The organism is Kosakonia sp. S57 (genome assembly GCF_016516575.1).
Taxonomy (GTDB): domain Bacteria; phylum Pseudomonadota; class Gammaproteobacteria; order Enterobacterales; family Enterobacteriaceae; genus Kosakonia; species Kosakonia cowanii.
In genome coordinates, this window is record NZ_JACVUL010000005.1 from 1 (window position 1) to 57,671 (window position 57,671).

45 protein-coding genes and 1 riboswitch (1 of these 46 running past the window's edge) are annotated in these 57,671 nt (G+C 57.5%); of the genes, 27 read left to right on the forward strand and 18 right to left on the reverse strand.

The window, feature by feature from the left end; genetic code table 11:
• Nucleotides 1-227: 227 nt before the first annotated feature.
• From IAE48_RS06105 to IAE48_RS06120, 4 genes are all read right to left on the reverse strand, one after another.
• Nucleotides 228-653 carry a GNAT family N-acetyltransferase gene (locus IAE48_RS06105; protein WP_200133806.1) on the reverse strand — a complete coding sequence of 142 codons (426 nt, stop codon included), beginning with the start codon at nt 651-653 and terminating at the stop codon, nt 228-230.
• Nucleotides 654-665: 12 nt separating this feature from the next.
• Nucleotides 666-1,001, reverse strand: a complete 336-nt coding sequence (locus IAE48_RS06110; protein ID WP_200133807.1) for an RcnB family protein — start codon at nt 999-1,001, stop codon at nt 666-668.
• 196 nt (nt 1,002-1,197) lie between these two features.
• Nucleotides 1,198-2,211, reverse strand: coding sequence for a zinc-binding alcohol dehydrogenase family protein (locus IAE48_RS06115; RefSeq protein WP_042715963.1), 1,014 nt, complete (start codon nt 2,209-2,211; stop codon nt 1,198-1,200).
• 149 nt (nt 2,212-2,360) lie between these two features.
• The gene (locus IAE48_RS06120) at nt 2,361-3,473 is read right to left on the reverse strand and encodes an ABC transporter ATP-binding protein (protein WP_034812046.1); all 1,113 of its coding nucleotides are present in this window, start codon (nt 3,471-3,473) and stop codon (nt 2,361-2,363) included.
• Between the two features lie 342 nt (nt 3,474-3,815).
• Here IAE48_RS06120 and IAE48_RS06125 point away from each other — a divergent pair, with 342 nt between their 5' ends.
• From IAE48_RS06125 to IAE48_RS06150, 6 genes are all read left to right on the forward strand, one after another.
• Entirely contained in the window at nt 3,816-5,051 is a 1,236-nt protein-coding gene (locus IAE48_RS06125) for an extracellular solute-binding protein (RefSeq protein ID WP_200133808.1), read from the forward strand.
• 57 nt (nt 5,052-5,108) lie between these two features.
• A complete protein-coding gene (locus IAE48_RS06130; RefSeq protein ID WP_200133809.1) occupies nt 5,109-6,416 on the forward strand; it encodes a carbohydrate ABC transporter permease in 1,308 nt (435 codons plus the stop codon).
• A gap of 9 nt (nt 6,417-6,425) precedes the next feature.
• On the forward strand, nt 6,426-7,277 hold the full coding sequence (locus tag IAE48_RS06135) for a sugar ABC transporter permease (protein ID WP_042716650.1): 852 nt from the start codon (nt 6,426-6,428) through the stop codon (nt 7,275-7,277).
• A 4-nt stretch (nt 7,278-7,281) separates the two neighbouring features.
• Nucleotides 7,282-8,469: an arabinogalactan endo-beta-1,4-galactanase gene (locus IAE48_RS06140; protein ID WP_200133810.1), complete on the forward strand. Its 1,188-nt coding sequence runs from the start codon at nt 7,282-7,284 to the stop codon at nt 8,467-8,469.
• A 30-nt stretch (nt 8,470-8,499) separates the two neighbouring features.
• Nucleotides 8,500-10,557, forward strand: a complete 2,058-nt coding sequence (locus IAE48_RS06145; RefSeq protein WP_200133811.1) for a beta-galactosidase — start codon at nt 8,500-8,502, stop codon at nt 10,555-10,557.
• A 65-nt stretch (nt 10,558-10,622) separates the two neighbouring features.
• The gene (locus tag IAE48_RS06150; RefSeq protein WP_139568212.1) at nt 10,623-10,934 is read left to right on the forward strand and encodes a glucose PTS transporter subunit EIIB; all 312 of its coding nucleotides are present in this window, start codon (nt 10,623-10,625) and stop codon (nt 10,932-10,934) included.
• A gap of 143 nt (nt 10,935-11,077) precedes the next feature.
• Here the strand turns inward: IAE48_RS06150 and IAE48_RS06155 are convergent, their stop codons facing one another.
• Complete coding sequence (locus tag IAE48_RS06155; protein ID WP_200133812.1) at nt 11,078-12,343, reverse strand: maltoporin; 1,266 nt, start codon at nt 12,341-12,343, stop codon at nt 11,078-11,080.
• Between the two features lie 268 nt (nt 12,344-12,611).
• Here IAE48_RS06155 and IAE48_RS06160 point away from each other — a divergent pair, with 268 nt between their 5' ends.
• The 11 genes from IAE48_RS06160 to IAE48_RS06210 all read left to right on the forward strand — a co-directional run bounded on the left by IAE48_RS06160 (nt 12,612) and on the right by IAE48_RS06210 (nt 24,408).
• Nucleotides 12,612-13,685 (forward strand): LacI family DNA-binding transcriptional regulator, encoded by a 1,074-nt coding sequence (locus tag IAE48_RS06160; RefSeq protein ID WP_023478571.1) that lies wholly within the window; start codon nt 12,612-12,614, stop codon nt 13,683-13,685.
• A 103-nt stretch (nt 13,686-13,788) separates the two neighbouring features.
• Nucleotides 13,789-14,748, forward strand: a complete 960-nt coding sequence (locus tag IAE48_RS06165) for an Rpn family recombination-promoting nuclease/putative transposase (RefSeq protein ID WP_200133813.1) — start codon at nt 13,789-13,791, stop codon at nt 14,746-14,748.
• A gap of 76 nt (nt 14,749-14,824) precedes the next feature.
• A riboswitch (TPP riboswitch) is annotated at nt 14,825-14,921 on the forward strand.
• A gap of 35 nt (nt 14,922-14,956) precedes the next feature.
• Nucleotides 14,957-15,739: a hydroxyethylthiazole kinase gene (gene thiM, locus IAE48_RS06170; RefSeq protein WP_200133814.1), complete on the forward strand. Its 783-nt coding sequence runs from the start codon at nt 14,957-14,959 to the stop codon at nt 15,737-15,739.
• Nucleotides 15,739-16,539 carry a bifunctional hydroxymethylpyrimidine kinase/phosphomethylpyrimidine kinase gene (gene thiD / locus IAE48_RS06175; RefSeq protein WP_200133815.1) on the forward strand — a complete coding sequence of 267 codons (801 nt, stop codon included), beginning with the start codon at nt 15,739-15,741 and terminating at the stop codon, nt 16,537-16,539. The genes thiM and thiD overlap by 1 nt, the downstream gene beginning before the upstream one ends.
• Before the next feature lie 153 nt (nt 16,540-16,692).
• Complete coding sequence (gene fbaB, locus IAE48_RS06180) at nt 16,693-17,745, forward strand: class I fructose-bisphosphate aldolase (protein WP_023478565.1); 1,053 nt, start codon at nt 16,693-16,695, stop codon at nt 17,743-17,745.
• Between the two features lie 227 nt (nt 17,746-17,972).
• Complete coding sequence (locus tag IAE48_RS06185; protein WP_200133816.1) at nt 17,973-19,127, forward strand: mandelate racemase family protein; 1,155 nt, start codon at nt 17,973-17,975, stop codon at nt 19,125-19,127.
• A gap of 97 nt (nt 19,128-19,224) precedes the next feature.
• Nucleotides 19,225-20,853: an ABC transporter substrate-binding protein gene (locus IAE48_RS06190; protein ID WP_200133817.1), complete on the forward strand. Its 1,629-nt coding sequence runs from the start codon at nt 19,225-19,227 to the stop codon at nt 20,851-20,853.
• Nucleotides 20,850-21,887 carry an ABC transporter permease gene (locus tag IAE48_RS06195; protein WP_023478569.1) on the forward strand — a complete coding sequence of 346 codons (1,038 nt, stop codon included), beginning with the start codon at nt 20,850-20,852 and terminating at the stop codon, nt 21,885-21,887. Before IAE48_RS06190 ends, IAE48_RS06195 begins: the two co-directional genes overlap by 4 nt.
• Entirely contained in the window at nt 21,884-22,789 is a 906-nt protein-coding gene (locus tag IAE48_RS06200; RefSeq protein WP_200133818.1) for an ABC transporter permease, read from the forward strand. The genes IAE48_RS06195 and IAE48_RS06200 overlap by 4 nt, the downstream gene beginning before the upstream one ends.
• A complete protein-coding gene (locus IAE48_RS06205; RefSeq protein ID WP_200133819.1) occupies nt 22,761-23,624 on the forward strand; it encodes an ABC transporter ATP-binding protein in 864 nt (287 codons plus the stop codon). Before IAE48_RS06200 ends, IAE48_RS06205 begins: the two co-directional genes overlap by 29 nt.
• Before the next feature lie 10 nt (nt 23,625-23,634).
• Nucleotides 23,635-24,408 carry an ABC transporter ATP-binding protein gene (locus IAE48_RS06210; protein ID WP_042712809.1) on the forward strand — a complete coding sequence of 258 codons (774 nt, stop codon included), beginning with the start codon at nt 23,635-23,637 and terminating at the stop codon, nt 24,406-24,408.
• A gap of 509 nt (nt 24,409-24,917) precedes the next feature.
• Here the strand turns inward: IAE48_RS06210 and yegS are convergent.
• From yegS to yegD, 10 genes are all read right to left on the reverse strand, one after another.
• Nucleotides 24,918-25,820, reverse strand: coding sequence for a lipid kinase YegS (yegS, locus tag IAE48_RS06215; RefSeq protein ID WP_200133820.1), 903 nt, complete (start codon nt 25,818-25,820; stop codon nt 24,918-24,920).
• Between the two features lie 251 nt (nt 25,821-26,071).
• Nucleotides 26,072-27,433 (reverse strand): tRNA 5-hydroxyuridine modification protein YegQ, encoded by a 1,362-nt coding sequence (yegQ, locus tag IAE48_RS06220; RefSeq protein ID WP_200133821.1) that lies wholly within the window; start codon nt 27,431-27,433, stop codon nt 26,072-26,074.
• A gap of 117 nt (nt 27,434-27,550) precedes the next feature.
• Nucleotides 27,551-28,282 (reverse strand): tetratricopeptide repeat protein, encoded by a 732-nt coding sequence (locus IAE48_RS06225; protein WP_200133822.1) that lies wholly within the window; start codon nt 28,280-28,282, stop codon nt 27,551-27,553.
• 19 nt (nt 28,283-28,301) lie between these two features.
• On the reverse strand, nt 28,302-29,024 hold the full coding sequence (gene baeR, locus IAE48_RS06230; RefSeq protein WP_023479172.1) for a two-component system response regulator BaeR: 723 nt from the start codon (nt 29,022-29,024) through the stop codon (nt 28,302-28,304).
• On the reverse strand, nt 29,021-30,493 hold the full coding sequence (baeS, locus tag IAE48_RS06235; RefSeq protein WP_094420980.1) for a two-component system sensor histidine kinase BaeS: 1,473 nt from the start codon (nt 30,491-30,493) through the stop codon (nt 29,021-29,023). Before baeS ends, baeR begins: the two co-directional genes overlap by 4 nt.
• Nucleotides 30,490-31,905 (reverse strand): MFS transporter, encoded by a 1,416-nt coding sequence (locus IAE48_RS06240; RefSeq protein ID WP_200133823.1) that lies wholly within the window; start codon nt 31,903-31,905, stop codon nt 30,490-30,492. Before IAE48_RS06240 ends, baeS begins: the two co-directional genes overlap by 4 nt.
• Nucleotides 31,902-34,979 carry a multidrug efflux RND transporter permease subunit MdtC gene (gene mdtC / locus IAE48_RS06245; protein ID WP_200133824.1) on the reverse strand — a complete coding sequence of 1,026 codons (3,078 nt, stop codon included), beginning with the start codon at nt 34,977-34,979 and terminating at the stop codon, nt 31,902-31,904. The genes IAE48_RS06240 and mdtC overlap by 4 nt, the downstream gene beginning before the upstream one ends.
• Complete coding sequence (locus IAE48_RS06250; RefSeq protein WP_200133825.1) at nt 34,980-38,102, reverse strand: MdtB/MuxB family multidrug efflux RND transporter permease subunit; 3,123 nt, start codon at nt 38,100-38,102, stop codon at nt 34,980-34,982.
• Nucleotides 38,102-39,325, reverse strand: a complete 1,224-nt coding sequence (locus tag IAE48_RS06255) for an MdtA/MuxA family multidrug efflux RND transporter periplasmic adaptor subunit (protein WP_200133826.1) — start codon at nt 39,323-39,325, stop codon at nt 38,102-38,104. The genes IAE48_RS06250 and IAE48_RS06255 overlap by 1 nt, the downstream gene beginning before the upstream one ends.
• Before the next feature lie 175 nt (nt 39,326-39,500).
• Entirely contained in the window at nt 39,501-40,853 is a 1,353-nt protein-coding gene (yegD, locus tag IAE48_RS06260) for a molecular chaperone (RefSeq protein ID WP_094420971.1), read from the reverse strand.
• A 133-nt stretch (nt 40,854-40,986) separates the two neighbouring features.
• Here yegD and alkA point away from each other — a divergent pair, with 133 nt between their 5' ends.
• The gene (gene alkA / locus IAE48_RS06265) at nt 40,987-41,832 is read left to right on the forward strand and encodes a DNA-3-methyladenine glycosylase 2 (RefSeq protein ID WP_200133827.1); all 846 of its coding nucleotides are present in this window, start codon (nt 40,987-40,989) and stop codon (nt 41,830-41,832) included.
• 157 nt (nt 41,833-41,989) lie between these two features.
• On the opposite strand, the gene IAE48_RS06270 is transcribed toward alkA, so the two are convergent.
• Nucleotides 41,990-45,319, reverse strand: coding sequence for a diguanylate cyclase (locus IAE48_RS06270; protein ID WP_200133828.1), 3,330 nt, complete (start codon nt 45,317-45,319; stop codon nt 41,990-41,992).
• Between the two features lie 353 nt (nt 45,320-45,672).
• On the opposite strand from IAE48_RS06270, the gene udk reads away from it, so the two are divergent.
• From udk to asmA, 3 genes are all read left to right on the forward strand, one after another.
• On the forward strand, nt 45,673-46,314 hold the full coding sequence (gene udk / locus IAE48_RS06275) for a uridine kinase (protein ID WP_023479149.1): 642 nt from the start codon (nt 45,673-45,675) through the stop codon (nt 46,312-46,314).
• An 85-nt stretch (nt 46,315-46,399) separates the two neighbouring features.
• Nucleotides 46,400-46,981, forward strand: a complete 582-nt coding sequence (gene dcd, locus IAE48_RS06280; RefSeq protein ID WP_023479188.1) for a dCTP deaminase — start codon at nt 46,400-46,402, stop codon at nt 46,979-46,981.
• Between the two features lie 25 nt (nt 46,982-47,006).
• Nucleotides 47,007-48,857, forward strand: a complete 1,851-nt coding sequence (gene asmA / locus IAE48_RS06285; protein ID WP_200133829.1) for an outer membrane assembly protein AsmA — start codon at nt 47,007-47,009, stop codon at nt 48,855-48,857.
• Nucleotides 48,858-48,980: 123 nt separating this feature from the next.
• On the opposite strand, the gene IAE48_RS06290 is transcribed toward asmA, so the two are convergent.
• Nucleotides 48,981-49,565, reverse strand: coding sequence for an NUDIX domain-containing protein (locus IAE48_RS06290; RefSeq protein ID WP_200133830.1), 585 nt, complete (start codon nt 49,563-49,565; stop codon nt 48,981-48,983).
• A gap of 156 nt (nt 49,566-49,721) precedes the next feature.
• Entirely contained in the window at nt 49,722-51,305 is a 1,584-nt protein-coding gene (locus IAE48_RS06295; RefSeq protein ID WP_200133831.1) for a TerC family protein, read from the reverse strand.
• Nucleotides 51,306-51,991: 686 nt separating this feature from the next.
• Here IAE48_RS06295 and IAE48_RS06300 point away from each other — a divergent pair.
• The 6 genes from IAE48_RS06300 to wcaC form a co-directional block, all read left to right on the forward strand.
• Entirely contained in the window at nt 51,992-53,134 is a 1,143-nt protein-coding gene (locus tag IAE48_RS06300) for a polysaccharide export protein (RefSeq protein WP_023479113.1), read from the forward strand.
• Between the two features lie 5 nt (nt 53,135-53,139).
• Nucleotides 53,140-53,583 carry a low molecular weight protein-tyrosine-phosphatase Wzb gene (wzb, locus tag IAE48_RS06305; protein ID WP_023479231.1) on the forward strand — a complete coding sequence of 148 codons (444 nt, stop codon included), beginning with the start codon at nt 53,140-53,142 and terminating at the stop codon, nt 53,581-53,583.
• 2 nt (nt 53,584-53,585) lie between these two features.
• Complete coding sequence (gene wzc, locus IAE48_RS06310; RefSeq protein ID WP_200133832.1) at nt 53,586-55,754, forward strand: tyrosine-protein kinase Wzc; 2,169 nt, start codon at nt 53,586-53,588, stop codon at nt 55,752-55,754.
• Nucleotides 55,755-55,860: 106 nt separating this feature from the next.
• Nucleotides 55,861-56,706: a colanic acid biosynthesis glycosyltransferase WcaA gene (gene wcaA, locus IAE48_RS06315; protein ID WP_200133833.1), complete on the forward strand. Its 846-nt coding sequence runs from the start codon at nt 55,861-55,863 to the stop codon at nt 56,704-56,706.
• Nucleotides 56,706-57,197, forward strand: a complete 492-nt coding sequence (gene wcaB / locus IAE48_RS06320; RefSeq protein ID WP_042712835.1) for a colanic acid biosynthesis acetyltransferase WcaB — start codon at nt 56,706-56,708, stop codon at nt 57,195-57,197. Before wcaA ends, wcaB begins: the two co-directional genes overlap by 1 nt.
• A protein-coding gene (gene wcaC / locus IAE48_RS06325; RefSeq protein WP_200133834.1) for a colanic acid biosynthesis glycosyltransferase WcaC crosses the window boundary here: on the forward strand, nt 57,194-57,671 show its 5' portion. Its footprint extends 740 nt past the window's final position; only the first 478 of its 1,218 coding nucleotides appear in the window; the start codon lies at nt 57,194-57,196; its stop codon lies beyond the right edge, outside the window. Before wcaB ends, wcaC begins: the two co-directional genes overlap by 4 nt.

A 57,671-nucleotide genomic window follows, 5' to 3' on the forward strand; every position in this document is an offset into this window, starting at 1 on the left:
TCGCCTCTGTCCGCCATCCATGGCGTCCAGACCTTGTCATTCCCGCTTCGGCTCGCCGATTTCAGCGGGGACACAACCCCTCGCTGTAAGATGGGCGTCCACTGAAAAATTGTTGCTGCTGAAACCGCGTAGGCCGGATAAGCGTTTACGCGCCATCCGGCATTATGTTCGCGGCATCGATTGCCTGATGGCGGCTTCGCCTTATCAGGCCTACGAAATGACAAAACCTACCTCAACACATAGTGCATCAGCACATAATCCCCTTGCGGGGAGACGCCTTTGGCCTCAACGCGCCAGCCGTGGCGCTGATAAAAGTCGAGCGCTGTTTTATTGCGCAGCAAACACTTTAGCGCGCCGGTGCTGCTAAAGGTACTCTGCACATGCTCAAGCAGCGCGCTGCCCACGCCTTTTCCCTGAAACGCAGGGTCGATAAACAAATTATGCAGGAAGTTATCGTTCTCCAGGACCGATGCGAACCCCATCCGGTGCCCGTCCTCTTCCGCCACCCAGATCACCTCGCCCAGCGTCGCGGAGTCAAAATCTTCCAGAGCCCAGTCGCGGCTATCCAGCCAGGTCCAGGCTTCTTTACGGGCATGCAGATACAGGGTACGCAGAAACGGCCTGTCACTCTCCTGCCAGCGGCGGATAATCACAGGCGCTCCCGGTTAACGATGATAGAAAATGTCGCCATTGTAGGCTTTGAGGATTTTGCCGTCGGCATCGGTGATCAACACGTAGTTGCCGCCCATGTAGGTCCAGTGGCTACCGGCATCCGGCGCGGGAAGGTTACGTAACTTCCACTGCTTAATGTTGTAATCGTCGCTGCGGTACATCTCCGGCACCGTGTCGCCAATGGTGAATTTGGTAAAGTCGGCAACAAACTCTTTCACTTCAAATGACTGTGTGCCGCTTGCAGGCGGCGTCGCGGGCGGCGTTTCAGCATAGGTTACTGAAGCCGTCGCCAGCAGCGCACCCAGAAGCAACATTTTTGTTTTACGCATACTCTCTCCAGGTTGTTCTTATACATTTCACGTAGTTGCATAAATAGCACGACATCATTGCCGTTTACAGACAGCGGAGCAACCAGCAAAAAATAACGCTTTGGTAAAAAGTGTAAGCAAACCCAGGAAAAAGCAGTGCGGGCGGAGAAACAATTTCGCTCTCCGCCCGGCAGGTTTGGGAGTAATCCTGGCAGGATCAGCCCGCAAACCCCTCCAGCACGATTTTGCCCACCGCGCGCTGGCTCTCAAGCAGCGCATGGGCCTTACGCAGGTTAGCCGCGGTGATCGCACCGCCGTGCTCGCCCAGCGTGGTTTTCAGCACGCCGCTGTCGATCAACTCCGCAACCCGCGTCAGCAACTGATGCTGGGCAATCATATCGTCAGTGGTGAACATCGAGCGGGTAAACATAAACTCCCAGTGCAGCGACAGGCTCTTCGCTTTCAGCGGCATTGCATCCAGGCTGTCGGGATCGTCAATCAGCGCCAGTTTGCCCTGCGGTTTAAGGGCGTTAATCAGCTGCTGATAGTGATCCTGCGTATTGGTCAGGCTGGCGACGTGCGTCACCTCTTTGATGCCGATCCGCGCCAGCTCTTCGGTCAGCGGCTTGCTGTGGTCAATCACATGGTGCGCGCCGCGATCTTTCACCCACTGCTGGCTGGCAGGGCGCGATGCGGTGCCGATCACCGTCATGCGGGTAAGCTGGCGCGCCAGCTGCGTCAGAATCGAACCGACACCGCCCGCTGCGCCGACAATCAGCAGCACATCACCGTCGTTGCCACTTTCTTTTACGCCGAGGCGGTCAAACAGCAGCTCCCAGGCGGTAATGGCTGTCAGGGGCAGGGCGGCGGCAGAGGCGTTATCAAGGGAAGCGGGTTTACGCGCCACAATGCGCTCATCAACCAGCTGATATTCGCTGTTGCTCCCCGGGCGGGTTAGTGCCCCGGCGTACCACACTTCATCGCCCGGCTGAAACAGGGTGACCGACTCGCCGACCTCTTTCACTACGCCCACGGCGTCCCAGCCGAGCACGCGCGGCGTATCGGCATTAAAACCGGCGCGCACTTTGGTATCCACCGGGTTCACGGAGATGGCTTTCACTTCCACCAGCAGATCGTGTCCGCTGGCTTGCGGTTGCGGCAGGTCAATATCGGTGAGGGCATCAAGGTTGCTGCCGCCAGCGGCGGCGCGGGTAATGGCGATGGCTTTCATAACAGGCTCCGTTTTGTTGGGTTTTCATCACTACCGCTAAGGGTAGACAACGTTGCTTTGATGAAAAACCAGCAAAATGGAGCAGCACTTATCGTTCTCGAGTGAAAATGCAGTGCCGGATGGCGGTTACGCCTTCTCCGGCCTGCAAGTTACAAATCGTGGTTGGGCACCGGGATATCGGCGCTGACGCGCTGATCCTGCTCGTCAAAGATCATGCAGTGGCGGCTGTCGAAGGCGAGGGCGATCTTCTGCCACGGGCGGAAATGCACATCCCCCGGCAGCAGGATTTTAATATTGTCGTGACCGTAGCACTGACCAAACAGATAGGTGTTGTTGCCCAGCCGCTCTACCACTTCGCACTGAAACTCAAGGGGCACGCCGCCCGTCATCTCTGTTGCGAGGTGCTCCGGGCGAATACCGAGCGTAATGGCCGCGCCCACCTCCAGCGGTGAAGTGGTGATGCCGAGCGTCAGCTGGTGGCCCTGAGCAAGGGTAATAGTGACTTCACCAGGCTGCCACTGGCTTACCGTTGCTGGGAGGAAGTTCATCTTTGGCGAGCCGATAAAACCGGCGACAAACTTGTTTTTCGGGTTGTAGTAGAGCGACATCGGTGAGCCCATCTGCTCAACGTTGCCGTAATTCATCACTACGATTTTGTCCGCCAGCGTCATCGCCTCAACCTGGTCATGGGTAACATAGACCATGGTGGTTTTCAGCTCCTGATGCAGGCGGGCGATATGCAGGCGCATCTCGACGCGCAGTTCTGCATCGAGGTTAGAAAGAGGTTCATCGAACATAAAGACGCGCGGGTTACGCACAATCGCGCGGCCGATGGCGACGCGCTGGCGCTGGCCACCGGAGAGCTGCTTCGGTTTGCGATCCAGCAGGTGGCTTAATTGCAGGGTCTTCGCCACCATCTCCACCTGGCGGCGGATCTCCTCTTTCGGCACTTTGTTCACTTTCAGGCCGTAGCCCATGTTCTCCGCCACAGTCATATGGGGGTAGAGCGCATAGGACTGGAACACCATCGAGACACCGCGATGGGCGGGCGCAACATCGTTCATCACTTCATCGCCAATCAGCACTTCGCCTTCACTCACCTCTTCCAGCCCGGCAATCATGCGCAGCATGGTGGATTTCCCGCAGCCGGAGGGGCCGACAAACACCGCAAACTCGCCGTCATCAATCGACAGATTGACATTGTTCAGCGTCACCGTGTCGCCAAACCGTTTGGTGACATTTCTCAGTCGTATATTGGACATCAACGTTCCCCGAATGTAATAGCCGTTACTGGCCGTTTGTCAGCTGTTTTGTTTTACGTATAACAATCAGGAGACAGTGCTGCTCAACGGCGAAAAATCATGGTCTGACTATAACTTCCACGGATTTAGCGCCCTATACTCAATTTTCATTTCTGTAACATTGGTCACATAACGCAACGTTTATTCTCGTTTTATCAGTGCGTAAAGCGTAGCGTATAACAAATCCGATAAGGCGAGTGAATACGTCTTAAGCCCTGCAATATCAGGTGGTTTGCCAGAGCAGTGACCTGATGATGCGCCATAAAAACCATGAAATTGTTATACCTTGACATGAGGTTGATAATGAAAAAGAAGACCCTTACCGCACTGATTTTGACAACGCTTGCCGCCGGGCAGCTTGTCGGCTTGCAGGCGCATGCCGCCGCCCAGCAACTCAATGTCTGGGAAGACATCAAAAAATCTTCCGGCATCCAGGATGCGGTGCGCGATTTTGAGCAGAAATATAACGTCAAAGTTAACGTGCAGGAGATGCCCTACGCCCAGCAGCTGGAGAAACTCCGCCTCGATGGCCCGGCGGGCATCGGCCCGGATGTGTTGGTGATCCCCAATGATCAGTTGGGCGGCGCGGTTGTGCAAGGCCTGCTGACCCCCCTGAATCTGGACAAAGAAAAGGTTGACGCCTTTACGCCTGCCTCCATCAACGCCTTCCGCCTCGACAACACCCTGTATGGCGTGCCGAAAGCGGTAGAGACGCTGGTGCTGATCTACAACAAAGATCTTATCGACAAGCCGCTGCAAAGCCTGCCGGAGTGGCTCGACTACTCGAAAAAACAGCGCGCGCAGAACAAATATGGCCTGCTGGCGAAGTTCGATCAGATTTACTACAGCTGGGGCGCGATTGGCCCGATGGGCGGCTATCTGTTCGGTAAAAACGACAAAGGCGGCTATAACCCACAAGATATCGGCCTCAATAAACCCGGCGCGGTGGAAGCCGTTACCTTCCTGAAAAACTTCTATGCCGAGGGGGTATTCCCGTCGGGGATCCTCGGCGATAACGGCCTCAACGCCATCGATTCGCTGTTTACCGAGAAAAAAGCGGCGGCGGTGATTAACGGCCCGTGGGCGTTCCAGCCCTATGAAGCTGCCGGCATTAACTACGGCGTTGCGCCGCTGCCGAACCTGCCGGATGGCAAACCGATGAGCTCCTTCCTCGGCGTGAAAGGGTATGTCGTCTCGACCTGGAGCAAAGACAAAGCGCTGGCGCAGCAATTTATCGAATTTATCAACCAGCCGCAGTACGTGAAGACGCGCTATATCGCCACGCGCGAAATTCCGGCGCAGAAAGCGATGATTGATGATCCAGTGATCAAAAACGACGAGAAGGCGAGTGCCGTCGCGGTGCAGGCCGCCCGCGCAACCGCGATGCCGGGCATTCCGGAGATGGGTGAAGTGTGGGGCCCGGCAAACGCCGCGCTGGAGCTGAGCCTGACCGGTAAACAGGCTCCGCAGGCAGCGCTGGATGCCGCTGCTAAGCAGATCCAGATGCAGGTCGAAGCGATGCAGGCCAGTAACCAGTAACCGCGTGTTGGTACAGAGACGGGAGGGGGACCTCCCGTTGTCGAAAAGGAGTCGTACGTGATTATCAGTCCCAGCGAACATTTTGCCAAAGCGCCCGGCGCAGGGCGTCACGCGTGGTGCGGGCTGCTGTTGGCCATCGTGCCGGGCTTTGGCCAGTTCTACCATCGCCAGTGGCTGAAAGGCCTTATCTTTCTTGTGCTGCTGGCGAGTTTTACCGGCATCTTCTCTGATTTTTTGCGCGAAGGGCTGTGGGGGTTATACACCCTTGGCGAAGAGGTGCCGCGCGACAACTCCATCTTCCTGCTGGCAGAAGGGATCATCAGCGTGCTGATTATCGCCTTTGGCCTGATGGTGTGGGGACTCTCAATGCGCGACGCGTGGCTGAATGGTAAAAAACGCGACGCCGGTAAGCCGCTTAACAGCGTGCGCAAACAGTACCAGATGCTGCTCAGCGACGGCTTTCCCTACCTGATGATCAGCCCGGGCTTTATCCTGCTGGTGTTCGTGGTGATTTTCCCGATCCTCTTCGGCTTCGCCATCGCCTTTACCAACTACAACCTCTACCACACGCCGCCCGCTAAACTGGTCGACTGGGTCGGGTTAAAGAACTTCATCAATATTTTTACCCTGTCGATCTGGCGCTCAACCTTCTTTGATGTGCTGCAATGGACGGTGGTGTGGACGCTGCTGGCGACCACCTTGCAGTGCAGCGTCGGCGTGCTGCTGGCGATCCTCGTGAACCAGAAAGATCTGCGCTTTAAGCCGCTGATACGCATAATTTTTATCCTGCCGTGGGCGGTGCCGGGCTTTGTCACTATTCTGGTTTTCGCCGGGATGTTTAACGACTCCTTTGGCGTCATTAACAATGCGATCCTCGCCTTCTTCGGCATCGACCCGAAACCGTGGCTGACGGATCCCTTCTGGACCAAAACCGCGCTGATCATGATGCAAACCTGGCTCGGTTTCCCGTTTGTCTTTGCCATGACTACCGGCGTATTGCAGGCGATTCCCGACGATTTGTATGAAGCGGCGAAGATGGATGGCGCGGGCACCTTTACCCGGCTGCGCACTATTACGCTGCCGCTGGTGCTCTACTCGATTGCGCCGATCATCATCACGCAATACACCTTCAACTTTAACAACTTCAACATCATCTACCTGTTTAACAACGGCGGACCGGCGGTGGCTGGCGCGAACGCGGGCGGTACCGACATTCTGGTGTCGTGGATCTATAAGCTGACGATGTCCTCATCGCAGTACGCCATCGCGGCCACCATCACCATCCTGCTGTCGATTTTTGTTGTCGGCCTGGCGTTGTGGCAGTTCCGCGCCACCAAATCGTTCAAAAACGACGACATGGCATAAGGGAATAAAATGGCTCAATCACAAAGTATTCGCCGCGAGAAGGTTATTCGCCTGACGCTCTCCTGGCTGGTGATAGCAGCGGTATCGCTGACAATTATCTACCCGCTGGTGTGGACGATTGGCGCGTCGCTGAATGCCGGCAACAGCCTGCTCAGCACCTCGATCATCCCGGAAAATCTCTCGTTCCAGCACTATGCCGATCTCTTTAACGGCCAGGTGAACTACCTCACCTGGTACTGGAACTCGATGAAGATCAGCCTGCTGACGATGATCCTGACCTTAATCAGCGTCAGCTTTACCGCCTACGCCTTTTCGCGCTTTCGCTTTAAAGGGCGCCAGAACGGGCTGATGCTCTTTTTGCTATTGCAGATGATCCCGCAGTTCTCGGCGCTGATTGCGATTTTCGTTCTCTCGCAGCTGCTCGGGCTTATCAACAGCCATATGGCGCTGGTGCTGATCTACGTTGCCGGGATGATCCCAATGAACACCTATCTGATGAAGGGCTACCTGGATGCCATTCCGCGCGATCTTGATGAGTCCGCGCGCATGGATGGTGCCAGCAATTTCCGCATCTTTATTGAGATTATCCTGCCGCTGTCGAAACCGATTATCGCCGTAGTGGCGCTCTTCTCCTTCACCGGCCCGCTGGGGGATTTCATCCTCTCAAGCACCATTTTGCGCACGCCGGATAAATACACGCTGCCGATTGGGCTCTATAACCTGGTGGCGCAAAAAATGGGTGCCAGCTACACCACTTACGCCGCGGGTGCGGTGCTGATTGCGGTGCCGGTGGCGATCCTCTACCTGGCGTTACAAAAATACTTCGTCTCCGGCCTCACCTCCGGCAGTACAAAAGGATAAGCATATGAAAAGACTGACTCCCGCTCTGCTGGCGGTATGCCTCGCTGCCAGTTTTTCTGCCAGCGCAGTGACCACGCGCCCGTTTACCCAAATGCCCGCCGACTTTATTAAAGGGGCGGATATCTCCACGCTGCTCGATGCGGAAAAGCACGGGGCGAAATTCTATAACGACAAAAACCAGCCGCAGGATGCGCTGGCTATCCTGAAAGCCAACGGCGTCAACTATGTGCGCCTGCGGCTGTGGGTCGACCCGAAAGATGCGCAGGGAAATGCCTACGGCGGCGGCGATAACGATCTCGCCACCACCCTTGCGCTGGCGAAGCGGGCAAAAGCGCAGGGCATGAAGCTGCTGATCGATCTGCACTACAGCGATTTCTGGACCGATCCGGGCAAGCAGTTCAAGCCCAAAGCCTGGGAGAAGCTCGATTATCCGCAGCTGAAAAGCCGTGTGCATGACTACACCCGCGACACGATTGCGCAGTTTAAGCAGGCGGGCGTGCTGCCGGATATGGTGCAGATTGGCAATGAAATCAACGGCGGTATGCTCTGGCCGGAGGGCAAAAGCTGGGGGCAGGGCGGCGGCGAGTTTGACCGGCTGGCCGGGCTGCTCACGGCCGGAATCGATGGGGTCAAAGAGAACCTGAATAACGGCGAGCAGGTGAAGATCATGCTGCACCTCGCCGAAGGTACCAAAAATGACACCTTCCGCTGGTGGTTTGATGAGATAACCAAACGCAACGTACCTTTCGATGTGATTGGCCTGTCGATGTACACCTACTGGAACGGGCCAATCAGCGCCCTGCAGGCCAACATGGATGACATCAGCAAGCGCTACAACAAAGATGTCATCGTCGTCGAAGCGGCCTATGCCTATACGCTGGCCAACTGCGATAACGCTGAGAACAGCTTCCAGGCGAAAGAGGAGAAAGCGGGCGGCTACCCGGCGACGGTGCAGGGGCAGTATGACTATGTGCACGATTTAATGCAGTCGGTCATTAATGTGCAGGGCCAGCGCGGCAAGGGCATTTTCTACTGGGAACCGACCTGGATTGCCGTGCCGGGCAACGGCTGGGCCACGCCCGCCGGTATGAAATATATCAATGACCACTGGAAAGAGGGCAATGCGCGAGAAAACCAGGCGCTGTTTGATTGCCAGGGAAAAGTGCTGCCGTCGGTGAAAGTCTTTAATTAATTATCGTGTTGTAAATTTCAGGAATGAATAATGAATAAATTTGCGCCTTTAAGCCCGAAGGTCGTCTCGCTATTGCATGGCGCGGACTATAACCCGGAGCAGTGGGAAAACTATCCCGGTATTATCGATAGCGATATTGCCATGATGCAGCAGGCAAAATGTAATGTTATGTCGGTCGGAATATTTAGCTGGTCGAAACTCGAGCCGCAGGAGGGGGTATTTAATTTCGCCTGGCTCGATGAAGTCATAGAAAAATTATATGCCGCCGGTATCCATATATTTCTCGCCACGCCGAGCGGTGCGCGTCCGGCGTGGATGTCGCAAAAATACCCGCAAGTGCTGCGCGTCGGGCGCGATCGCGTGCCCGCGCTGCATGGCGGTCGCCACAACCACTGCATGAGCTCGCCGGTCTACCGTGAAAAGACGCTGAAGATCAACACACTGCTGGCGGAGCGTTACGGGCAGCATCCGGCGGTGCTCGGCTGGCACATCTCCAACGAGTATGGCGGCGAGTGCCACTGCGATTTATGCCAGCAGAAGTTCCGCGACTGGCTGAAGGCGCGCTATCAGACGCTGGAGGCGCTGAACCACGCCTGGTGGAGCGACTTCTGGAGCCACACCTACAGCGACTGGTCGCAAATTGAGTCCCCTGCGCCGCAGGGCGAAGTCTCCATTCATGGCCTGAATCTCGACTGGCGGCGTTTTAACACCGCGCAGGTAACCGATTTCTGCCGCCATGAAGTTGCCCCGCTGAAGGCCGCCAATGCGGCGCTGCCGGTGACCACCAACTTTATGGAGTACTTCTACGACTACGACTACTGGCAGCTTGCCGAGGCGATCGACTTTATCTCCTGGGACAGCTACCCGATGTGGCACCGCGATAAAGATGAAACCCAGCTTGCCTGCTACACCGCCATGTATCACGACATGATGCGCACCCTGAAAGGCGGCAAGCCCTTCGTGCTGATGGAGTCGACGCCAAGCGTCACTAACTGGCAGCCGACCAGCAAGCTGAAAAAGCCGGGCATGCACATTCTCTCCTCTTTGCAGGCGGTGGCGCACGGCGCCGATTCGGTGCAGTACTTCCAGTGGCGCAAAAGCCGTGGCTCGGTGGAGAAGTTCCACGGCGCAGTGATTGATCACGTCGGCCATCTTGATACCCGCGTTGGCCGTGAAGTCTCTGCCCTTGGCGAGATGCTCAGCAAGCTGACGCCGGTCATGGGTTGTCGCACCGAGGCGCGGGTGGCGATCATCTTCGACCAGCAGAACCGCTGGGCGCTGGATGATGCGCAGGGGCCGCGCAATAAAGGCATGGAGTATGAGAAGACGGTGAACGAACACTACCGCCCCTTCTGGGAGAAGGGCGTGGCGGTGGATGTGATTAATGCCGATGCCGATCTCAGCCGCTACCATTTAGTTATCGCCCCGATGCTCTATATGGTGCGCGACGGCTTCGCCGAACGCGCCGAGACTTTTGTCGCCAGCGGCGGTCATCTGGTCACGTCCTACTGGAGCGGCGTGGTCAATGAGAGCGATCTCTGCCATCTGGGCGGTTTCCCCGGCCCGCTGCGCAACTTGCTCGGCATCTGGGCAGAGGAGATCGACTGTCTCGACGACCAGGAACGCAACCTGGTGCAGGGGCTGGCGGGCAACGAAGCGGGCTTACAGGGGCCATATCAGGTGCGCCATCTCTGCGAGCTGATTCAGCTTGAGGGCGCGCAGCCGCTGGCAACCTACCGGGATGATTTCTATGCCGGTCGCCCGGCGGTCACGGTCAACGCCTTCGGCAAGGGCAAAGCCTGGCATGTCGCCTCGCGTAACGATCTCGCCTTCCAGCGGGACTTCTTCGCCAATCTCATCGACACGCTGTCGCTGCCGCGTGCGCTTAACGTTGAGCTGCCGCCAGGCGTGGTGGCAACCGCGCGAGAAGATGGTGAACAGGCGTTTGTCTTTATTCAAAACTTCACCGGGCAGCAGCAGAGCATCACGCTGCCGCCGGGTTATCACGACTGTCTGAGCGACGCCGCCGTCAGCGGTGCGCTGGTGCTCAAACCCTGGGATTGCCGCGTCGTTCGCCGCGACGCCTAACCCCACTCTGCGCGCCTGCCCATCCGGGCAGGCGTTTTTTTATCTGCTGATTACGGAGCCCTGCAATGGTAAGCCTTAAATCCTTCCTGCATTACTTCTCTGAGGCCAAACCGGCCACCCCGCTCAGCGACGCTGAGGTGTTGAAAATTGAGCGACTGGCCGCGGCGTTTGGCGGTGAGGCAAATATTGAACAGGTTGATGCCTGTCTGACACGCCTGCGCGTCACGGTAAAAGAGTTAACCCGGGTCGATTCGCAGGCGCTACAGGATGAGGGCGCGCTGGGCGTGATTATTCTCGGCCAACAGGTGCACGCTATTTTTGGCAAGCAATCTGACGCACTGCGTAAATTACTCGATGAGCGTTTCTCTGCTCGTTAGTAATAAAAAAGGGATACCCGAAACGGGTATCCCAAATAAACAATAACGAACGCAGTGGCAATATAAACCTGCAAGGCTCAGAGATAAATAACGATTTTACTAACAGAGTGGGTTAATAAAGGCGAAAAAAATATCGCACTTATTTACCACCAGGCTTCCACCTGCACACCAAAGTTCCAGGTGTTATTTTTGGTGCCATCTTCAAATGCTTTGCCATCTTCAGAGTCATTTAAATAAGAGGCGAAGAGGCGCAGCTCCGGACGCGACATAAAATCGGCACCGTCAGCAAGACCCAGCGCGATAGTGTACTTCTCGCCGCTCTGCTTATAGTTGGTGCCGTTTTTGTAGTTATCCTTCTGGTAAAAGCCGCCCACTTCACCAATCAGACGCACATATTCGGTGAACTGATACTGCGCACGGCCAACCAGCGACACAAGACGGGATTTGTCAGTAAACGCAGTGGTATCTTCGGCCGCGCCGTAGGTCAACACATGGTTAAAGGAGAAGCGGTCGGTGATTGGGATAAGCCCGGTGTTGATCACGCGATAGCCGGTAGCGTCGTTGACATAGTTCCACATGTCGTACCAGCCGCCGCCCTGCGACACCATATTCTGCGCCAGCCCTTTGTTGGCGTACTGCAACACCAGCTTGTTATAGCCGCCGAGCATATCCTGGCTGATTTCACCGGTCAGCATCACGCCATCATCCGCGTCATACAGCCCGCCGTAGGCCTTCTGCTTTTTGGTGGGATTCGGCATGGCGTAATCAATGCCAAACTCCGTCCATGCGCCCGCCCACGGTTTCCAGCCGGCATAGCGCAGGTCCAGATAGTTAATATTGACGTCATTGTCGTTATCAACGCGGTAATCCACGTCATTGGCATCGCCGCGGATCCACGCAAAAGAGACGGCGCCCGGCCCGAAGGTGTAGTTTTCGATCCCCGCACCAGAGCCGGAGATGTTCCAGTATTTGGTATCGATAATATGTAGATCGTGGCGCTGATAGTAGCGTTTACCGCCCCAGATCATCGCGTTGGGATCGTTGGGGATCAGCCCTTTGATCTGCAGGTTCAGCTGGCGTAAGCCGAACTGCGCATCGTCGCCGATGGTGGTTTCGTTATCGTTGGAGCCATCGGACACCATGCTGACCATGCTGTCGAGGTAAAAGCTGACGTCATCTTTTTTGTAGACTTCCGAGCCCAGCTCAAGCTCGCCGTAGGTGTCGGATTCATTGCCCAGACGACCAATCTTATTTTTCTGCCACTCCACCTGGCCGCCATCGCCCGACACGCCCACGCCGCCGCGCAGGTAGCCGTGAAAATCGATGGGTACCGAGGTGGCCGCCATCAGCGAGGTTGAGGTCAGCGCAGCGGCTAACGCAAGAGAGAGTGTGCGTAGTGGAGTCTTCATTGTGTTCCTCTTATTGTTTTGTATTACGTTCACATAATCGCAGTCATAAAATGCTTAATTGTAAAAACAGGCAAACTGAGGATCTAAAATGTGTGATTAACTGCAAATAAATCAGCGATTTTTGTTACAGGTGGAGAATTCGTTCACATTTATGCGTATTGTGAGCGTGATACTTATTGGTGGCTAAAGCGGCGAGGAAATGAGCGGTGAGCGTTTTTTTTGATCTGCCCTGTTACAATTGGCGCATAACAACATAAGGAACCGGACCATGAAGTCTAAAAGCGCGACGTTGGAAGACGTTGCCCGCCATGCGGGTGTCTCCTATCAGACCGTGTCCAGGGTACTCAATAAATCTGCCAATGTATCCGAAGCCACGCGTCTCAAGGTTGAGAAAGCGATAGAGTTGCTGCGTTATGTGCCGAACCGGCTGGCGCAACAGCTGGTCGGTAAGCAGAGTCAGACCCTTGGACTTGTCACCACCTCGCTGGCGTTGCATGCCCCTTCCCAGGTGGCGGCGGCGGTAAAACGCTATGCCAATCTCGACGGCTACCAGGTGCTGATCTCAATGATTGATGAGAACGTCAATCATGATATCCAGTCGGCGATCAACGAACTGAAGTCGCAGCTGGTCGATAAGGTGATCATTAACGTGCCGCTGGAGACCGATGAAGCCCAGCGTATCGCGGCTGACAATGATGACATTGTTTGCCTGTTCCTCGACGTTGACCCTTATAGCTCGGTGTTTAACGTCTCCTTTAATCCGGCGGACGGTACCCGTGCGAGCGTCAAACATCTCTACGATCTGGGCCACCGCGATATCGCGCTGTTGGCGGGGCCTGAAAGCTCCGTCTCGGCAAAGCTGCGGCTGAAAAGTTGGGTTGATACCCTTGATAGCTACGGCCTGAAACCGGTGAAGGTATTTCACGGCAACTGGGATGCGCAGAGCGGCTATGCAGGTGCACTGCAGATGCTGCGCGAAACGCCCAACTTTACCGCCGTACTGGTCGGCAACGATCAGATGGCACTGGGCGTGTTGAGCGCGTTTCATCAACATCAGATCGCCATCCCCGGCGAGAAATCGGTGATCGGTTACGACGACACCTATGAAAGCTCCTTCTTCCACCCGTCGTTAACCACCGTTTCTCTGGATCTTGATTTGCAGGGCAAAGAGGCGGTGCGTCGTCTGCTCGACAGCGGCCACGGCGACGCCGCCCGTAGTTCATCCGTGCTGCCTGCGCGGCTGATTGTGCGTCACTCTACCGGCGCATTGCAGGAGCAGAGCGCTAACCTGCAGGAGATCGCCCAACAATTGCAGGTTATTGCTCATAAGTTGATGAAATAACAGGAAAAGGTAATTAATTTTTTCAGAAAAAGCACAGCTAGGCGTGGTAAGATTTTAGTGATATTTAGAGGGAAATAACGTAAGCCAGGGAGGCAAACCCTTGATGTCCGATACGACCACGCAACGCAAAACAAAGAGCACCCCCACGCCGCACGATGCGGCATTCAAACAATTTCTGACCAACCCGACGACGGCCAGGGATTTTATAGAACTGCATCTGCCCGCGCATTTACTGGCACTCTGCGATTTACGCACGCTCAGAATGGAGTCGGGCAGTTTCGTCGAAGAGAATCTGCGGGCTTATTACAGCGACGTGCTCTACAGCCTGAAAACACGCGCAGGGGAGGGGTATATCCATGTGCTCATTGAGCATCAATCCACCCCCGATCGCCATATGGCGTTTCGGTTAATGCGTTACGCGATTGCCGCGATGCAAAGGCACCTTGATGCCGGACATAAATCGCTACCGTTAGTTATTCCCCTGCTTTTTTATACTGGAAAGCGCACCCCTTATCCCTGGTCAACAAACTGGTTAGAGCTGTTTGTCAGTCCAACTACCGCACAAGAGCTATACAGCAGCAGTTTTCCGCTCATTGATGTCTCGGTGATCCCGGATAACGAAATAATGAATCACCGCAGCATGGCGGCGCTGACGCTGTTACAAAAACATATTCATCAGCGCGATTTAAGCGAAATTCTGGACCAGCTAGCAACGCTGTTGGTGAACGAACACATCACACGACAGCAATTAGCTTCGCTGATAAACTACCTGGTGTACGCTGGCGAGACAGCAGATGCGCACGCCTTTGTACGTGAACTGGCGTTAAAGGCGCCACAGCATGAGGACCAATTGATGACAATTGCACAGCAGCTTGAACAAAGGGGCAGGGAGCAAGGAATTGAACAAGGCCTTGAGATCGGCGAGCAGCGCGGTATCGAGAAGGGACGCAAAGAAGAGGCGTTCCGCATCGCCCGGACGATGCTGCAAAACGGCCTCGATCGCAGCACGGTGATGAGCATGACCGGGCTTACCGAAGCGGAGCTGGCGCAGATTCGCCACTGAGTGCACTGGCAAATGCGCATTTACACATGACGCTGCCAGCATTAAGCTACTGAACGGTTTCACCACAATTTATTGATGTTATGACTCGGGGTGCCCTTCTGCGTGAAGGCTGAGAAATACCCGTACCACCTGATCTGGATAATGCCAGCGTAGGGAAGTCAGATGCCTGCCCGGCATCCCTTCTTCACGCCGGGCAGGAGCAAAAAAGATGCAACCTGACCTGCTTGATCCTGTGCACTCTGCACACGCGTTACAGCAACTCCGTACACACTCCCCGCTTGTTCACTGTATGACAAATGATGTCGTGCAAACCTTTACCGCCAACGTGCTGCTCTCGCTCGGCGCCTCACCGGCGATGGTAATCGATCGTGAAGAGGCGCAGCAGTTCAGCGCCATCGCTGATGCTTTACTTATCAATGTCGGCACGCTGACGCGCGAACGCGCTGAGGCAATGCACGCCGCAATTGAGAGCGCCAACCGTGCGCAAACCCCCTGGACGCTCGACCCGGTTGCCGTTGGCGCACTCACCTTTCGCACGGGTTTCTGCCAACAACTCCTCTCTCTTCGACCGGCCGCCATCCGCGGCAACGCTTCTGAAATCCTTGCCCTGGCCGGTATGCCGGGCGGCGGGCGCGGCGTCGACACCACCGACAGCGCGCTCGCAGCATTACCCGCGGCGCAGCAGCTGGCGCAACAGACCGGTGCAGTGGTCGCAGTCACCGGTGAGATTGATTACATCACCGATGGTAGAGAAACCCTCAGCGTCAGCGGCGGCGATCCGCTGATGACGCGCGTGGTCGGCACCGGCTGCGCGCTCTCGGCGGTGGTGGCCGCCTGTTGCGCCTTACTAGGTGAGCGGTGGCTCAACGTTGCGTCGGCCTGCCGGATCATGAAGCTGGCGGGCAGCCGGGCGGTGAAGCAGAGCGCGGGGCCTGGCAGTTTTGTGCCTGCCTTTCTTGATGCGCTGGCGGCAAACGGGGAGGGGGAGTAATGAAACGGATTAATGCCTTAACCATTGCCGGCACCGACCCGAGCGGCGGCGCGGGGATCCAGGCGGATTTGAAAACCTTTTCGGCGCTGGGGGCTTATGGCTGTTCGGTGATCACCGCGCTGGTGGCGCAAAACACCCGCGGCGTGCAGTCGGTGTACCGAATCGAGCCTGATTTTGTTGCCGCCCAGCTGGACTCCGTGCTGAGCGATGTGCGTATCGACACCACCAAAATCGGCATGCTGGCGGAAACCGATATTGTCGAAGCGGTGGCAGAGCGTCTACGCCATTACCGGGTGCGCAATGTGGTGCTGGATACGGTAATGCTGGCGAAAAGCGGCGATCCACTGTTATCCCCTGCGGCGGTCACCGCCCTGCGCCAGCATTTACTGCCGCAGGTTTCCCTTATCACACCCAATCTGCCGGAAGCGGCAGCGCTTTTAGATGCGCCCCATGCGCGCAGCGAGCGCGAGATGCATCAGCAGGGCGAAGCCCTGTTAGCGCTCGGTTGTGAGGCGGTATTGATGAAGGGCGGTCATCTGGACGACGCCGAAAGCCCGGACTGGCTCTTTACTCGCGCTGGCGCGCAGCGCTTTACCACCGTGCGCATTGCAACAAAAAACACCCACGGTACAGGCTGCACGCTTTCGGCGGCGCTGGCGGCGCTGCGACCGCGCCATACCGGCTGGGCTGAAACGGTTGCAGAGGCGAAAACGTGGCTGACCGCTGCGCTGGCACAGGCCGATACGCTTGAAGTGGGAGAGGGTATCGGCCCGGTTCACCACTTCCATCAGTGGTGGTAAATCAGAAACCGAAACGTGCCAGCAGAATAAGCTGAAAAAATGCCGGGCGGTGGACATTCTGACGCCAGAGTACCAGGCTTAGTTTGCCCATCGCCAGGCAAGGTGGGTAAGGACAATCCAATTCGCGAAGCGCAAGCTTACGGGAGCATTGTAATGACTGATATTGTGCAGTTACTTGGCAAAGACGCCGACAGCCTTCTGCAACACCGTTGCATGACCATTCCTGCCGACCAGCTCTATCTGCCCGGACACGACTACGTCGACCGCGTGATGATCGACAACAACCGCCCGCCTGCGGTGTTGCGAAACATGCAGACCCTTTACAACCACGGGCGGCTGGCAGGCACGGGGTATCTCTCCATTTTGCCGGTCGATCAGGGTATTGAGCACTCGGCAGGCGCGTCGTTTGCCGCCAACCCGCTCTACTTTGATCCGAAAAATATCGTCGAGCTGGCGATTGAAGCAGGCTGTAACTGTGTGGCATCAACCTATGGCGTGCTGGCTTCGGTCTCCCGCCGTTATGCCCACCGCATTCCCTTCCTCGTGAAACTCAACCATAACGAAACCCTCAGCTACCCGACCACCTATGATCAGACCTACTACGCCAGCGTCGAGCAGGCGTTCAATATGGGCGCGGTAGCGGTTGGCGCGACCATCTACTTTGGCTCGCCGGAATCCCGTCGGCAGATTGAAGAGATCTCCACCGCCTTTGAGCGCGCTCACGAACTGGGCATGGTGACGGTGCTGTGGGCCTATCTGCGCAACTCCGCGTTTAAGAAAGATGGTGTCGATTACCATGTTTCAGCGGATCTCACCGGCCAGGCAAACCACATTGCCGCCACCATCGGCGCGGATATCGTGAAGCAGAAGATGGCGGAAAATAACGGCGGCTATAACGCGGTGAAATTCGGCTATACCGATGAGCGCGTCTACAGCAAGCTCACCAGCGACAACCCGATCGATCTGGTGCGCTACCAGTTAGCCAACTGCTATATGGGGCGCGCCGGGCTTATTAACTCTGGTGGTGCTTCCGGCGGCGAGGCGGATCTCACCGAGGCGGTACGCACGGCGGTGATCAACAAACGTGCCGGCGGCATGGGGTTGATCCTCGGGCGTAAAGCGTTCAAGAAAACGATGGCCGACGGCGTGAAGCTAATTAACGCCGTACAGGATGTCTATCTCGACGAGAAGATCACCATCGCCTGATCGTCGTTGTTGCCCCTTTCCGCCAGGAAGGGGGCTTTCTCTCTCCTGCGCGTCTTTCCCCCACGGACTCCGATCACATTTCCGTAACCTTTTGTGAAAAGTATCACGCATCCTTGTGCGCATGCCCAAAAAATGGTCGCCGCTTAGCGCTATTTGTCCGAGGATGTGACCAGGTTTTGTGCATATATTTTGTTCTGAAACAGCTTTTCAAAACTCAAGGATACGGAATGAAAATTGAATCTGTAAACGTCACCGTCTTTCAGCACCCCACGCGACGGGTCTCTGACAGCGCCGGGCACTCCCATCCTGGGCCGGAGACGCAGGCGAAGATGGCGATGTTAACCATCACCGCAGACGACGGCAGCACCGGTTACTCATTCGCCCCGCCGGAAGTGGTGCGTCCGTTTGTGCTCACCGCATTCTTCCGCAAAGTGATGGTCGGCCAGGATCCTTTTAACCGCGAGCGTATCTGGCAGGATCTGGTGCACTGGCAGCGCGGCAGCGCGCATCAGCTGACCGAACGCGCGCTCTCGTTTGTTGAGCAGGCGCTGTGGGATTTGATTGGCCGCAAGCTCAATATGCCGGTCTATAAACTGCTCGGCGGCTACCGCGATAAAGTCCCGGCGTACGGCAGCACCATGTGCGGCGACGATCTCGAAGGCGGTCTCTCCACGCCGGAAGAGTACGCCGCCTTTGCCGAAACGCTGGTGGCGCGCGGCTATAAGGCTATCAAGCTGCACACCTGGATGCCGCCGGTGAAGTTCGCGCCGAACCCGAAAATGGATATCAAAGCCTGCGCCGCGGTGCGTGAAGCAGTCGGGCCCGATATCGATCTGATGATTGATGGCTACCACTGGTACAGCCGTACCGAAGCGTTGTGGATTGGCAAAGAGCTGGAGAAGCTCAACTTCGCCTGGTTTGAAGAGCCGATGGAGGAGGAGAGCATGTCCTCTTACGCCTGGCTGGCGGAGAATTTATCGATCCCGATTATCGGCCCGGAGAGTCTTGGTGGAAAACACCACAGCCGCGCTGACTGGGTAAAAGCGGGCGCCTGCGACATCCTGCGCGCCGGTGCAAACGGTGTGGGCGGCATTTCGCCGACGCTAAAAGTGGCGAACCTCGCCGAATCCTTCGGCATGGATTGCGAAGTGCACGGCAACGGTGCGGCAAGCCTTGCGGTCATTGGTGCGATCAGCAACTGCCGCTGGTATGAGCGCGGCCTGCTGCACCCGTTCCTCGACTACGACCAGCCCGCTGCTTATCTTAACAGCATCGTCGACCCGATGGATGACGAGGGCTTTGTGCATCTGCCGCAGCGCCCGGGACTCGGGGAAGATATCAACTTTGCCTTTATCGAAGCCAACACCGTCAGCCACGACTGAACAATAAAAATACCCGGGAGCACTGACTTTCGGGACGCGTGGGCCGATTTGTGTGCTTGTCACCGCCGGCAAAACGTACCCTACAGGCGACAGATAGATGAAAAAAAACTCCCTCGCGGGCGCGTGCGTGCTCGCGCTCTCGTTGATGGTGGGCAGCGGCGCGGCAGCGGCAAAAACGCCGCCCGATCAGCTCATCATCGGCATGAACATGAACAACCTGCTGACTCTCGATCCGGCGGCGATGACCGGCAACGAAGTGGTCGGCATCGTGGTCAATCTCTACGACTCGCTGGTGGAGCTGGATCCTAACGAGCTGACTAACGTAAAACCGGCGCTGGCAAAAAGCTGGAGCGTCAGCCCGGATGGCAAAACCCTGACCTTTCATCTGCGCGACGACGTGAAATTTCACTCCGGCAACCCTTTAACCGCAGAGGATGTGGTCTGGTCGATGCGCAGGCTTTTACACCTCAACCTCGCGCAGGCCTCGGTGTGGAAATCCTACGGTTTCAGCAAAAAGAATATCGACCAGCAGATCAGCGCCCCGGATGCCTACACGGTAAAAATCACCCTGCCGAAAGCCAACGATCCGCAACTGGTGCTCTACTCGCTCGGCGCGCTGGGCAACCTTGGCGTGCTCGACAGCAAAACCGTGCAGCAGCATGCGGTAAATAACGACTGGGGCAACCGCTGGCTGACCACCAACGAAGCGGGCTCCGGGCCGTTTATGCTCGAGACCTGGCAGGCGAAAGATGTGCTGCGCATGAAGCGTAACCCGCACTACTGGCGCGAAGAGCCAAAGCTGAGCCGCGTGGTGCTGCGCCATTTCCAAGAGTCGCAAACCCTGCGCCTGATGCTGGCGAAAGGGGATCTCGATATTGCCAACAACATGGCGGTATCGGATATCAACGCGTTGCGAAAAGACCCGAATGTTACCGTCGAGGCGGTGCAAAAGGGCACGGTCTACTACGTGGCGATGAGCATGAAAGAGCCACACTTCGCCAACCCGAAGGTGCGCGAAGCGGTGCGCTATCTGATTGATTATCAGGGCATCAACAATGCGCTGATGCCGGGTTACGGCGTGCTGCACCAGCGGCCGATTAAAGCGGGAATGCCCTCAACGCTGCCGGACCCCGGCTATCGGCTCGATATTCCGCGCGCCAAAAAGCTGCTGGCGGAAGCGGGTTACCCGCAGGGCTTTGATACCACGCTGCGGGTGCTGGCCGATCAGCCGTTTCTCAATATCGCCATTGCCGTGCAGTCGACGCTGATGCAGGCCGGCATCAACGCCAAAATCATCACCGGCACTGGTAACCAGATCTACGGCGCGATGCGTGAGCGCAAGTTCGACATGCTGGTCGGGCGCGGCGGCAGCGGCGTTGAGCCGCACCCGCACTCCAGCCTGCGCGCGCTGGTCTATAACCCCGATAACAGCGATGAAGCCCGGCTGACCAACTTCCAGGGCTGGCGCACCAGTTTCTACGACAAACAGCTTAATGAGATGATCGACCATGCCCTGCTGGAGCGGGATCCAAACAAACAGAAGGCGGATTATCAGCAAATTCAGGTGCGTTATGACCAGCTGATCCCGGCGCTGATCCCGCTGTCGCAAATGGTCGATTCGGTAGTGGTGCGCAATGAGGTGAAAAACTTCCAGTCGCATCCATCGGCAACCACCTTTCTGCGTGAAGTCTACAAACGCGACGGCGCTGAAGGAGAGAAACCATGAGTATGCTACTGCTTGCACCCGGCTCGCGGGCCCGTCGGGTCTCGACGCGCCTCACCCAGGTGGCGATCACCCTGTTCGGATTGCTGCTGCTGACCTTCTTTATTGGCCGCGTGATGCCGGTCGATCCGGTGCTGGCGATTGTCGGTCCCGATGCCGATCACAGCACTTATCAGCAGGTTTACCACCAGCTCGGCTTTGATCAGTCGTTGATGACGCAGTTTGGTATCTACCTCAACAACCTGCTGCACGGCAATTTGGGCAATGCGCTGCTGACCGGCAAACCGGTGCTGGACGATATTCTGCGCGTCTTCCCGGCAACGCTGGAGCTGGCGACGTTCGCCATTATCGTCGGCGCTGGCCTGGGCATTCCTCTTGGCGTGCTGGCGGCAGCACGGCGCAACAGCGTGGCCGATTACGTGGTGCGCATCATCAGCCTTGCCGGTTACTCAACGCCGATTTTCTGGGTCGGCATGATGGGGCTGCTGCTGTTTTACGCCTGGCTCGGCTGGGTTGGCGGCGCCGGGCGGCTCGATCTCGGGCTGGATGGCCTGGTGCCGCGTCGCACCGGCTTGATTACCGTCGATGCGCTGCTGGCGGGCAATGGCCAGGTGTTCTGGAACGCGCTTAATCACCTGGTGCTGCCCGCTTCGCTGCTCGGCTTTCACTCGCTGGCTTACATTAGCCGTATGACGCGCAGCTTTATGCTGGCGCAGCTCTCGCAGGAGTTCATCATCACCGCGCGGGTCAAAGGGCTGACCGAGCGGCAGGTGATCTGGAATCACGCCTTCCGCAATATTCTTGTTCAGCTGTTAACGGTGGTGGCGCTGGCCTACGGCTCGCTGCTTGAAGGGGCGGTGTTGATCGAAACGGTCTTCTCCTGGCCCGGTTTTGGCTCCTATCTCACCGGCAGCCTGCTGCTCGGCGATATGAATGCGGTGATGGGCTGCGTGCTGCTGGTAGGGGTGATCTTTGTGCTGCTGAACCTGCTCTCCGACATGCTCTATCAACTCTTTGATCCGAGGACGAAATCATGACGGTCTCATTTGATTCGCCTGTTTCAGCCGCCCGCCGCGAACGCAGCCAGCGTATCAGGCGTGGCTTTGGCCGCACGGCGGGGTTTATTGGCAAAATGGCGCGCAACCCCCTCACCGCTATTGGCGGCAGCATTATCCTGCTGCTGTTGATTGTGGCGATCTTCGCGCCGCTGATTGCCCCTTACCACCCGCTGGTAATGGATCTCAACAATGCCCTGAGCGCGCCGAGTGCCGCCCACTGGTTCGGCACCGATGAGTTCGGGCGCGATATCTTCAGCCGGCTGGTCTATGGCTCGCGCATTACGCTCTATATCGTGCTGCTGGTCTCCGTCACCGTCGGCCCGCTCGGCCTGCTGCTCGGTGTTACCGCCGGTTACTTTGGCGGCCAAGTCGATATGGTGCTGATGCGCGTCACCGATATCTTTATCTCCTTTCCGAGCCTGGTGCTGGCGCTGGCGTTTGTCGCCGCCCTCGGCCCCGGCCTTGAGCATGTGGTGATTGCCATTACGCTTACCGCCTGGCCGCCGATTGCGCGGCTGGCACGGGCGGAAACCCTGTCGCTGCGGCAGGCCGATTTTATCTCTGCGGTGCGTTTGCAGGGCGCGTCGCCGGTGCGCGTGCTGTGGCGACACATTGTGCCGCTCTGCCTGCCGTCGGTGATTATCCGTATCACCATGAATATGGCGGGCATCATTCTCACCGCCGCCGGGCTGGGTTTTCTCGGCCTCGGCGCGCAGCCGCCCGATCCGGAGTGGGGCGCGATGATCTCCAGCGGGCGCACCTACATGATGGAGTGCTGGTGGGTAGTGACCATGCCGGGGCTGGCGATTTTGATCAACAGCCTGGCGTTCAACTTCTTAGGAGACGGCTTACGTGACATCCTCGATCCCCGCAGCGAATAACTCGCCGCTTCTCGATGTGCGCAACCTGCATGTCGATTTCGTCAACGCAGGCGCGGTCACCCACGCGGTACGCGGCGTCTCTTTTACCCTCGGCCAGGAGAAGCTGGCGATTGTCGGCGAATCCGGCTCCGGTAAATCTACCGTCGGGCGGGCGCTGCTGCGCCTGCATCCGGCGAAAGCGCGGATCACCGCCGAGCGTATGCAGTTTGGCAATATCGATCTGCAACAGGTCACCGAGGCGCAGATGCGCCAGGTGCGCGGTAAACGTATCTCGATGATTATGCAGGACCCGAAGTACTCCCTGAACCCGGTGGTGTGCGTCGGCGATCAGATTGCCGAGGCCTGGCTGACTCACCATCCGGGGCAGAAAAAGGCGGCGAAAGCCAAAGTGCTGGAGATGCTTGATGTGGTGCGCATTCGCCAGCCCGAGCGGGTCTATCACCTCTATCCTCACGAGATTTCCGGCGGACAGGGGCAGCGCATCATGATCGCCATGATGCTGATCACCGACCCGGAGCTGGTGATTGCCGATGAACCGACCTCCGCGCTCGATGTGTCGGTGCGTTTGCAGGTGCTGGGGCTGCTGGACGATCTGGTGAAATCGCGCGGGCTGGGGCTGATTTTTATCAGCCACGATATCAACCTGGTGCGCAGCTTCTGCGATCGCGTGCTGGTGATGTACGCCGGGCGCGTGGTGGAATCTATCGCTGCCAAAGATCTCGATAACGCGCAGCACCCCTATACGCAGGGGTTAATCCACGCCCTGCCAGAGATTCACAACCGTCGACCGGTGCTGCCGGTGTTGCAGCGTCAGGCCAGCTGGCTGGGCGAGTGAGGAGAGCCATATGATTACTGTAAATCACCTGAACCTGGCGTTTGGCGACGGGGAGAAGCGCAACCAGGTGCTGAGCGATGTGACCTTTGCCGTGCAGCCGGGGGAGATTTATGGCCTGGTGGGCGAGTCGGGATCGGGCAAAACCACGGTGCTGAAGTGCCTGGCGGGGCTCTTTACCCACTGGGAGGGCGAGCTGGCGATTAACGATCAGCGGCTGGAGAAGCGCCTCAGCCGGCCGCGCTGCCGACTGGTGCAGATGGTGTTTCAGGATCCTTATGGTTCGCTGCATCCGCGCCATACCATCGGCGATATTCTCGAAGAGCCGCTGCAAATCCACGGTATTAACGATCGCGATCGGCGCATCAACACGCTGCTGGATAAAGTTGGCTTAAGCCGCGCCTTTCGCGAGCGCTATCCGCATCAGCTCTCCGGTGGACAGCGTCAGCGCGTGGCGATTGCCCGGGCGCTGATTCTCGAGCCGCGGGTGCTGCTGCTGGATGAGCCGACCTCGGCGCTGGATGTCTCGGTGCAGGCGGAGATCCTCAACCTGCTGGCGGCGCTGCATCAGGAGTCGCAGTTAACCTATTTGATGGTGACGCACGATTTGGGGGTGATTGCCCATCTCTGCCAGAAGGTGGCGGTGATGCAGCATGGGAAAATCCTTGAAACCTTAACGGTGGATGCACTGGTCAGCGGCGCGGCGCAAACGGATTATACGCGGATGCTGGTGAATGCCAGCCAGCAATATAGCCGCGAGATGGCGCGCGAGGTAGCTGCGTATTGATCACCGGTATATAGCCCCTGAAACGGCGTAGGCCTGATAAGCGTAGCGCCATCAGGCATTGGCGGCGGCATGTTGCCTTGGAGGAATGGTTCCGTTCACCAGGTGTGCGGCGAAATATTTTTATCACCGGTGCGGTGAACGGGACAAGGGGAGCGGCCGCGCTCCCCTTGTCAATCCCCGCGGCCCCGCGAGGAAATCGGTGCTGCGCACTGCGCTCACCTCCCGCGTGCCTGACTGCGGCCGGCTCGACTCGACATCCTGTCTCGGTTCGCCTCTGTCCGCCATCCATGGCGTCCAGACCTTGTCATTCCCGCTTCGGTTCGCCGATTTCAGCGGGGGTCAACACCGTCGCTGTCATATTGCAGATAAAAACAAAGTCGGTGTCGCTGAAAGCGCGTTTTTGTAGGCCGGATAAGGCGTAGCCGCCATCCGGCAATTGTGCCGCGGAGATAATGCCGGATGGCGCGTACCGCTTATCCGGCCTACGGTTTAGGGTTCACCGATAAACCTTATTTCAATAACGGGCAATCCGGCGGCAGGCGGCACTGCAACGCATTGGGCAGCACCTCCATACGGAAATGCTCGCCGCGCAGCGGTTCGCCGTCGAGGTTAAAGGTCATTTCATGGGGAGCGGTGATCTCAAACCACGCCGAGTGACCATCGATAATATGCGGATTATCCTCCTCCTGCTGGGTCAGCGTAGTGAAGAGGGCAGGGATAATCTCTTCGCCGGTAAAAATCCGCAGCTGCAACTGACCATCATTAATCAGCGCCTCCGGGCAGAGCTGCTGACCGCCGCCAGCCTGGCGACCATTACCAATACCGATCACCAGCGCATCACCCTCCCAGTGGAAATCCTCGCCGCGAATCACGCAATGGTCAGATTTCAGCATATCCATACGCATCAGGCCGTGAATCAGATAGGAGACGCCGCCGAGCGCGGCTTTCAGTTTTTCTGGCGTTTCGCTGGTAATGCGCGTTCCAAAACCGCCCGTCGCCATATTGATAAAGCAGGTCTCATTATTCACTTTCGCAATATCAATCGGCACCGCTTTACCGACAATCGCCAGCTGCAAGGCTTTATCCAGCGCTTCCGGGATGGCGGTACTGGTAGCGAAATCATTAGCGGTGCCAAGGGGCAGAATACCCAGCACCGGTTTATGCTCTCCCGGGCAATTCACCAGCGCGGTAGCTACTTCATTGATGGTGCCATCACCGCCGCCAGCAATCACCGTCGCGACGCCAAGCTGCTGCGCTTCTGCAACATAACGTGCGGCATCGCCTTTTTCCCAGGTGACGCGCACCTGAATATCCATACCTTCATCGCGCAGCAAATTTATCGCTTCGCGCAGCGGCTCGTCACCGGCGCTTTTGCCGTTAAGGATCAATAAGCTTGTGGGAAATGTACTCATTCTCTTCGTCCTGACAAAAAATCCATGACGAAAGTGTATCTCAGGAAAAGCGAAGGCGTGGAAAAAGCAGATAAAGGGAGAAAAAAATAAGCCTGCGTAAGGGAGATTACGCAGGCTAAGGAGGTGGTTCCTGGTACAGCCAGCATTTATGGGTTATGTTTTTTCAGCGGAGTGCATAATAACCGCATTAAACGTGGCGGTGTGTGATCCGATTCTAAGAATCTTCGCACCGTAAGAATAACCCTGCTAAATTACTTTCCGTGCGGGTTTCTGGTTGTCTGACCAGTGAAATTACGCATCAAAAGCGCGTACTCCAGAGGCATATCCTGGGGAACCGGCAGCCATACGGTGTAACCATCTCCTGGTGCCACAGACATCGCTTCGCCTTTGCCGCTCTCCATCTGCTCCAGCGTAAAGTTGACGTTGCCCTGCGGCGTCATCAATTCGAGGCTGTCGCCAACGGAGAACTTATTTTTCACCCGCACCGCCGCGAGCTCGCCTTTGCGCTCGCCAGTAAACTCGCCGACAAACTGCTGGCGCTCAGAGAGCGAGTAGCCGTAGTCGTAATTCTGGTAATCATCATGGGTATGACGGCGCAGGAAGCCTTCGGTATAGCCGCGGTGCGCCAGCCCTTCCAGCGTCTCCAGCAATGAGGTGTCGAACGGTTTACCCGCTGCGGCATCGTCAATCGCTTTGCGGTAGACCTGCGCGGTGCGTGCGCAGTAGTAGAAGGATTTGGTACGGCCTTCGATCTTAAGCGAGTGCACGCCCATCTGCGTCAGACGTTCAACGTGGGCAATCGCGCGCAGATCTTTGGAGTTCATGATGTAGGTGCCGTGCTCATCTTCAAAGGCGGTCATGTACTCGCCCGGACGCTGCGCCTCCTCAATCATAAACACCTTATCGGTCGGCGCGCCAACGCCGAGGGTCGGCTCAACGTTCTGTACCGGGATCGGCTCGTGAACGTGCACAATGTTACCGACCGCGTCCTCTTTCCCTTCCTGTACGTTATACTCCCAGCGGCAGGCGTTGGTGCAGGTGCCCTGGTTCGGGTCGCGTTTGTTGATATAGCCCGACAGCAGGCAGCGGCCGGAGTAGGCCATGCACAGCGCGCCGTGAACGAAGATCTCCAGCTCCATCTCCGGCACCTGGGCGCGGATTTCGGCAATCTCTTCCAGCGACAGTTCGCGGGAGAGGATCACGCGCGTCAGCCCCATCTGTTGCCAGAACTTCACCGTCGCCCAGTTGACGGCATTCGCCTGCACCGAGAGGTGGATCGGCATCTGCGGGAAGTGTTCACGAACCATCATGATAAGCCCCGGATCGGACATAATCAGCGCGTCCGGCCCCATCTCCACCACCGGTTGCAGATCGCGGATAAAGGTTTTCAGCTTGGCGTTGTGCGGCGCGATATTCACTACTACATAAAACTGCTTACCCAGCGCGTGGGCTTCGTTAATGCCGATTTGCAGATTTTCGTGGTTGAATTCGTTATTACGCACGCGCAGCGAGTAGCGCGGCTGGCCTGCGTAAACGGCGTCCGCGCCGTAAGCGAAAGCGTAACGCATATTTTTCAGCGTTCCCGCCGGGGAGAGAAGTTCCGGTTTAAACATGATGATCTCATTCTGATGACAGGTCAGATCGCCCCATTCTCATGGGGCGGCAGGGGAGTTCCCCTGAATTTAGGGCGGGAATTGTAGCGCTGCGCGCCGGGGGAGTAAACCGGCGTCTCAGTTGACGCGCAGGTAGGTACCGTCGGCGCTGACGTTATGACCAAAAGCGCAGTTGTCGATGTTGTCGGTCTTCATAGCGAGACTTTTACCATCCGGCGAAAGCGCCAGCGAGATCTTACAGGTAGTGCCTAAATCCGAAATGACGATATCGCCTTTACCCGCTTTGAGCGTCACTTTTTCACTGAACTCGCCGATATTCGGCCCGGAGTAGAGCCCCATCAGACCGTAGTAGGCACCTTCCCAGTCAGCTTTATAAGTGTCGTTGCCCTGCGATGTCAGCTTGAGGGTCTGGAAACCACTGCGTCCGGAATATTGCCAGTACTCACCGGCAGGGGAGGTCGGCTTCGGCAGCGCGTCCAGTTTGTCCTGGATGCGCGACAGGTTATATTTCGACTTCTCGTCATCCGGCATGATGGTCAGCCACGCCTGCGCTTTGCGGTATTCGCCCTGGCGGATCCAGGTCAGCGCGACGTTATTGTAGGCGGTGGCGATCAGCACATCATTGGGATCATTCTTGCCAAACTCGCACTGCTCAAGCCACGCCGCCTGCTGCTCAAAAGCTTCACGCGCTTTCGGGTAGTTTTTCGCGCTGTAGAAGGTCTCGCCCTGTTTTGCGTAGCTGCTGATTTTGGCGCAGTCAGCCTTAATTTGCGCTTCGGTAATCTCTGCCTGGCAACCGAAGGCCGCGAACATCAGCGCCAGCGCGCCGTAGGTATATTTCCTCACCATCCCTTCCTTATAAAAAGAGTTACGCCAGTTTGCAGGCGTCCGCCTCCCAGCGATAGCCCACGCCGTAGACCGCGCGAATAAAGGATTGCTCCTCGTCCAGCGCTTCCAGTTTGCGACGCAGGTTTTTGATATGACTATCGATAGTGCGGTCGGTCACCACGCGGTAGTCATCATACAGATGATTGAGTAATTGTTCGCGCGAGAAAACTTTACCCGGTTCGCTGGAGAGAGTTTTCAGCAGGCGGAACTCGGCGGGCGTCAAATCGAGCAGCTTGCTGTGCCAGCTCGCCTGGAATCGGCCTTCATCGACAATCAATGGGCTTTCGGCATCAAGCTGCTGCAATTCGCGCTGCGGTTTGCAGCGGCGCAGAATGGTCTTCACCCGCGCCACCACTTCACGCGGGCTGTAGGGTTTGCAGATGTAGTCATCGGCACCGATCTCCAGCCCCAGCAGGCGGTCGATCTCTTCGATCTTGGCGGTCACCATCACAATCGGCACATTGCAGAAGCGGCGGATTTCGCGACAGAGCGTCAAGCCATCGACGCCAGGCAGCATCAGGTCGAGCAGGATCAGATCCGGCGGCGTCTGGCGCACGTAACTGAGCACCTGATCGCCATGGCTAATCAGCGAAGGCGCGTAACTTGCCGCGCGCAGATAGTCGATCAGCAGTTGTCCGAGCTTCGGTTCATCTTCAACGATCAGGATGCGCGGCGTGTTTTCATCAATAGGTAACTCTGTCATACATCTCTCGATTTTTCGCGTTCAAGCGGAAGTTCAACTGTAATGCTAACCCCGCCAAATGGCGAGTGCGCGGCATGGATAGCGCCACCGTGCGCCTCCACAATATTCAGACAGATTGCCAGCCCCAGCCCGGAGCCACCGCTGGCGCGGTTGCGCGAGCCTTCCGTGCGGTAGAAGCGCTCAAACAGGCGCTGCAACTGCTCGTCACTCACCCCAGGGCCGCTGTCGGCAAAGCGCAGCAGCAGGGTGTTATCGCGCGGGATAAGCTGGATAAGCGTTCGCCCGCCGCTGTCGGTATAGCGCAGGCTGTTCTCCAGCAGATTATTAAATAGCTGCATTAAGCGATGCGGATCGCCAAACACCGTCGCGCTCTCCGGCAACTCCAGCGACAGCGTCAAATTGCGGCTGGCGAAGCGTTCACGAAACGCGCCAGCGGCAATCTCCACCAGTGAGACGGCATCCACCGATTTTTTCTGATAGGCCAAGGCCCCTTCATCGGACATCGAGAGCTGATGCAGATCGTCCACCAGCTTGGTCAGCGTGGCGACCTCGGCCTGCAACGAGGTGACCGACTCGGGGGTAAACTGCCGCACGCCATCCTGAATCGCCTCCAGTTCGCCACGCAGCACCGCCAGCGGCGTGCGCAGCTCATGGGAGATATCGGCCATAAAGTCGCGGCGCATCTGCTGGTTCTTCTCAAGGGTGCTGGCAAGCTGGTTAAAGTCCTGCGCCAGCCTGCCAATCTCATCCTGGCTGCCCGGTTTCACGCGGGTAGAAAAGTCGCCCGAGGCAAGTTTATGGGTGCCGTCCACCAGCCGTTTCACCGGGGCCAGCAGCCCGCGCGCCAGCGGGAAGGTGGCAATAGCGGCCAGCAGCGTGGCGAGGCCGACAATCACCCAACTGGTGCGCCGCTGCTGGCGATCAAAGTTGATATCGGTATTGCGCGTCAGCTTTTTCACCGGCGAGGCGATCACCCAGCCGACGGTGGCATTATTCACTTTTATCTGGCGCTGCGTACCATCCACCGGCACCGGGGAATGTGGGCCGACCAGCACCCGTTTTTGCTGATCCAGCACCCAGAAGCGGGTGCGCCAGCCGTGGGGCGGCATATCCGGGCGATCCGGCGGGCCTGCGTCCTCTTGCGGACCTGGGCCGCGCTCACGATCGGGACCGCCGGGGCCGGGACGCCCGTCATCATGCTCATTTTCCCGGTCAAAGGAGCGCAGGATCTGGAAAATCATCCGGTCATTGTGGCGCAGAAATTGCCAGTCGCCGTGCTGGGTATACTGCTCGGCGAGGGTATCCGTCAGCATCTGCAAGCGCAGGTCGTTGCCGCGCTTGATATAGTTCATAAAGTCATGCTCGAAGCTAATGCGCACCGCCCAGTGGGTAGCGAACAGCAGCAGAATGCAGGTGGTGAGAATGGCGAGAAAGAGTTTGGCCGTGATCCCCGGCCGCCAGAACCTCATGATGTTCTCCTGTTGCGACGGGCAATCACCGCATTTTGGCTGGCGTCATCGGGCACGCGGGCAAAAAGGGCCGCCGGCAGTGCAATAATCACCGCCATCGTCAGATAGGTATAAAGAAAGATCTCGTGTGCCACGCCGCTGTCCGCCGAGAGATGCTGCTGCCCGTAGAGGCCGAGCAGCAGACCGGCGACGCTGACGCCAATACTCATCGAGAGCTGCATAATCATCGACAGCATACTGTTGCCGCCGCTTGCCAGTTCATCGGGCAGATCCTTCAGCGTCAGGGTGTTCATCGACGAGAAGCGCATCGAGTTAATCATCCCCTGGCAGAAGAGCACCACCGGCAGCAGGTAATACCAGCCAAGCAGCGCCGTCGCCATAAACAGCAGGCTCACCAGCGCGAGGCCAATGGTTGAGGCGACCAGCACGCGGCGATAGCCAAAGCGGTTAACCACCTGCACAACGATCCGCTTCATCCCCATGCTGCCGAGCACCATAGGAATCATCATCAGCCCGGCGTGAAACGGCGAAAAGCCGAGGCCAATCTGCAAAAAGACCGGGGTCATAAAGGGCAGCATGCCGCTGCCGATCCGCCCGGCGAAACTCCCCGCCAGCCCCAATGAAAAGCTGCGGGTGCGGAACAGGCGCAAATTAAACAGCGCCCGGTCATTGCCCCTCGCGTGCAGCAGGTAAAAGAGGATCGCCGCCGCACCTACTGCCACCAGACCGCCCAGTTGCCAGAGCGTCAGGCCAAGGCCGCGGCTGCCGTCGAGTGCCAGCGTCAGGGTTGCCATGCCGCCCGCCAGCAGCACAAAACCGAAGAAATCGAAGCGGCGGGTTTGCAGGGTATAGTTCGGCATCAGGCTCAGGGTGGCAATCGCGCCAATAATGCCCACCGGCAGGTTAATCAGGAAGATCCAGTGCCAGGAGGCGTACTCCACCAGAATGCCGCCGAGCGCCGGGCCAAGCAGCGGGCCGACCTGGCCTGGCAGCGTCACAAAGGTCATCGCCGCCATATAGTGGGTGCGCGGCACGATCTTCATCACCGTTAAGCGCCCGACCGGCACCATCATCGCGCCGCCAAAGCCCTGCAGCACGCGCGCCAGGATCAGCTGATCGAGCGTGGCGGCCAGCGCGCAGAACAGCGATCCGGCGGTAAAGAGCACAATCGCCACGCAGAAGATATTGCGCACGCCAACCCGGTCAGCCAGCCAACCGCTGGCAGGCAGCATCACCGCAACGGTCAGCACATAGGAGACCACCACCATATGCATATGCAGCGGGCTCTCGCCGAGGCTTGCCGCCATCGAGGGGAGGGCGGTGTTAACAATGGTGGTATCCAGCGACTGCATAAAGAAGCCGAAGGCGACTATCCATAACTGCCAGCGGATCTGTTTCGGTAACTCATTCATTCACTTACGGGCTCTCTCACTTTGCGACTAAACCGCGCGCGCAGACGATCAAAGAAGAGGTAGACCACCGGCGTGGTATAGAGCGTTAGCAGCTGGCTCATCACCAGCCCGCCGACAATGGTGATACCGAGCGGCTGGCGCAACTCTGAGCCATCTCCGCTGGAGATCACCAGCGGCAGGGCACCAAACAGCGCCGCCAGGGTGGTCATCATAATCGGGCGAAAACGCAGCAGGCAGGCCTGGAAAATCGCCTCTTCGGCGCTCAGCTGCCCCTTGCGCTGCGCTTCAAGTGCGAAGTCGACCATCATAATGGCGTTTTTCTTCACAATCCCGATAAGCAGCATAATACCAATCAGCGCAATCAGGCTAAACGGCGCGCCAAACAGCTCCAGCGCCAGCAGTGCGCCAACGCCTGCCGACGGCAGGGTCGAAAGAATGGTCAGCGGGTGAACATAGCTCTCATAGAGAATGCCAAGCACGATATAGACCGTGGCGATGGCGGCAAGGATCAGGATCACCTGCGAGTTCATCGTCTCCTGGAACACCTGCGCAGTACCGGCAAAACTGCCGCGCACGCTGTTCGGCACGCCAAGCTGCGTCATGGTGCGGTCGATCGCCTCGCTGGCCTGCGAAAGTGAAACGCCTGCCGGCAGGTTAAAGGCAATGGTTGAGGCCGCCGACAACCCCTGGTGGTTAACCGACAGCGGCGCATTCGCCGGTTGCCAGTGGGCAAAGTAGGAGAGGGGAATCGACGCGCCCGCATCATTGATGATGTACATCTTATCCAGCGCGCTGACATCCTGGGTGTAGCGCGGGTCGACCTCCATCACCACTTTGTACTGGTTAAGCGGCTGGTAGATGGTGGAGATCTGCCGCTGGCCAAAGGCGTTATTCAGCAGGCTGTTTGCTGCCTGCACGCTGATGCCAAGGCGGGTCATGGTTTCCCGGTCATAGACCAGGTTCATCTCCGCGCCGTTATCCTGCTGATCCGAGTTGACATCCGCCAGCTCCGGCAGCGCCGCAAACGCTTTGCGGATCTTCGGCTCCCACTCGCGCAGGTCGCTTAAGGAATCTGATAGCAGTGCAAACTGGTAGCTGGCATTCGCCTGGCGGCCGCCTACGCGAATATCCTGCACCGCCATCAAAAAGAGGCTCGCGCCCGGCTCTTTTGCCAGCTTACTGCGCAGGCGGTCAATCACCTCCTGCGCGGTGGCGTGGCGCTGGTCGCGCGATTTAAGGGTGATAAACATCATCCCGCTATTAACCCGCGAGCCGCCGGTAAAGCCGGTAACATTATCCACCGCCGGATCCTCGCGGATGATCTGCATAAAGTCCTGCAACTTGCCGCGCATCGCCTGGAAGGAGATGCTCTGATCCGCCTGAATACCGCCCATCAGCACGCCGGTATCCTGCTCCGGGAAGAAGGTTTTCGGAATCGAGATATAGAGCCAGATATTGAGCGCGATAGTGCCAAGCAGCACCACGCCAACCAGCCGGGCGTGGTTAAGCACCCATTTCAGCGAGCGGGCATACTGCTGCTGGATGCGGGTCAGCAGGCGGCCAACGCCTCTCTCCCGCGTGCGGCTATGCGGCTTATGGGCTTTGAGCAACCAGCCGCACATCATTGGCGTCAGGGTGAGTGAGATCAGCAGCGAAATGCCAATCGCCACCGACAGCGTAACGGCAAACTCGCGCAGCAACCGCCCCGGCAGCCCGGCCATCAGCAGCAGAGGCAGGAACACCGCCACCAGCGACAGGCTCATCGACAGCACGGTAAAGCCCACTTCCCGCGTCCCTTGCAGCGCCGCCTGCAACGGCTTCATCCCCGCTTCGAGATGGCGGGAGATATTCTCCAGCACCACAATCGCGTCATCGACCACAAAGCCAGTGGCGATGGTCAGCGCCATCAGCGACAGGTTGTTGAGGCTAAAACCGCACAGATACATAGCGGCAAAGGTGCCAACCAGCGACACCGGCACGGCCACCGCCGGGATAAAGGTCGCCCGACCTGAACGCAGAAAGAGGAACACCACCAGGATCACCAGCGCGACGGAGATCACCAGCGTCTGCTCCACCTCCTCCAGCGAGGCGCGGATGGTCGGTGAGCGATCCTGAGCGATTTGCAGGTCAATGGCGGCGGGAATGGTCTTTTGCAGCTCCGGCAGGCGGGCGCGAATGCTGTCCACCGTCTGGATAATATTGGCTTCCGGCAGTTTGCGGACCATCAGCAAAATCGCCGGTTTGGCGTTGGTCATCCCCGCGTTGCGCACATCCTGCACCGAGTCGGTGACCGTGGCGACATCGCTTAAGCGTACCGCAGCACCATTTTTATGGTGAATAATCAGCGGCTGGTACTCCGCCGCAGTTTTTAACTCATCATTGGTCTGCACCTGCCAGCGGTGCGAGCCATCCTCCAGTGCGCCCTGCGGTTTGCGCACATTGGCATTGCTGATGGCCGTGCGCACCGCATCAAGAGAGACGCCCTGGTTAAACAGCGCCTGCGGATTGAGATCGACACGCACGGCGGGCAGGGAGCTGCCGCCGACATCGACATCGCCAACACCGTCGATTTGCGACAGGGTTTGTGCCAGCTGCGTTGAGGCAAAGTCATACAGCTCACCCTGGGAGTAGGTATCCGAGGTGAGGGTCAGGATCATGATCGGCGCAGCGGAGGGGTTCGCTTTGCGGTAGGTCGGGCGGCTCGGCATGCCGCTCGGCAGCAGGCTCTGCGCGGCGTTGATTGCCGCCTGCACATCGCGCGCCGCGCCGTTGATATCGCGGTCGAAATTGAACTCAAGAATAATGCGCGTACTGCCAAGCGAGCTGGAGGAGGTCATCTCGCCCACTCCGGCAATGCGTCCCAGCGAGCGCTCAAGCGGCGTAGCGACCGACGAGGCCATAGTCTCCGGCGAAGCGCCGGGCAGCGAAGCGCTGACCATGATCACCGGAAAATCAACCTGTGGCAGCGGGGCGACCGGCAGCAGCCGGAAGCCGAGAATGCCGCACAGGGTGATGGCGAGCGAAATCAGGATCGTCGCCACCGGGCGGTAAATGAAGAGGGCGAAGAACTTCACTTACGCCTCCTCTTCACGCTGCGGAAAGCGCTTTTTCGCCGCCAGCGCCAGGCGGTCGAAGAGCAGATAGATCACCGGCGTGGTAAACAGCGTCAGCACCTGGCTCACCAGCAGGCCGCCGACCATGCCGATCCCCAGCGGGCGACGCAGCTCTGCGCCAACGCCGGTGCTGAGCATCAGCGGCAGCGCGCCGAGCAGCGCCGCCAGGGTGGTCATCAGGATCGGGCGAAAACGCAGCAGGCAGGCCTGGAAGATGGCATCGCGCGGCGACATGCCCGCTTCGCGCTCGGCGGCGAGGGCGAAGTCGATCATCATGATGGCGTTCTTCTTCACAATGCCGATCAGCAAGATGATGCCGATAATGGCGATCACATCCAGCTCGCTGCCGGAGATCATCAGCGCCAGCAGCGCGCCGACGCCCGCCGTTGGCAGCGTCGAGAGGATGGTTATCGGGTGGATAAAGCTCTCATACAGCACGCCGAGTACGATATACATCGCCGCTATCGCCGCAACAATCAGCCAGATGGTGCTGCCGAGCGCCGCCTGGAACGCCAGCGTGCTGCCCTGGAATTCGGTGCGGATATCGGTCGGGAAGTGGAGGGTTTTTTCGCTCTCCTGCACCGCGTCAACCGCATCGCCCAGCGAGTAACCGTCGGCGACGTTAAAGGAGATGGTGGTCGACGGGAACTGATCGAGATGGTTGATGCTTAACGGCGCATAGCGCTGCTCGATTTTGGCAATCGACGACAGCGGCACCACGCCGCCATCGCTGCTGGTCAGGCGAATATTATCCAGCCCCGCCAGACCCGGCGTCTGCGTGGTGTCATGCTCCAGCACTACCCGGTACTGGTTCGCCTGAGTGTAGATGGTGGAGATCAGGCGCTGACCAAAGGCGTTGTAGAGGGCGTTATCAACATCCGCCATGCTGATACCGAGGCGGCTGGCGCTGTCGCGATCCACGTTGACATAGGCCACCAGCCCTTTGTCCTGCCAGTCGCTGCTGACATCCGCCAGCTGCGGCATCGCCTGCAATTTACTCACCAGCTGCGGTACCCAGGTGCTGAGCGCCTCAAGGGAGTTTGCCTGCAGGGTGAACTGATACTGGGTGCGGCTGACGGTCGTATCAATGGTCAGATCCTGCGTCGGTTGCAGGTAGAGCGACATACCCGGCACATTGCCCGCCGCCTGCTGCAACCGCTCGATCACCGGCTGAACGCGATCGTCGCGCTCATCAAGTGGTTTGAGGTTGATCTGCAACCGCGCGCTGTTCAGGGAGGGGTTGGTGCCGTCAACGCCGACGAAAGCGGTGAGGCTCTCCACGGCCGGATCGCGCAGGATAATATCAGCCACCTGCCGCTGGCGCTCCGCCATGCTGGCAAAGGAGGCGGATTGCGGTGCCTGCAACGTGCCCTGAATGATGCCGTTGTCCTGGATTGGGAAGAAGCCTTTCGGAATAAAGATCCACAGCATCACCGACAGCAGCAGCGTGCCGAGGGCGACGCCAAGCGTCAGCCACGGGTGATTAAGCACCCGGCTCAGCAGACGACCGTAACCGGCAATCACCCGCTCAAAAAAGCGCTCCGAGGCGCGGGAGAAGCGGTTCTGCTTGCGCAGAGATTCCGCGCTCAGCATGCGCGCGCACATCATCGGCGTTAAGGTCAGCGACACCACAGCGGAGATAAGAATGGCAATCGCCAGCGTGACGGCAAACTCGCGGAACAGCCGCCCAACGATATCGCCCATAAACAGCAGCGGGATCAGCACCGCAATCAGCGAGAAGGTGAGCGAGATGATGGTAAAGCCGATCTCGCCTGCGCCTTTCAGCGCCGCATTCAGCGGTTTTTCGCCCTTTTCGATATAGCGCGAGATGTTTTCGATCACCACAATCGCATCATCGACGACAAAGCCGGTGGCGATGGTCAGCGCCATCAGCGTCAGGTTATTGATGGAGAAATCGAGAAACACCATCGCCGCAAAGGTGCCAATCAGCGACAGCGGCACCGCAACAGCGGGGATAATCGTCGCCGGAATATTGCGCAGGAAGAGGTAGATAATCATCACCACCAGCGCAATCGCCAGCATCAGCTCAAACTGCGTGTCGCTTACCGAGGCGCGGATATTGTTGGTGCGATCCGAGAGGACTTTCACGCTGACAGATTTCGGCAGGCTCTCGGTAAGCTGCGGCAGCAGGGCACGGATGTTATCGGCGGTATCGATAATGTTTGCGCCCGGCTGGCGCTGCACATTCATCACAATCGCCTGCTGTTTATTCGCCCACGCGCCGAGCCAGCTGTTCTCTGCACCCTGTTCAACGGTGGCGATATCGCCGAGGCGGATCGGCGCGCCGTTCTGGTAAGCGATAATCAGCTTGCGGTACTCCTCGGCGGACTGCATCTGGTCATTGGCCGAGAGGGTGACGGCGCGGGTCGGGCCATCAAGGCTACCCTTCGCCGAGTTGACGTTAGCGTTACTGATGGCGGTGCGCACGGTTTCACTGGTTAACCCCAGCCCGGCAATCGCCTGCGCGTTGAGTTTGACGCGCACCGCCGGACGCTGACCGCCGGAGAGCGTTACCAGCCCGACGCCGGAGACCTGGGAAATCTTCTGCGCCACGCGCGTTTCCACCATATCCTCTACCCGCGTCATCGGCATGGCGGAAGAGGTGACCGCCAGCGTCATGATCGGCGGGTCGGCGGGGTTCACTTTGTTGTAGACCGGCGGGTTCGGTAAGTCCGAAGGCAGCAGGCTGTTGGCGGCGTTCATTGCCGCCTGCACTTCTTGTTCGGCGACATCCAGCGGCAGGCTCAGTTGGAATTGCAGCGTGACGACCGACGCGCCGCCGGAACTCTGCGAGGACATCTGCTTTAAGCCCGACATCTGGCCGAACTGGCGCTCAAGCGGCGCGGTAATCGCCGAGGTCACCACATCCGGGCTGGCGCCAGGGTAGAGCGTCACCACCTGAATGGTTGGATAATCCACTTCCGGCAGCGCCGAAACGGGCAGAAAACGGTAGCCGATGATCCCGGCCAGCAGGATCGCCACCATCAACAGCGTGGTGGCGACCGGACGCAGAATAAAGAGACGCGAAGGGCCACCCGTCCGGCCCGGCGGTAACAGCTGCATCAGCCTTGTGCTCCTTTCGCCGGACGTTCACGCTTCGCGGGCAGGGTTTCTGCGTTGCTGGCGTCAACCACTTCCACCTGTGCGCCCTCTGTCAGGCGGTCGATACCGTCGGTGACGACGCGATCGCCTGCCGATAACCCGGCGCTGATCACCACTTTCTGGCTGTCCTGGATGCCTGGCGTTACCGTGTGTTTGCTGACCTTGTTCTTATCGTTCAGCACCCAGACGAAGTTGCCTTCATTACCCATTTGCAGCGCCGCAGCGGGGATCACCACCGCATCCTGCTGGGTGGCGACCAGCATACGGGCATTAACAAACTGATTCGGGAAGAGGGCGTCGTCCTGGTTGTCGAAACGCGCTTTCAGTTTGATGGTGCCGGTGGTGGCGTCGATCTGGTTATCCAGGCTCAACAACGTGCCGCTGCTGAGCTTCTGCTTATTGGTGCGATCCCAGGCTTCCACTACCAGTTTCTGCGCATTTTTCTGCGCCTGCACAACGGTCGCGATGTCGCTCTCCGGCAGGGTAAAGATGAGATCGATAGGATGGGTCTGCGTCAGCACCACAATACCGGTGGTATCGCTGCTGCTAATCTGGTTGCCGACATCGACCTGCTTCAGGCCGACGCGTCCGCTAACCGGCGCGGTGATGCGGCTCCACTCCAGCTGCAACTGGGCGCTGGCGACGGAGGCTTCATCCGCTTTTACCGTGCCTTCGGATTCGCTGACCAGCGCCTGCTGGGCATCAAGATCCTGGCGTGAGACGAGGCTGGTTTTCGCCAGTTGCTGGTAGCGGGCAAGATCGCGGCGGGCGTTGGCAAGGGTTGCTTTATCTTTCGCCAGCTGGCCCTGCGCCTGCGCCAGCGCGACGTTGAATTCGCTGGGGTCAATCTCCGCCAGCAGATCGCCAGCGTTAACCTGTTGCCCCTCCTGGAAATGGATCGCCTTAAGCTGACCCGAGACGCGGCTGCGCACGGTAACGGTATTCGCCGCGGTGATGGTGCCGAGGCCGGAGAGATAGCGCGGAACGGATTCGCTGGTAGCGGTGGCCGCCTGCACCGGTGGCAGCGCGCCGCGCATGCCGTGACGTCCGCCGCCCGCAGGCGCGTTTTGCCCGCTTGCCGTGGTGGTTGAGGGGGTGTGCGCAAAATAGTACCAGGCCGCACCAGCCAGTGCGATGACCAGTGCCGCGACAACGGTGCGGCGAAAAGTGACTCGTCCTTTCATCGTTATAGGTATCTCTTTAAATCGAATGGCGAAGTAATAGTAGTGTAGTCACCCTGAAGCGCAGAATAATGGAGGAAAAATGAAACACTGTCTGGAAACGTAGTCACGACAGATAATTTGCGTTAGGGAGATTTTGTAGCAGAAAGCGTGCCGGGTGAAGCCACCCGGCAGATAATCAACGGAAGACAACCTGTGCCCAGCGGGCCAGCCCGGCGGTCACCGAGCCGAAGTCATCGCCGCCGGCAATGGTGATGCCGGGCAGCGTTTCCGCCAGCGCTTTTTTGATAATCGGCGAACGGGCGCTGCCGCCGGTTAAGTAGATCACATCCGGCGTCTCATTACTGGTCGCCAGCGCCAGCTGTACCTGCTCAATAATGCGCTGCAGCGGCTGGTTAAGGGCGTTTTCCAGCCCCTGCTGATCGATGGCGGTGGCGAGGCTGTCGCTGATAAACGGCAGTGAAGCGGTCACCTGCTGCGTGTCGGAGAGGGCGATTTTGCTCTCTTCCGCGCTGCGCACCAGCCGGTAGCCGAGGCGCTGCTTCCACACTTTCACCAGCAGAGCGACCTTCTCGGCGTCGCGCGCATCGCGCAGCAGGTCGTTTAACAGGCGGCCGTTTGCCGTGCTGTAGAACTCCGTCTGCGCAGGGACATCGTTGATCGCCACCGCGTTCCACCACGGCAGGATCGGCAGCGCGATACCTTTTTCCGTCTGTCCACCCATGCCGAGCAGCGGCATCAGGTTTTTGAACGCCAGCGCGATGTCGAGATCGTTCCCGCCAACACGGCAGCCGCTGTGACCGAGCAGGCTGGCGCTGCGATCCGCTTTCTCGCGCCACTGAGGACCCATCAGGATCAGCGAGCAGTCGGTGGTACCGCCGCCGATGTCGACCACCAGCACGCGCTTCTCTTCATTTAATGTCGCTTCAAAATCGAGGCCAGCGGCAACCGGTTCGAACTGGAACACCACCTCTTCGAAGCCTGCACGCGTTGCGGCGCGCTCAAGGATGCCCTGTGCCTGGGCGTTAGCCTCATCGCCGCCGAGCCCCTGGAAGTTGATCGGCCGGCCAATCACCGCCTGGCGAATCGCCTCCGGCAGCTGGCTCTCTGCCTGCTTGCGGATATGCAGCATCATGGCGCAGACCAGATCCTCAAACAGCGCGATCTGCTGCGGTTTCAGGCCGCTGGCACCGAGAAACGACTTCGGTGATTTAACGAAGTAGACCTCTTCCGGATCGCTCACATACTGGCGCAGTGAGGCGAGACCGAACTGGACGCTGGCGGCGTTGACCTCAATGTCCTCTTCGCGGTTGAAGCTCACCGCCCGGCGCAGCAGCGCCTGGGTTTCACTCCCCGTTGCCGGAACCTGATGGTGGCGATAGAGCCACTCGCTCACCGCTTCGCGCGTCGGCGCGCAGAGCATCGACGGCAGCAAGGTGCTGTTATTTTCCATGGTCAGCAGCTGTGGCGCGTTATCGCGCATCACCGCTACCGAGCAGTTTGCCGTACCGTAGTCAAAACCAATAAACACCGTGCAATCCCCATGCCTGTGAAGAAGGGGGGCGACTTTAGCGGAATGCGTGCAGGGCGACAACCGGAATATGAAAGCAAGGCGAAAATTCCCTGAGTTGTTATGCTTTTAGCATTATCAGCGGGGAGATGGTATGTACACACTGCACTGGCAGCCGCCCTATGACTGGGCGTGGATGTTGAGTTTCTTAGGCGCGCGCGCCGTGGCGGGCGTGGAGGTGGTGAGCGAGTCGCGCTATGTGCGCTCCTGTGCCTTTGGGGGGCATCGCGGGATTATTACCGCCGAGCCGGATGAGACAAGCGCGACGCTGAAGGTCACCTTAAGTGAGGGGCTTGAACCGGTTGCGGAGCACTGTTTGCAGCGGCTGGAGAGGTTATTTGATCTCTCCTGCGAGCCGGAGCGTATCAATTCGCAGCTTGGCGATCTCGCCGCCGCGCGCCCTGGCCTGCGGCTGCCCGGCTCGATCGACCCCTTTGAGCAGGCGGTGCGCGCGGTGCTTGGGCAACTGGTGAGCGTGGCGATGGCGGCAAAGCTGACGGCGAAAGTCGCGCATCGTTATGGCGAAGTGATGGACGAGGCACCGGGCTTTATCACCTTTCCCACCGCACAGCAGATTGCCGCCGCCGATGCACAGGTGCTGAAAAGTCTCGGGATGCCGCTAAAGCGCGCCCAGGCACTGATTACCCTGGCCGAGGCTGCCTGCAATGGCACCTTTCCACTCCAGAGGCCAGATGATGTGGAGCAGGGGGTGAAAGCGCTAATGAACCATCCGGGAATTGGACGCTGGACGGCGAACTACTTTGCGCTGCGCGGCTGGCAGGCGAAAGATATCTTCTTAGCGGATGATTATGCGATTAAGCAGCGTTTCGCCGGGATGACGCCCGCGCAGACGCGCCGTTATGCCGAGCGCTGGCAGCCGTTTCGCTCTTACGCGCTGTTGCATATCTGGTTTACGCGGGAATGGTCGCCCGAGCCGTAATGCAATGCCCGATGGCGCTGCGCTTATCGGGCCTACGGGAAGCATGGTTGTGGCGCTGGCGCCCGATGGCGCTGCGCTTATCGGGCCTACGGGAAGTGTGCATACGGTTGCGGGACGGGATTTGTAGGCCGGATAAGGCGCAGCCGCCATCCGGCAATTAGTTGATGGCGAAATAACTGGTGTTGAGCATCAAATCGAGCGGGTGCGCCTGGGAGATGGTATCGCCATAAATCAGGTCAATGCCGATCCCTGAGAGGGTATCCATCATCATCGGCTGATGCGTCGGCCCGGCAATGCTCTTCAGCCCAAGCCGCTGCGCATGCCCCTGAATAATGGTCACCATCATCTCATCCATCAAATTACCGTGCACGTTAGAGACCAGCTCCGGCTCCAGCAGCAGATAATCAGCCATATGCGGTGTAATGCGCTCGAAAACATCGAGATCGTGCCCGACACGGCTGAGGATAATGCGACACCCCGCATGGCGCAGACGTCTGAGGTTTTCAATTCGGGAATGGCCTTCGCGCACCAGCGCATCTGCCGGGATCACCAGATGCAGCAGACGCCCCGGCATCGGGCCACTCTCAAGCATAGATAACAGTTCATCCACCAGGCTACTGCTTGCCAGACCGTGCACGGAGAGGGGCAGGGCGACACCCAGCCCTTTGGCGGTGATGGCGGCGGCATGCTTACTGAAAAACTCATGGAAGACACGCTGGTCGAGGGCGCGAATCAGCTCCGGCTCGTGGAGCCCGGCGCGAAACGCGTGCTCCTCCATCACTTCCCCTTCGCTGGTCCATAAGCGCAGGGAGAGCAGCCAGAAGTTACACGCTTCCGGCACCCGCGGCGAGGCGACGCCGCGCGCAATCATTAACAGATGATTCTCTTTGATGATGCGCCACTGCTCCTCCAGCGACATCATCGAGCGCTCATGCTGCATCAGCCCCTGCTTCGGTTCATAGACCGTCACCCGACCGCGACCGCTGTGCTTCGAGGCATAACAGGCGATATCGGCCTGCGACATCACCTCGGAAGCCTGATGGTTATACTCATCGATAATCGTTATCCCGGCGCTGGCACCGATGCGGTGCTCGCGGCCCTCCCAGCTAAAGCGATAATCATTGATCGCTTCAATCATACGACCGGCGATATAACGTGCGCTTTCGACATTACACTCCGGCAGCAGCAGGCCAAACTCATCGCCACCCAGGCGGGCAAGAATATCCGTTGAGCGCAGCAGGCTGAGCATTAGCGTTGAGATCTCGCGCAGCAGCGTATCGCCAGCGGCATGCCCGGCGCTATCGTTAACCGCTTTAAAGCGGTCGAGATCGATAAACACCAGCGCATGACGTTGATGGTACTCCTGCACCGTCGACAGCAGGCGTTTGAGGTTCGCCTCGAAACTGACGCGGTTCGCCAGATGGGTGAGGGCATCGTGCGAGGCGCTGTAGCTCAGCTGGCGCAGCATTTTGCGCGACTCCGTCACATCCTGGATAACCAGCACCGAGCCGATATTCTGCCCGTCGAGGGTGCTGAGCGGGGTGATGGTGTAGTGAATGTCGAAGCTACCGCCCGCGCGGCAGTGCAGTACCACGTCCTGTTCAATATCCGTGCGTGACATATCGCCGCTGTGAATATTTTCCAGTACCGGCCCGCTATCGCCAAAAGTGATGTGCAGCACCTTCAGCAGAGGCTGACCCATGGCGCTCTCCTGCGACCAGCCGCTCATCTTCTCGGCGACCGGGTTCATAAAGGTGACCTTCATTTCGACATCGGTACAGAGCACCGCTTCGCCTATGGAGTCGAGAGTGATATGCAGCCGCTCCTTCTCCTGGTAAAGCGCTTCGTTAAGCTGTTTTACCTCCGTCATATCCATACTGACGCCGAGCAGCCGCTCGACCTCGCCCTGCTTATTGAGGACGCGGTTGGCCAGCGAGCGAATATGGCGGATACCGTCTGTCACGGCAATGCGGAACTCAAGCTTGAACGCGATGCGCGACGCCAGCGCGTCGCGGATCACCCGCTCGGTTTCCGGCCGGTCTTCCGGCACAATCCTTTCATACCACAACTGCCAGGTTGGTTTGAGATGCGCAGGCACTTCATACATCTCGAACATCCGTTTATCCCAGCTGATGATGTCCGGCTCCAGCTCCCACTCCCAGATACCGATGCCGCCCGCTTCATTAGCGAGGGTAATGCGCTCCATCAGCCGTTTGTTGACCCATTCGGTCTGCTTCAGATCGTTAATATCTTCAACCTGGGCAATAAAGTAGAGCGGAGTGCCGTTGGCGTGACGCACCACTGAGACCGCCAGCAGCCCCCACACCAGATCGCCGTTGCGCGTGTAGTAACGTTTTTCCATCGAATAGCTGGCAATTTCGCCGCGCGACAGCTGCTGCAGCTGGGCCATATCCCTGGCCAGGTCTTCCGGCCAGGTGAGCTGCTGGAAGGTCATCAGACGCAGCTCCTCCTGGCTGTAGCCGAGAAACTGGCACAGGGCTTTGTTAGCCTGTAACCACTGGCCGTCGGTACCGACCAGCGCCATGCCGATCGCCGAATACTCCATGGCGTTACGAAAACGCGCCTCGCTCTCGATGATGTGTTTGCGCTCGGTGCGAAAGGCATACATCACCATGGTCATAACATGCACCGGCAGAAGGATCATCAAAAAAGGCAGCCACGGCGCATTTATCATCACGCCGCTTTTAGGCGAGTTCACAACGTTAGGATCGATAGCGAGCACTAGCGACGCCACCATCACCGTTGCAAGGTAAATTAAGAAGGCTTCCATGCGCGGCAGACGCACCGCGCTCCACATCAGCAGCACAATCACGGCGGTGAAGGGCCACGGCAGATAGTGCAGCGCCAGCCAGCTCAGCAGCAGCGTCAGGGTCAGGGTAACCAGGCTTTCCAGCAGGAGTTTTGGGTTACGGTGGCGCAGCAGATAGTGGGGTTTGAAAAGCAGACCGAGCGGTACCAGCGCCAGCGCACCGATCGCCTCCGACAGCATCCATATAATAAAGGTGCGCAGCAGGTTATCCGTCGGTACCAGCAGGCAGATAAGCACGCCGCCAATCAGCGGCGGTATCAGCACGCTGCCAATGGCAAGACGTATCCAGTCGGCAAGATTTTTAAGCGGATTATAGGAAGGCAGCAGTTTGCGGAGCAGGATCGCGCCTGCAACGGCTTCAACAATATTGACCAGCGTATAACGCAAATCGACAAACGACGGCGAAAAGAGCGTAATGGTGGCAGCGACATTACCCAGCGCGCAGGCGAGGGCGATGCCCGGCCACATCTTGCCGGCATGGCGGTAAAAGGCCACGGTCATGATCGCGGTGGGAAACCAGAGCGGCGCAATGATGGTGCCAAATCGAATCAGCTCAAGGGAGAAGAGCGTGAAGATAAAAGAGAGCAGTCCAAGACTTATTAGCCGCAGCACGGGATGTGGTGTGGTAACCAAAACGTGTTGGTATTGTTTTTTCATTACCGCTTTATCCGCAACCCTGTGCCGTCCGACACGGCGGCCGACGAATGAAATGAGAATTTCGGATTATGCTAGTACAAACAATTTACAATTCCTATGGCGTGCGCTCATAAATTGACATCATAGGGTTATTAATTACTTAGTGAATGCATAAAACGCGCCCGGTGCGTCATTTTTACCCACCTTGCTGAGAAAAAAAGCGCGCAGATTGGCGAAAAATGCCGCCATTTTTGCTTATCGCCCAGAGCCGCGCTTTCGACTGGTATCGCGGCGGTGAAATCCCTATAATTGCCGCGTTTGACGCCAAGGCGTCTTCCTTCCTTTACATCCAGGTTAATCAGGTCCCTAAATTTATGACTGATCAGTCACATCAGTGCGTCATCATCGGCATCGCCGGCGCATCTGCTTCAGGTAAAAGTCTTATTGCCAGTACGCTTTACCGCGAGTTACGCGAGCAGGTGGGTGATGAACACATTGGCGTTATTCCCGAAGACAGCTACTACAAAGATCAAAGCCATCTGTCGATGGAAGAGCGTGTTAAAACCAACTATGACCATCCGAGCGCGATGGATCACAGTCTGTTATTCCAGCATCTTCAGTCGCTTAAACGCGGCGAATCCATTGAGTTACCGGTCTACAGCTATGTTGAGCATACCCGCACCGCAGAGACCATTCGTATCGAAGCCAAAAAAGTCATCATTCTGGAAGGGATCCTGCTGCTGACCGACTCACGCCTGCGCGATGAGATGAACTTCTCTATTTTTGTCGATACGCCGCTGGATATCTGCCTGATGCGCCGCATCAAACGTGACGTGAATGAGCGTGGGCGCTCGATGGATTCGGTGATGGCGCAATATCAGAAAACTGTGCGTCCGATGTTCCTGCAATTTATCGAACCCTCCAAGCAGTATGCCGACATCATCGTGCCGCGCGGCGGCAAGAACCGTATCGCTATCGACATTCTGAAAGCCAAAATCAGCCAATTTTTTGAATAATACATGTTAGGCTGTCAAACTCAGTGTTAACTACCCGTCCCCTGAGGCTTTTTCAGGGGCGTGTCGCACCAAAGGAGAATGTGCCATGCGTCTTTGTGACCGCGATATCGAAGCCTGGATGAATGAGGGCCGACTCGCAATTAACCCGCGTCCGCCGGTAGAACGAATTAATGGCGCGACGGTGGATGTCCGTCTGGGCAACAAATTCCGCACATTCAGTGGTCATACCGCAGCATTTATCGATCTGAGCGGGCCGAAACAGGAAGTGACCGCCGCCCTCGATCGGGTGATGAGCGATGAGATTGTCCTCGCCGATGGCGAAGCCTTTTTCCTCCATCCGGGCGAGCTGGCGCTGGCAGTGACCTATGAGTCCGTTACCCTGCCTGCGGATCTGGTTGGCTGGCTCGATGGCCGCTCGTCGCTGGCGCGATTAGGGCTGATGGTGCACGTCACCGCGCACCGTATCGATCCCGGCTGGTCTGGCTGCATCGTGCTGGAGTTCTATAATTCAGGAAAACTGCCGCTGGCTCTGCGCCCCGGCATGCTGATCGGCGCGCTGAGCTTCGAGCCGCTCTCTGGCCCGGCCGAGCGCCCATACAACCGCCGCGAAGATGCGAAGTATCGCGATCAGCAGGGCGCGGTTGCCAGCCGTATCGATAAAGACTGAGCAAGTTATCTCTGCAGAGGACGCCATGAGAAGAGTGTTAACCACGCTGATGATTCTGTTGGTCGTGCTGATTGCCGGCCTGTCAGCGTTGGTGTTGCTGGTCAACCCCAACGATTTCCGTGCTTATATGGTGCGTCAGGTTGAAGCGCGTAGCGGCTATCACTTACAGCTTGATGGCCCCTTGCGCTGGCACGTCTGGCCGCAGCTCAGCATTCTCTCAGGGCGCATGACGTTAACCGCGCCGGGCGCGCAGACGCCGGTGGTTAAAGCAGACAATATGCGTCTCGACGTCAATCTCATACCTCTTCTCTCCCATCAGTTGCATGTTAAGCAGGTGATGTTAAAAGGCGCGGTGATCCAGCTGACGCCTGAAACCCAGGCCAAAGTGGATAAAGACGCGCCTGTCGCACCACGTGAAAACACGCTTCCGCAGGCGGAAGAGGATCGCGGCTGGTCCTGGGATATCGGCAGTCTGCAGGTAGCGGACAGCGTGCTGGTGTTACAGCATGAGAACGATGAGCAGATGACGGTGCGCGATATCCGGCTGCAGATGGAGCAGGACGATCAGCACCAGGCGGCGCTGGAGTTCTCCGGGCGCATCAACCGTAATCAACGTGATTTAACCCTGGCGCTGCGCGCGAATCTCGACGCGCGCGACTATCCACACAACCTCTCTGCGGTGGTGGATAGCGTCAAGTGGCAGCTGCGCGGTGGCGATGTGCCATCGCAGGGTATTGAAGGCGAAGGCGAGCTACAGGCGCAGTGGCAGGGCGACCAGCAACGCCTGGCGCTAAGCGCGCTGAAGCTGCGCGCCAATGATAGCGTCCTGACCGGAAACGGCAGCGTGACTTTTGGCACCCTGCCGGTGTGGGCGCTGGATTTGCAGTTCGATAATCTCAATCTCGATAATCTGTTGCCGCCGCAAAATAGCGCAACGGATAGCAGCGCACCGGATCAACAGGGCCAGGCGCAAAGCCGTCCGCCGCGTCCGGTAATCGCTAACAGCGCCGATGTGCCGCATTTTAATGGCCTGCGTGATTTCACCGCCCAAGTGGGGATAACCGCAAAAGCCGTGCGCTGGCGCGGGATGCAGTTTGCCGATGTCAGCGGCCAGTTCAACAATGACGCTGGCCTGCTCTCCATTCCGACCCTGCAGGGCAAAATGGGCGCCGGGCAGATCTCTCTTCCGGGGCAACTGGATGTGCGTCGCGATGCATCGCGGGCGGTGTTCCAGCCGCGCCTCGACAATGTTGAGATTGGCGACATTCTGAAAGCCTTTAATTATCCCATCGCGCTTACCGGCAGCCTCTCAATGGCGGGCGATTTCTCCGGCCCGAGTATTGATGCTGAAGAGTTTCGCCGTCTGTGGCAGGGCGAGGCGCACGTTGAGCTGAAAAATAGCCGCATGGAAGGGCTCAACTTCCAGCAGCTGGTGCAGCAGGCAGTGGCGCGCAGCACCGATGTGCAGACGCAGGAAAAATATGACACGGCGACGCGGCTCGATAGTTTCAGCAGCGATCTGGCGCTGAAAGCGGGGCAGATGACGCTGAGTAACATGCAGGGCAACTCGCCGCTTATTGCCCTCACCGGTGAAGGCAAAATGGATCTGGTGAAAGAGCAGGCGGATACCCGCTTTAATATTCAGGTGCTGGGCGGCTGGCAAGGGGAGAGCGAGCTTATCGACTTCCTGAAAACGACGCCAATTCCGCTGCGTGTTTATGGGCCGTGGCAGGCGCTCAACTACACCCTGCAGGTGGATCAGCTGCTGCGTAAGCATCTGCAGGATGAGGCGAAACGCCGCCTGAGCGACTGGGCCGATCGCAACAAGGATAAACAGAGTAGCAAAGATGTGAAAAAGCTGCTCGATAAGATGTGAGTTCAGCGCCATCGGGCGACATGCCTGATGGCGGCTGCGCCTTATCAGGCCTACGGCGATGGTGCAGGGTGAAATGCCTGATGGCGGCTGCGCCTTATCAGGCCTACGGGCGTTATGAGGGTTTTAAAGAACGCCTTCTAAGGCCAGATGCTGGAGCAGCATAATGGTTTTGCCATCGGCAATCTCTCCGCTGCGGATAGCGGCCAGCGCGTCAGTAAAGTTCATCTCTACCACTTCAATATCTTCTCCTTCCTCGATCAGACCACCGCCGTTACCGGTACGGCGGCTCTCGTCATATTCGGCGATAAAAAAGTGCAGCTTCTCACTGACCGAGCCAGGGCTCATCCAGGCTTCGAATACCTTTTCGACCCGCTCAAGACGGTAGCCGGTCTCCTCTTCAGCCTCCTGCTTTATGCGCGTCTCCGCATCCAGCTCATCCAGCAGCCCGGCGGCGGCTTCCAGTAAAAAACCTGCATGATTGTTCACGAACAGCGGTAAGCGAAACTGCCGGGTTAGGATCACGCTACGTTTACTGCGGTTGTATAACAGGATCGTTGCGCCATTGCCGCGGTCATACACCTCCCGGCTTTGACGCTGCCACTCCCCGTTGCGGCGGCGAAAGTCGAAAGTGTATTTCGTCAGCTTTCCCCAATCCTGCGACAGCGGGATCGCCGTGATAATGCGTGCTTGTGCCTGTTCTGTTTGCATAGATGCTCCTTTGTGCGTTTTCAGGCATCATATCGCGCGCAATCGTGCATAAACAAGAGATTTCGTGCAGCGAATCGTCAGCGAAGGCCTTGGCAATCCATGTAAAAGCGAGGAAGAAAAGAGGGGAGGGGTGAGCCGGGGCGAACCCCGGCTGGTTTACACTTCGTAGTCGGAAGGAGCGTCGCTTGCTATGGGGATAAGCTGCACTTTCTGCACCCGGTGGCTCTCGACCTCGAGGGTTTTGAGGCGGAAATCGCCAATCGTCACCTCTTCGCCAGGCGCGGGAATACGCTGCAGATGCTCCATCAACAGCCCGGCGATGGTGTGGTAATCGCGTTTATCATCCAGCGGCAACGGCACATACTGCACCAGATCTTCCAGCGGCATATGGCCGTTGGCGGTCCAGCTGCCGTCGCTGTTTTTCTGGATATCATGGCGGGCGTCAATCTCCTCCACCTCGTTGGGCAGGTTGCCGGCGATGGTCTCCATCACATCACTTAATGTCACCACCCCTTCGACCGAGCCGAACTCATCGACCACGAAAGCGAAGTGGGTACGGGCATTGCGGAACTGCTCCAGCGCTTGCAACAGCGGCAGCCCTTCAGGGAAGACCAGCGGCTGGCGCACCAGCACACGCAGATCCAGCGGTTCGCCATGCAGGGACTGCTGCAACAGATCGAGAATATGCACCACGCCAAGCAGCGACTCCTCCTGCTCGCCGCCGGTCACCACAATACGGGTGTGCTGGTTTTTATCCAGCAGGGCACGCACCTCTGCTTCCGGCGCGTTGAGATCGATATGTTCGATATCGTGACGCGAGGTCATGATGCTGCTCACCGTGCGCTGATTGAGGTTCAGCACGCGCTCAATCATCCGCCGCTCCTGCGGATTGAAAATCTGCGCATCGTCGCTGTCGCGCAGCATCGAGGCGGTTTGCGCATCCAGCTCCGCGTCCTCTTTACGCCCGCTGAGCAGACGCATCACCGCTTCGGTGGTGCGCTGGCGCAGCGTATGGTTGGCAAACAGGAAACGGCGGCGGTTAAAGATAGCCAGCTGATTGAGGGACTCAATCATTACCGAGAAGCCAATCGCCGCATAGAGATAGCCTTTCGGAATATGGAAGCCAAAGCCTTCCGCTACCAGGCTAAAGCCGATCATCAGCAAGAAGCTGAGGCAGAGGATAACAATTGTCGGGTGATTATTGACGAAGCGGGTGAGGGCTTTGCTCGCCAGCAGCATCAGTGAGATGGCGATAATGACCGCGGCCATCATCACCGCAAGATGATCGACCATGCCGACGGCGGTGATCACCGAGTCGAGAGAGAAGACCGCGTCGAGCACCACGATTTGCGCGACCACCGCCCAGAATTTTGCCCCGCGCCGCTGGCTGGGGTTGTCGCTGTCTTTCCCTTCAAGCCGCTCGTTCAGCTCTACCGTGGCTTTAAACAACAGGAACAGGCCGCCGAACAGCATGATGAGATCGCGGGCGCTAAAGCTTAAACCGCGCACGGTGAAGAGCGGTTGCGTGAGCGTCACCAGCCACGAAATGGAGGCCAGCAGCACCAGGCGCATCAGCATAGCAAGGATTAAACCCGTTACGCGGGCGCGGTCGCGCTCTGCAGGGGGAAGTTTTTCCGCCAGGATGGCGATAAAGACCAGGTTATCGATACCGAGCACTAACTCAATGACCACCAGTGTGATCAGCCCGGCCCAGATTGATGGATCAGCAATCCACTCCATTGTTAGCGTAAAACCTTATATAAGTTGAGCGTTGTGATGAGGAGATCATGGGTAACTTTCAGCACGAATGCAATGCCGCCTGCGATTAATCTTATTTAATAAGATATTTAAGAGTTATTTAATTACATTCCCGCACGGTGATTATGTTTATTTGTTGCTGTTTAAGGTGCGAATTTAGGAACTATCGTATGGGGCAGGCTGCATCCCTAAGTTGTCAATATAAGTTAATTCCTAAAAACCTGAAAACCTGACGTTAATATTATTCTTAAAAAAGCTTCTGTCAGGAGATGCCGCCTTGCCTGCCTTTGGCTTAGCTGCAACAATTCCATCGGCATCTTTCAAATATACCTGCGATGTTAATTTCCGCGTTGTTATTCGATGCGGAAAAGGATACCCGCCGTATTTAGTGCGCGCCGCAGCTGGCGCCCTGACGAGGATGTAAAGGATGACTATCAACGACATATCGATGATCAGTGCATTGGTAACTGGAAGCCAGGGGCGGTAGCATGCCTGTTGGCATGACTGCAGCCGGATTATTCTGTAATGTCATGGGGTTGGATAAATGCTTTTTAGGACTGATGCTAGTTATATTCCTGGTGAATTAACTGCATTCTGATTCTGTGTACTGCTTGAGCGCTTATTTAAATCGCACAGGATAATTACTCTGCCATAGTGATAATTAATCAATGATGAAATCTAAAATGAAATTGATGCCATTATTGGTGTCCATAAGCTTAATGAGTGGCTGCACCGTATTCCCGGGTAGCAATATGTCAACATCGGGAAAGGACGTGATTAAACAGCAGGATGCTGACTTTGATTTAGACAGTATGGTGAACGTTTATCCATTGACCCCGCGTCTGATTGAGCAGTTACGCCCACGCGTAAACGTTGCTCAACCTAACATGTCGCTGGATCAAGAGATCTCCTCTTATGAATACCGCGTTGGTCCAGGCGACGTCCTGAGCGTCACTGTGTGGGATCACCCGGAATTGACCACTCCTGCCGGTCAGTATCGCAGCTCCAGCGATACCGGTAACTGGGTGCAGCCGGATGGCACCATGTTCTACCCCTATATCGGCAAAGTCCGCGTGGTGGGTAAAACCCTGGCCGAAATACGTAGTGATATTACCAGCCGCTTAGCCACCTATATTGCCGACCCGCAGGTGGACGTTAATATCGCCGCGTTCCGCTCGCAAAAAGCCTATGTCTCTGGCCAGGTTAATAAATCAGGCCAGCAGGCGATCACCAACGTGCCGCTGACCGTGCTTGACGCGATCAACGCCGCGGGCGGTCTGACCGATCTTGCCGACTGGCGCAACGTCGTGCTGACCCACAAAGGCAAAGAGGAGCGCATTTCTCTGCAGGCGCTGATGCAAAACGGCGACCTCAGCCAGAACCGTCTGCTCTATCCGGGCGACATTCTGTTTGTTCCGCGCAATGACGATCTGAAAGTGTTCGTGATGGGCGAAGTGAAAAAACAGAGCACCCTCAAAATGGACTTCAGCGGCATGACGCTGACCGAAGCGCTTGGCCAGGCAGAAGGTCTCGACCTGACCTCCTCCAACGCCAGCGGTATCTTCGTCATCCGTCCGATCAAGAACGGCGAGGGCGGTCGCGGCAACAAGATTGCCAACATCTACCAGCTTGATATGTCGGATGCCACGTCGCTGGTGATGGCCACCAACTTCCGCCTCCAGCCTTATGACGTTGTTTATGTCACCACCGCACCGGTATCGCGTTGGAACCGTCTTATCAACCAGTTGCTGCCAACCATCAGTGGCGTTCGCTACATGACGGATACGGCCAAAGATATTCATACGTGGTAACAGGCATGTTCAACAAAATTCTGGTGGTTTGTGTGGGGAACATTTGTCGTTCCCCGACAGCGGAACGGCTACTGAAAAAATACCACCCCGGGCTCACGGTTGAGTCCGCCGGGTTGGGCGCACTGGTCGGGCATAGCGCAGATGCCAACGCCACGGCCGTGGCGGCAGATAACCAACTCTCGCTGGATGGGCATGTCGCACGCCAGATCTCCGGGAAATTGTGTCGTGAATTCGATCTGATTCTGGTCATGGAGAAGCGACACATCTCCCGCTTGTGCGAACTTACCCCCGAGATGCGTGGAAAGGTCATGTTGTTTGGCCACTGGGATAACGAACGGGAGATCCCCGATCCGTATCGCAAAAGTCGCGAAGCTTTTGAAGCCGTTTACACCTTACTTGACCAGTCTGCCCGCCTTTGGGCGCAGGCATTGCAAGCTCAGCAGGGATAATAATGACAGAGAAAACACACCATTCGCATTCTGCTACGTCGGCAGTGGGCAATGACGAAATCGATATTGGCCGTCTGCTCGGCACAATCATTGAGGCTCGCTGGTGGGTGCTGGGCATTACCGCGCTATTTGCCCTCGCCGCGCTCGTTTACTGCATGTTCGCCACGCCCATTTACAGCGCCGATGCGCTGGTGCAGATCGAGCAGAATACCGGCAGTTCGCTGGTGCAGGATATTAACAGCGCGCTGAGTAACAAACCGCCGGCGTCAGAAGCGGAAATTCAGCTGATCCAGTCCCGTCTGGTGCTGGGCAAAACCGTTGACGATCTCGACCTCGACATCTCGGTGGTGAAAAACACCTTCCCACTGTTCGGCGCCGGTTGGGATCGCCTGATGGGGCGGCAGAATGAGACTGTTAAGGTCACCTCATTCGAACTGCCGAAAGGGTGGGCGGATCAGACCTTCACCCTTAAAGTGCTGAGCCCGAAAACTTATCTGCTGAGCAGCGACGGTGGGTTTGAAGCGCGCGGTGAAGTGGGCAAACCGTTGAGCAAAGAGGGCGTCACCATGATGGTGAGCGCGATTCAGGCCTCTGACGACAGCGAGTTTACCGTCACCAAGTTCTCGACCCTTGGCATGATCAACAATCTGCAAAACAACCTGACGGTTGTGGAGAACGGTAAAGACACCGGCGTGCTGAGCCTCAGCTACACCGGCGAAGATCGCGACCAGATCCGTGCCATTCTCAACAGCATCACCCGCAACTACCTTGAGCAGAATATTGAGCGCAAATCGGAAGAAGCGGCAAAAAGCCTGATCTTCCTCGATAAGCAGCTACCGGAAGTGCGTCATAACCTCGACGTCGCGGAAGATAAGCTCAACGCCTATCGTCAGACGAAAGACTCCGTTGACCTGCCGCTTGAAGCGAAGTCAGTGCTCGACTCGGTGGTCAACATTGATGCGCAGTTGAACGAACTGACCTTCAAAGAAGCGGAGATCTCCAAGCTCTACACCAAAGCGCACCCGGCGTACCGCACGCTGCTGGAGAAACGCCAGGCGCTGGAAGATGAGAAGGCGAAGCTCAATAAACGCATTACGGCCATGCCGCAGACGCAGCAGGAAATTGTGCGCCTGACCCGCGACGTTGAATCTGGTCAGCAGGTCTATATGCAGTTGCTGAATAAACAGCAGGAGTTGCGTATCACTCAGGCGAGCACCGTGGGCGATGTGCGCATCGTTGACCCGGCAATCACCCAGCCTGGCGTGCTGAAGCCGAAAAAAGCGCTGATTATTCTCGGCAGCATTATTTTCGGTCTGATTATCTCCGTCGTTGGCGTGCTGCTGCGTTCCCTCTTCAACCGCGGTATCGAAAGCCCGCAGGTGCTGGAAGAGCACGGTATCAGCGTCTATGCCAGCATCCCGCTCTCCGAGTGGCAGAAGGAGCGTGATAACGCGCAAGTCGCCAAAGGCGCACGCCGCTTCAAGCAGAGCCAACTGCTGGCAGTGGGTAACCCGACCGACCTGGCGATTGAAGCGGTTCGCAGCCTGCGTACCAGTCTCCACTTCGCCATGATGCAGGCCAACAACAATGTGTTGATGATGACCGGGGTCAGCCCCTCCATCGGTAAAACCTTTGTCTGTGCCAACCTTGCGGCGGTTATCAGCCAGACCAACAAGCGCGTGCTGCTGATCGACTGTGATATGCGTAAAGGCTACACCCACGAACTGCTGGGTACCGACAATATCAACGGTCTGTCAGATGTGCTGGCAGGGAAGGGCACCATTGAAAGCTGCGCGAAGCCGACCTCTATCAGCAACTTCGACCTGGTTCCGCGTGGTCAGGTGCCGCCTAACCCTTCTGAGCTGCTGATGAGCGAACGCTTTACCCAGCTGATTGATTGGGCGAGCAAAAACTACGATCTGGTACTGATCGATACCCCGCCAATCCTCGCGGTGACCGATGCGGCTGTAGTAGGTCGCCACGCGGGCACCACGCTGATGGTGGCGCGTTACGCGGTCAACACCCTGAAAGAGATCCAGACCAGCCTGAGCCGCTTCGAGCAGAACGGCATCCAGGTGAAAGGCGTCATCCTGAACTCCATCTTCCGCCGCGCTACCGGCTATCAGGATTACGGCTACTACGAGTACGAATACAAGTCCGACTCGAAATAACAAGACTTATACCTCTACCCTCAGCGTGCTTCGCCCTTCCCCTTAACGGGGGGAGGGCGTAAGCGAGGGCGAAAAGCGGCATGTTGAACGCATTAGGGATCGCATCATGAGCACAACAGCAAACCCATTAATTTCAATTTATATGCCTACCTGGAACCGTCAGCAGCTGGCCATCCGCGCCATTAAATCGGTGCTGCGCCAGGATTACCCGCACTGGGAAATGATCATCGTTGATGACTGCTCCGCGTCGTTCGATCAGCTGCAGCAGTTTGTTGATGAGCTGGGCGACCCGCGCGTCAGCTATACGCGCAACGACTTCAACTCCGGTGCCTGCGCCGTGCGCAACCAGGCTATTCTGCAGGCGCGCGGTCAATACATTACCGGTATCGATGATGATGATGAGTGGACGCCAAACCGCTTATCGGTCTTTCTCGCCCATAAACATCTGCTTAATACCCGCGCGTTTCTCTATGCCAATGATTATGTTTGCCAGGGCGAAGTCTACGCGCAGCCGGCGAGCCTGCCGCTCTATCCGAAATCGCCGTTCTCCCGCAAACTCTTCTACAAACGTAATATCGTTGGTAATCAGGTCTTTACCTGGGCGTGGCGATTTAAAGAGTCGCTGTTTGATACCCAACTGAAAGCCGCCCAGGATTACGATATCTTCCTGCGTATGGTTACCGATTATGGCGAGCCGTTCAAAATTGAAGAGGCGACGCAGATCCTGCATATCAACCACGGCGAGATGCAGATCACCTCTTCACCGAAGAAGTTCTCCGGCTACTTCCACTTCTATCGCAAGCACAAAGATAAGTTCGACCGTGCCAGCAAGAAGTATCAACTCTTCACCCTCTACCAGATCCGCAACAAGCGGATGAACTGGCGCACGCTGTTGACGCTCTTTTCCGTGCGCAACGGCAAACGTCTGGCTGATGGGCTGCGGGGTAAATAATGCGACTGGAAGATTTTCGCGCAAACCACTGGAGTTTGCGCCCGTGCTGCATGGTTGCCGCCTACCGTATCGCGCACTTCTGCTCGGTGTGGCGCAAAAAGCATGTGATTAACAATATCTGGGCCGCGCCGGCCATTCTGCTCTACCGCTTTATCACCGAATGCCTGTTTGGCTATGAGATCCAGGCGGCAGCAACTATCGGTCGACGTTTTACCATTCACCACGGTTATGCAGTGGTGATTAATAAAAATGTCGTCGCGGGTGATGATTTTACCATTCGCCATGGTGTGACCATCGGCAACCGTGGCGCCGACAGCCTGGCCTGTCCGGTCATCGGCAACGGCGTTGAGCTGGGGGCGAATGTGGTGATGATTGGCGATATTACCATTGGCAACAATGTCACCATCGGCGCAGGCAGCGTGGTGCTCGACAGTGTGCCGGACAACGCGCTGGTGGTGGGTGAAAAAGCGCGCGTGAAGGTGATTAAATGAATATTTTGCAGTTTAACGTACGCCTCGCAGAGGGCGGTGCTGCGGGTGTTGCGCTGGATCTCCACCAGCGGGCACTGCAGCAGGGTTATCAGTCGCGCTTTATTTATGGCTACGGTAAAGGCGGCAAAAAGAGTGTCAGCCATGACAACTATCAGAACGTCTATAAACAGACGCCGCGTCTGACCTCGATTGCCAACCTGGCGCTGTTCCGCCTCTTTAACCGCGATGTTTTCGGCAATCTCAATAATCTTTATCGCAACGTGACCCGCAGCGAGGGGCCACTGGTGCTCCATTTCCATGTGATGCACAGCTACTGGCTCAACCTTGAGGATCTGGTGGCGTTTTGCCAGCGCGTAAAAGCGCACAAACCGGACGTCACCTTCGTCTGGACGCTGCACGACCACTGGAGCGTCACCGGCCGCTGCGCCTTTACCGACGGCTGCGAAGGGTGGAAAACCAACTGCCAGAAGTGTC

Bases quoted from the DNA above. Each gene is read 5' to 3' on its own strand.
- IAE48_RS06110 (WP_200133807.1), bottom strand. From the start codon at position 1,001: ATGCGTAAAACAAAAATGTTGCTTCTGGGTGCGCTGCTGGCGACGGCT.
- IAE48_RS06115 (WP_042715963.1), bottom strand. From the start codon at position 2,211: ATGAAAGCCATCGCCATTACCCGCGCCGCCGCTGGCGGCAGCAACCTT.
- IAE48_RS06120 (WP_034812046.1), bottom strand. From the start codon at position 3,473: ATGTCCAATATACGACTGAGAAATGTCACCAAACGGTTTGGCGACACG.
- IAE48_RS06125 (WP_200133808.1), top strand. From the start codon at position 3,816: ATGAAAAAGAAGACCCTTACCGCACTGATTTTGACAACGCTTGCCGCC.
- IAE48_RS06135 (WP_042716650.1), top strand. From the start codon at position 6,426: ATGGCTCAATCACAAAGTATTCGCCGCGAGAAGGTTATTCGCCTGACG.
- IAE48_RS06140 (WP_200133810.1), top strand. From the start codon at position 7,282: ATGAAAAGACTGACTCCCGCTCTGCTGGCGGTATGCCTCGCTGCCAGT.
- IAE48_RS06145 (WP_200133811.1), top strand. From the start codon at position 8,500: ATGAATAAATTTGCGCCTTTAAGCCCGAAGGTCGTCTCGCTATTGCAT.
- IAE48_RS06150 (WP_139568212.1), top strand. From the start codon at position 10,623: ATGGTAAGCCTTAAATCCTTCCTGCATTACTTCTCTGAGGCCAAACCG.
- IAE48_RS06155 (WP_200133812.1), bottom strand. From the start codon at position 12,343: ATGAAGACTCCACTACGCACACTCTCTCTTGCGTTAGCCGCTGCGCTG.
- IAE48_RS06160 (WP_023478571.1), top strand. From the start codon at position 12,612: ATGAAGTCTAAAAGCGCGACGTTGGAAGACGTTGCCCGCCATGCGGGT.
- IAE48_RS06165 (WP_200133813.1), top strand. From the start codon at position 13,789: ATGTCCGATACGACCACGCAACGCAAAACAAAGAGCACCCCCACGCCG.
- thiM (WP_200133814.1), top strand. From the start codon at position 14,957: ATGCAACCTGACCTGCTTGATCCTGTGCACTCTGCACACGCGTTACAG.
- thiD (WP_200133815.1), top strand. From the start codon at position 15,739: ATGAAACGGATTAATGCCTTAACCATTGCCGGCACCGACCCGAGCGGC.
- fbaB (WP_023478565.1), top strand. From the start codon at position 16,693: ATGACTGATATTGTGCAGTTACTTGGCAAAGACGCCGACAGCCTTCTG.
- IAE48_RS06185 (WP_200133816.1), top strand. From the start codon at position 17,973: ATGAAAATTGAATCTGTAAACGTCACCGTCTTTCAGCACCCCACGCGA.
- IAE48_RS06190 (WP_200133817.1), top strand. From the start codon at position 19,225: ATGAAAAAAAACTCCCTCGCGGGCGCGTGCGTGCTCGCGCTCTCGTTG.
- IAE48_RS06195 (WP_023478569.1), top strand. From the start codon at position 20,850: ATGAGTATGCTACTGCTTGCACCCGGCTCGCGGGCCCGTCGGGTCTCG.
- IAE48_RS06200 (WP_200133818.1), top strand. From the start codon at position 21,884: ATGACGGTCTCATTTGATTCGCCTGTTTCAGCCGCCCGCCGCGAACGC.
- IAE48_RS06210 (WP_042712809.1), top strand. From the start codon at position 23,635: ATGATTACTGTAAATCACCTGAACCTGGCGTTTGGCGACGGGGAGAAG.
- yegS (WP_200133820.1), bottom strand. From the start codon at position 25,820: ATGAGTACATTTCCCACAAGCTTATTGATCCTTAACGGCAAAAGCGCC.
- yegQ (WP_200133821.1), bottom strand. From the start codon at position 27,433: ATGTTTAAACCGGAACTTCTCTCCCCGGCGGGAACGCTGAAAAATATG.
- IAE48_RS06225 (WP_200133822.1), bottom strand. From the start codon at position 28,282: ATGGTGAGGAAATATACCTACGGCGCGCTGGCGCTGATGTTCGCGGCC.
- baeR (WP_023479172.1), bottom strand. From the start codon at position 29,024: ATGACAGAGTTACCTATTGATGAAAACACGCCGCGCATCCTGATCGTT.
- baeS (WP_094420980.1), bottom strand. From the start codon at position 30,493: ATGAGGTTCTGGCGGCCGGGGATCACGGCCAAACTCTTTCTCGCCATT.
- IAE48_RS06240 (WP_200133823.1), bottom strand. From the start codon at position 31,905: ATGAATGAGTTACCGAAACAGATCCGCTGGCAGTTATGGATAGTCGCC.
- IAE48_RS06250 (WP_200133825.1), bottom strand. From the start codon at position 38,102: ATGCAGCTGTTACCGCCGGGCCGGACGGGTGGCCCTTCGCGTCTCTTT.
- IAE48_RS06255 (WP_200133826.1), bottom strand. From the start codon at position 39,325: ATGAAAGGACGAGTCACTTTTCGCCGCACCGTTGTCGCGGCACTGGTC.
- alkA (WP_200133827.1), top strand. From the start codon at position 40,987: ATGTACACACTGCACTGGCAGCCGCCCTATGACTGGGCGTGGATGTTG.
- IAE48_RS06270 (WP_200133828.1), bottom strand. From the start codon at position 45,319: ATGAAAAAACAATACCAACACGTTTTGGTTACCACACCACATCCCGTG.
- udk (WP_023479149.1), top strand. From the start codon at position 45,673: ATGACTGATCAGTCACATCAGTGCGTCATCATCGGCATCGCCGGCGCA.
- dcd (WP_023479188.1), top strand. From the start codon at position 46,400: ATGCGTCTTTGTGACCGCGATATCGAAGCCTGGATGAATGAGGGCCGA.
- asmA (WP_200133829.1), top strand. From the start codon at position 47,007: ATGAGAAGAGTGTTAACCACGCTGATGATTCTGTTGGTCGTGCTGATT.
- IAE48_RS06290 (WP_200133830.1), bottom strand. From the start codon at position 49,565: ATGCAAACAGAACAGGCACAAGCACGCATTATCACGGCGATCCCGCTG.
- IAE48_RS06295 (WP_200133831.1), bottom strand. From the start codon at position 51,305: ATGGAGTGGATTGCTGATCCATCAATCTGGGCCGGGCTGATCACACTG.
- IAE48_RS06300 (WP_023479113.1), top strand. From the start codon at position 51,992: ATGATGAAATCTAAAATGAAATTGATGCCATTATTGGTGTCCATAAGC.
- wzb (WP_023479231.1), top strand. From the start codon at position 53,140: ATGTTCAACAAAATTCTGGTGGTTTGTGTGGGGAACATTTGTCGTTCC.
- wzc (WP_200133832.1), top strand. From the start codon at position 53,586: ATGACAGAGAAAACACACCATTCGCATTCTGCTACGTCGGCAGTGGGC.
- wcaA (WP_200133833.1), top strand. From the start codon at position 55,861: ATGAGCACAACAGCAAACCCATTAATTTCAATTTATATGCCTACCTGG.
- wcaB (WP_042712835.1), top strand. From the start codon at position 56,706: ATGCGACTGGAAGATTTTCGCGCAAACCACTGGAGTTTGCGCCCGTGC.